Origin of the sequence: Aurantiacibacter flavus, assembly GCF_039710615.1 — a bacterium.
GTDB lineage: Bacteria > Pseudomonadota > Alphaproteobacteria > Sphingomonadales > Sphingomonadaceae > Alteraurantiacibacter > Alteraurantiacibacter flavus.
On the sequence record NZ_JBDLBR010000005.1, the window covers coordinates 1 to 57,671 of the forward strand.

Annotated in this window: 45 protein-coding genes and 5 pseudogenes (1 of these 50 running past the window's edge); 35 read left to right on the forward strand and 15 right to left on the reverse strand. The window is 59.9% G+C overall.

Annotation, left to right across the window (positions count from 1 at the left end; translation table 11 throughout):
• Positions 1–148: 148 nt before the first annotated feature.
• Positions 149–1,960: a putative bifunctional diguanylate cyclase/phosphodiesterase gene (locus ABDJ38_RS13705; RefSeq protein ID WP_346785695.1), complete on the reverse strand. Its 1,812-nt coding sequence runs from the start codon at positions 1,958–1,960 to the stop codon at positions 149–151.
• A gap of 792 nt (positions 1,961–2,752) precedes the next feature.
• Between ABDJ38_RS13705 and ABDJ38_RS13710 the strand changes: the two genes are divergently transcribed.
• The 6 genes from ABDJ38_RS13710 (at position 2,753) to ABDJ38_RS13735 (ending at position 9,440) form a co-directional block, all read left to right on the forward strand.
• Positions 2,753–3,319: a tyrosine-type recombinase/integrase gene (locus ABDJ38_RS13710; RefSeq protein WP_346785696.1), complete on the forward strand. Its 567-nt coding sequence runs from the start codon at positions 2,753–2,755 to the stop codon at positions 3,317–3,319.
• Positions 3,313–3,861 (forward strand): tyrosine-type recombinase/integrase, encoded by a 549-nt coding sequence (locus ABDJ38_RS13715; RefSeq protein WP_346785697.1) that lies wholly within the window; start codon positions 3,313–3,315, stop codon positions 3,859–3,861. The genes ABDJ38_RS13710 and ABDJ38_RS13715 overlap by 7 nt, the downstream gene beginning before the upstream one ends.
• A 366-nt stretch (positions 3,862–4,227) precedes the next feature.
• Positions 4,228–5,157, forward strand: a complete 930-nt coding sequence (locus tag ABDJ38_RS13720; protein ID WP_346785698.1) for a helix-turn-helix domain-containing protein — start codon at positions 4,228–4,230, stop codon at positions 5,155–5,157.
• A 109-nt stretch (positions 5,158–5,266) separates the two neighbouring features.
• The gene (locus tag ABDJ38_RS13725) at positions 5,267–7,915 is read left to right on the forward strand and encodes a TonB-dependent receptor (RefSeq protein WP_346785699.1); all 2,649 of its coding nucleotides are present in this window, start codon (positions 5,267–5,269) and stop codon (positions 7,913–7,915) included.
• Positions 7,916–8,070: 155 nt separating this feature from the next.
• Positions 8,071–8,292 carry an aldehyde dehydrogenase family protein gene (locus tag ABDJ38_RS13730; protein ID WP_346785700.1) on the forward strand — a complete coding sequence of 74 codons (222 nt, stop codon included), beginning with the start codon at positions 8,071–8,073 and terminating at the stop codon, positions 8,290–8,292.
• A gap of 29 nt (positions 8,293–8,321) precedes the next feature.
• Positions 8,322–9,440 (forward strand): NAD(P)-dependent alcohol dehydrogenase, encoded by a 1,119-nt coding sequence (locus tag ABDJ38_RS13735; RefSeq protein ID WP_137680834.1) that lies wholly within the window; start codon positions 8,322–8,324, stop codon positions 9,438–9,440.
• Here ABDJ38_RS13735 and ABDJ38_RS13740 read toward each other — a convergent pair.
• The 4 genes and pseudogenes from ABDJ38_RS13740 to ABDJ38_RS13755 all read right to left on the reverse strand — a co-directional run bounded on the left by ABDJ38_RS13740 (position 9,441) and on the right by ABDJ38_RS13755 (position 13,490).
• Positions 9,441–9,801, reverse strand: a pseudogene (locus tag ABDJ38_RS13740) (DUF779 domain-containing protein).
• Complete coding sequence (gene adhP / locus ABDJ38_RS13745; protein WP_346785701.1) at positions 9,798–10,832, reverse strand: alcohol dehydrogenase AdhP; 1,035 nt, start codon at positions 10,830–10,832, stop codon at positions 9,798–9,800. The pseudogene ABDJ38_RS13740 and the gene adhP overlap by 4 nt, the downstream one beginning before the upstream one ends.
• 51 nt (positions 10,833–10,883) lie before the next feature.
• Entirely contained in the window at positions 10,884–12,404 is a 1,521-nt protein-coding gene (adh, locus tag ABDJ38_RS13750) for an aldehyde dehydrogenase (protein ID WP_346785702.1), read from the reverse strand.
• A 138-nt stretch (positions 12,405–12,542) separates the two neighbouring features.
• A complete protein-coding gene (locus ABDJ38_RS13755; protein ID WP_346785703.1) occupies positions 12,543–13,490 on the reverse strand; it encodes a GAF domain-containing protein in 948 nt (315 codons plus the stop codon).
• Between the two features lie 122 nt (positions 13,491–13,612).
• On the opposite strand from ABDJ38_RS13755, the gene ABDJ38_RS13760 reads away from it, so the two are divergent.
• A protein-coding gene (locus ABDJ38_RS13760; RefSeq protein WP_346785704.1) for an IS5 family transposase occupies positions 13,613–14,358 on the forward strand; the annotation gives its coding sequence in 2 pieces (ribosomal slippage) (positions 13,613–13,934 and positions 13,934–14,358; 747 coding nt in all).
• 188 nt (positions 14,359–14,546) lie between these two features.
• Entirely contained in the window at positions 14,547–16,175 is a 1,629-nt protein-coding gene (locus ABDJ38_RS13765) for an FAD-dependent monooxygenase (protein WP_346785705.1), read from the forward strand.
• Positions 16,176–16,223: 48 nt separating this feature from the next.
• On the opposite strand, the gene ABDJ38_RS13770 is transcribed toward ABDJ38_RS13765, so the two are convergent.
• Entirely contained in the window at positions 16,224–17,330 is a 1,107-nt protein-coding gene (locus ABDJ38_RS13770; protein WP_346785706.1) for an alcohol dehydrogenase catalytic domain-containing protein, read from the reverse strand.
• Positions 17,331–17,334: 4 nt separating this feature from the next.
• Positions 17,335–18,465, reverse strand: a complete 1,131-nt coding sequence (locus ABDJ38_RS13775) for a Rieske 2Fe-2S domain-containing protein (RefSeq protein WP_346785707.1) — start codon at positions 18,463–18,465, stop codon at positions 17,335–17,337.
• Positions 18,466–18,623: 158 nt separating this feature from the next.
• On the opposite strand from ABDJ38_RS13775, the gene ABDJ38_RS13780 reads away from it, so the two are divergent.
• From ABDJ38_RS13780 to ABDJ38_RS13795, 4 genes are all read left to right on the forward strand, one after another.
• Positions 18,624–20,009, forward strand: coding sequence for an aminomethyl transferase family protein (locus ABDJ38_RS13780; protein WP_346785708.1), 1,386 nt, complete (start codon positions 18,624–18,626; stop codon positions 20,007–20,009).
• Positions 20,010–20,021: 12 nt separating this feature from the next.
• Positions 20,022–20,822 (forward strand): TetR/AcrR family transcriptional regulator, encoded by an 801-nt coding sequence (locus tag ABDJ38_RS13785; protein WP_346785709.1) that lies wholly within the window; start codon positions 20,022–20,024, stop codon positions 20,820–20,822.
• Between the two features lie 266 nt (positions 20,823–21,088).
• A complete protein-coding gene (locus tag ABDJ38_RS13790) occupies positions 21,089–23,662 on the forward strand; it encodes a TonB-dependent receptor (protein ID WP_346785710.1) in 2,574 nt (857 codons plus the stop codon).
• A 93-nt stretch (positions 23,663–23,755) separates the two neighbouring features.
• Positions 23,756–25,123, forward strand: coding sequence for an aminomethyl transferase family protein (locus ABDJ38_RS13795; RefSeq protein ID WP_346785711.1), 1,368 nt, complete (start codon positions 23,756–23,758; stop codon positions 25,121–25,123).
• Positions 25,124–25,458: 335 nt separating this feature from the next.
• On the opposite strand, the gene ABDJ38_RS13800 is transcribed toward ABDJ38_RS13795, so the two are convergent.
• Positions 25,459–26,586, reverse strand: coding sequence for a 5-methyltetrahydropteroyltriglutamate--homocysteine S-methyltransferase (locus tag ABDJ38_RS13800; RefSeq protein WP_346785712.1), 1,128 nt, complete (start codon positions 26,584–26,586; stop codon positions 25,459–25,461).
• Between the two features lie 30 nt (positions 26,587–26,616).
• Positions 26,617–27,720 carry an alcohol dehydrogenase catalytic domain-containing protein gene (locus ABDJ38_RS13805; RefSeq protein WP_346785713.1) on the reverse strand — a complete coding sequence of 368 codons (1,104 nt, stop codon included), beginning with the start codon at positions 27,718–27,720 and terminating at the stop codon, positions 26,617–26,619.
• A gap of 149 nt (positions 27,721–27,869) precedes the next feature.
• Between ABDJ38_RS13805 and ABDJ38_RS13810 the strand changes: the two genes are divergently transcribed.
• A complete protein-coding gene (locus ABDJ38_RS13810; RefSeq protein WP_137680846.1) occupies positions 27,870–28,403 on the forward strand; it encodes a cupin domain-containing protein in 534 nt (177 codons plus the stop codon).
• Positions 28,404–28,491: 88 nt separating this feature from the next.
• Here ABDJ38_RS13810 and ABDJ38_RS13815 read toward each other — a convergent pair whose 3' ends face one another.
• The 3 genes from ABDJ38_RS13815 to ABDJ38_RS13825 all read right to left on the reverse strand — a co-directional run bounded on the left by ABDJ38_RS13815 (position 28,492) and on the right by ABDJ38_RS13825 (position 30,090).
• Complete coding sequence (locus ABDJ38_RS13815; RefSeq protein WP_346785714.1) at positions 28,492–28,953, reverse strand: MaoC/PaaZ C-terminal domain-containing protein; 462 nt, start codon at positions 28,951–28,953, stop codon at positions 28,492–28,494.
• Positions 28,954–29,080: 127 nt separating this feature from the next.
• Positions 29,081–29,620: a cytochrome b gene (locus ABDJ38_RS13820; protein WP_346785715.1), complete on the reverse strand. Its 540-nt coding sequence runs from the start codon at positions 29,618–29,620 to the stop codon at positions 29,081–29,083.
• Between the two features lie 86 nt (positions 29,621–29,706).
• Positions 29,707–30,090: a glutathione S-transferase N-terminal domain-containing protein gene (locus ABDJ38_RS13825; RefSeq protein WP_346785716.1), complete on the reverse strand. Its 384-nt coding sequence runs from the start codon at positions 30,088–30,090 to the stop codon at positions 29,707–29,709.
• A 114-nt stretch (positions 30,091–30,204) separates the two neighbouring features.
• On the opposite strand from ABDJ38_RS13825, the gene ABDJ38_RS13830 reads away from it, so the two are divergent.
• The 3 genes from ABDJ38_RS13830 to ABDJ38_RS13840 are packed head-to-tail and all read left to right on the forward strand — an operon-like array spanning position 30,205 to position 32,068.
• Positions 30,205–31,116 carry an ABC transporter substrate-binding protein gene (locus ABDJ38_RS13830; protein ID WP_346785717.1) on the forward strand — a complete coding sequence of 304 codons (912 nt, stop codon included), beginning with the start codon at positions 30,205–30,207 and terminating at the stop codon, positions 31,114–31,116.
• On the forward strand, positions 31,116–31,466 hold the full coding sequence (locus ABDJ38_RS13835; RefSeq protein WP_137680849.1) for a DoxX family protein: 351 nt from the start codon (positions 31,116–31,118) through the stop codon (positions 31,464–31,466). Before ABDJ38_RS13830 ends, ABDJ38_RS13835 begins: the two co-directional genes overlap by 1 nt.
• A gap of 20 nt (positions 31,467–31,486) precedes the next feature.
• Positions 31,487–32,068 carry a TetR/AcrR family transcriptional regulator gene (locus tag ABDJ38_RS13840; RefSeq protein ID WP_346785945.1) on the forward strand — a complete coding sequence of 194 codons (582 nt, stop codon included), beginning with the start codon at positions 31,487–31,489 and terminating at the stop codon, positions 32,066–32,068.
• A 211-nt stretch (positions 32,069–32,279) separates the two neighbouring features.
• Here the strand turns inward: ABDJ38_RS13840 and ABDJ38_RS13845 are convergent, their stop codons facing one another.
• Together ABDJ38_RS13845 and ABDJ38_RS13850 are read right to left on the reverse strand one after the other, a co-directional pair.
• Positions 32,280–33,308 (reverse strand): amidohydrolase family protein, encoded by a 1,029-nt coding sequence (locus tag ABDJ38_RS13845; protein WP_346785718.1) that lies wholly within the window; start codon positions 33,306–33,308, stop codon positions 32,280–32,282.
• A gap of 173 nt (positions 33,309–33,481) precedes the next feature.
• Positions 33,482–34,405, reverse strand: coding sequence for a LysR substrate-binding domain-containing protein (locus ABDJ38_RS13850; protein ID WP_346785719.1), 924 nt, complete (start codon positions 34,403–34,405; stop codon positions 33,482–33,484).
• A gap of 151 nt (positions 34,406–34,556) precedes the next feature.
• Between ABDJ38_RS13850 and ABDJ38_RS13855 the strand changes: the two genes are divergently transcribed.
• The 9 genes from ABDJ38_RS13855 to ABDJ38_RS13895 all read left to right on the forward strand — a co-directional run bounded on the left by ABDJ38_RS13855 (position 34,557) and on the right by ABDJ38_RS13895 (position 44,450).
• Positions 34,557–35,942, forward strand: coding sequence for an aminomethyl transferase family protein (locus tag ABDJ38_RS13855; protein ID WP_346785720.1), 1,386 nt, complete (start codon positions 34,557–34,559; stop codon positions 35,940–35,942).
• Positions 35,943–36,041: 99 nt separating this feature from the next.
• A complete protein-coding gene (locus ABDJ38_RS13860) occupies positions 36,042–37,706 on the forward strand; it encodes a formate--tetrahydrofolate ligase (protein WP_346785721.1) in 1,665 nt (554 codons plus the stop codon).
• 19 nt (positions 37,707–37,725) lie between these two features.
• Positions 37,726–38,601 (forward strand): methylenetetrahydrofolate reductase, encoded by an 876-nt coding sequence (locus ABDJ38_RS13865; RefSeq protein WP_346785722.1) that lies wholly within the window; start codon positions 37,726–37,728, stop codon positions 38,599–38,601.
• Positions 38,602–38,683: 82 nt separating this feature from the next.
• Positions 38,684–39,616 carry a bifunctional methylenetetrahydrofolate dehydrogenase/methenyltetrahydrofolate cyclohydrolase FolD gene (gene folD, locus ABDJ38_RS13870; protein ID WP_346785723.1) on the forward strand — a complete coding sequence of 311 codons (933 nt, stop codon included), beginning with the start codon at positions 38,684–38,686 and terminating at the stop codon, positions 39,614–39,616.
• The gene (locus tag ABDJ38_RS13875; protein ID WP_346785724.1) at positions 39,613–40,041 is read left to right on the forward strand and encodes an NAD(P)H-dependent oxidoreductase subunit E; all 429 of its coding nucleotides are present in this window, start codon (positions 39,613–39,615) and stop codon (positions 40,039–40,041) included. The genes folD and ABDJ38_RS13875 overlap by 4 nt, the downstream gene beginning before the upstream one ends.
• Complete coding sequence (locus ABDJ38_RS13880) at positions 40,038–41,597, forward strand: NADH-ubiquinone oxidoreductase-F iron-sulfur binding region domain-containing protein (RefSeq protein WP_346785726.1); 1,560 nt, start codon at positions 40,038–40,040, stop codon at positions 41,595–41,597. Before ABDJ38_RS13875 ends, ABDJ38_RS13880 begins: the two co-directional genes overlap by 4 nt.
• Complete coding sequence (locus ABDJ38_RS13885; RefSeq protein ID WP_346785727.1) at positions 41,594–42,709, forward strand: NAD(P) transhydrogenase subunit alpha; 1,116 nt, start codon at positions 41,594–41,596, stop codon at positions 42,707–42,709. Before ABDJ38_RS13880 ends, ABDJ38_RS13885 begins: the two co-directional genes overlap by 4 nt.
• 5 nt (positions 42,710–42,714) lie before the next feature.
• Positions 42,715–42,996, forward strand: coding sequence for an NAD(P) transhydrogenase subunit alpha part 2 (locus tag ABDJ38_RS13890; RefSeq protein WP_137681780.1), 282 nt, complete (start codon positions 42,715–42,717; stop codon positions 42,994–42,996).
• Positions 42,997–42,998: 2 nt separating this feature from the next.
• Positions 42,999–44,450 carry an NAD(P)(+) transhydrogenase (Re/Si-specific) subunit beta gene (locus ABDJ38_RS13895; RefSeq protein ID WP_429771121.1) on the forward strand — a complete coding sequence of 484 codons (1,452 nt, stop codon included), beginning with the start codon at positions 42,999–43,001 and terminating at the stop codon, positions 44,448–44,450.
• Here ABDJ38_RS13895 and ABDJ38_RS16985 read toward each other — a convergent pair.
• Positions 44,447–45,251 (reverse strand): annotated as a pseudogene (locus ABDJ38_RS16985) (IS5 family transposase). The gene ABDJ38_RS13895 and the pseudogene ABDJ38_RS16985 overlap by 4 nt on opposite strands.
• A gap of 72 nt (positions 45,252–45,323) precedes the next feature.
• Here ABDJ38_RS16985 and ABDJ38_RS16990 point away from each other — a divergent pair.
• The 10 genes and pseudogenes from ABDJ38_RS16990 to ABDJ38_RS13945 all read left to right on the forward strand — a co-directional run.
• Positions 45,324–45,404, forward strand: a pseudogene (locus ABDJ38_RS16990) (IS6 family transposase); the annotation flags it as partial.
• A gap of 415 nt (positions 45,405–45,819) precedes the next feature.
• On the forward strand, positions 45,820–46,743 hold the full coding sequence (locus ABDJ38_RS13910) for an ABC transporter substrate-binding protein (protein WP_346785729.1): 924 nt from the start codon (positions 45,820–45,822) through the stop codon (positions 46,741–46,743).
• 1,077 nt (positions 46,744–47,820) lie between these two features.
• Positions 47,821–48,381: pseudogene (locus ABDJ38_RS13915) on the forward strand (transposase); the annotation flags it as partial.
• Positions 48,382–49,018: 637 nt separating this feature from the next.
• A complete protein-coding gene (locus tag ABDJ38_RS13920; RefSeq protein WP_346785730.1) occupies positions 49,019–51,418 on the forward strand; it encodes a glycosyl hydrolase family 18 protein in 2,400 nt (799 codons plus the stop codon).
• 140 nt (positions 51,419–51,558) lie between these two features.
• Entirely contained in the window at positions 51,559–53,982 is a 2,424-nt protein-coding gene (locus ABDJ38_RS13925; protein WP_346785731.1) for a hypothetical protein, read from the forward strand.
• Positions 53,979–56,060 (forward strand): type II secretion system protein GspD, encoded by a 2,082-nt coding sequence (locus ABDJ38_RS13930; protein WP_346785732.1) that lies wholly within the window; start codon positions 53,979–53,981, stop codon positions 56,058–56,060. The genes ABDJ38_RS13925 and ABDJ38_RS13930 overlap by 4 nt, the downstream gene beginning before the upstream one ends.
• 69 nt (positions 56,061–56,129) lie before the next feature.
• Positions 56,130–56,300: pseudogene (locus tag ABDJ38_RS17035) on the forward strand (IS5/IS1182 family transposase); the annotation flags it as partial.
• A gap of 116 nt (positions 56,301–56,416) precedes the next feature.
• The gene (locus tag ABDJ38_RS13935) at positions 56,417–56,836 is read left to right on the forward strand and encodes a hypothetical protein (protein ID WP_346785733.1); all 420 of its coding nucleotides are present in this window, start codon (positions 56,417–56,419) and stop codon (positions 56,834–56,836) included.
• Positions 56,837–57,013: 177 nt separating this feature from the next.
• Positions 57,014–57,454: a CocE/NonD family hydrolase C-terminal non-catalytic domain-containing protein gene (locus ABDJ38_RS13940; RefSeq protein WP_346785734.1), complete on the forward strand. Its 441-nt coding sequence runs from the start codon at positions 57,014–57,016 to the stop codon at positions 57,452–57,454.
• Positions 57,451–57,671: the 5' portion of a hypothetical protein gene (locus ABDJ38_RS13945; protein ID WP_346785735.1), read on the forward strand. It continues 256 nt past the right edge of the window; 221 of the gene's 477 nt are visible here — the first part of the coding sequence; it begins with the start codon at positions 57,451–57,453; its stop codon lies off the right edge, out of view. The genes ABDJ38_RS13940 and ABDJ38_RS13945 overlap by 4 nt, the downstream gene beginning before the upstream one ends.

Genomic DNA, 57,671 nt, shown 5'->3' on the forward strand with positions numbered 1-57,671 from the left:
TTCGGCCACCTCAAGATCAACCGCGCGATCGCTACACGCTACGACCAGCTCGCCAACAGCTTCCTCGGAATGGTTCATCTCGCGACCGCCAGATATTGGCTCAAATTTGTCCACGCCGCCTAGTCTTGCCGCTAGGCGCTTCATCACCTCAGCTCTCAGTATGAGGCGATTTTTTCTGAGCCTTAAATAGCTTCGCGAGATCTGCAGCGGAGCAGGCTTTCGAAAACAAGAAGCCCTGCATTTCGGTGCAACCCAGTTCCTTGACAATATCGAGTTGCTCTTTGGTCTCGACACCTTCGGCAGTTGTGGTCATGCGAAAGCTGCCTGCAAGGCCGGTGACGGCGCGCACGATTGCCGTGGACTCAGTCTGGTCGGACAGCCCCTTTATGAAGGAGCCATCGATTTTGATCTTGTCGAAGGGGAACTTCTGTAAGTAGCCGAGCGATGAATACCCTGTGCCGAAATCATCCATGGCTATCCGTATGCCCAGTGCCTTGAGCTGACCTAACTTCTCTAAGGTTAACTCCGTCTGGTCCAGCAAGATCGCCTCGGTGATCTCAATTTCCAATCGCTCTGCGGGAAGCCCTGAGGCGGCTAGCGAATGTGTAACAATCTGAACGAGGTTTTGGCTTCGGAACTGGACGGGAGAGATATTTACCGCAAGCGTCACTTCACTCGACCATTTCGCTGCTTCCATGCAGGCAGTGCGGATCACCCATTCTCCAATCCGGGTGATGAGGCCTGTTTCTTCCGCTATCGGAATGAAGACATCAGGGTTGATTGTACCGCGCTTTGGATGGGTCCAGCGTAACAACGCTTCGCAAGCGCAGATATTGCCTCGTTCGATGTTTACCAGCGGTTGGAACTGGAGTTCGAATTCACCATTCACCAGCGCTTTGCGCAAGTCCAGTTCAAGGGCATGTCTGGCCGCCATGCGCGCGTCCATTTGCTCTTCGAAGAAGCGATAGGTTCCTCGACCGCTGCCCTTGGCTCCATAGAGCGCCAGGTCGGCATTCTTGATCAACTGATCCGGCCCCGTGCCATCTGTCGGTGAGATCGCAATGCCAATGCTCGTATCAATAATGATCTGGTGATCCAAGATTTTGCACGGCGCGGTAACCGCCTCGCGAATACGGGTCGCCAGTTGGGCAGCGCCAGCTGGCGTTGCTCCATTGGGCTGGATAACGACGAATTCATCCCCGCCCAGCCGGGCAATCGCGTCGGAATCCCGCACACATTTGCGGAGCCGATCCGACACAACTTTGAGAAGTTCATCCCCTATTTGATGGCCTAGGGTATCATTGATGTTCTTGAAGTTATCGAGATCGATAAACAGGACGGCGACTTGCGCGTCTCGCCCATTCCAATTCAAAGCGTGATCGAGTCGAGATTGAAACTGGGTGCGATTGGGAAGCCCCGTGAGCGCGTCATGATGCGCCATGTGTTCGATCTGCGCCTTGGCCTGCTCCTGTTCGGAAACATCCTCAAAGGTTGCCACCCCACCGCCGGAAGCCAATGGCGTATTGACCATATGAATGGTCCTGCCGTCGGTCGTCTTGATTTCCTGAGAGACGGTCTTTCCCCGCATATTCACGGCAATCAGGTTCTGCCGGTATTCCTCGACATCGCCCTTTAGATATCCTGCCTCTCTACGATGTTCGAGTAATTCCAAAAGTGTACAGCCAGGCTTCACGACGTCCCGTGATAGATCGAACATTTCAATGTAGCGATCATTGCAGAACATCACATCGTGGTTGGTGTCGAACAGAATTATGCCTTGCGTGATATGGTTAACGGCTTCTTTTACACGCTCGTATTCACTAGCTGTCTTTAACTCTGATTCGGTGAAATCAGGCGCGCGAGAGGGACCATTAGAAGCCACGGACATCAAATGACCTTCGTTGAGTTCTAACTGTTTTATGCGGCTAACAGATTTCATCTGCGTTTTATCCTCAATCATCCCAAACCCAAGGCCTAAGCTGTTGAGGCTCGGCCCGTCCTTTTGGTTTAAATATGCATGGAAGGTTTAGGATTTTGCTAACGGTATTTGGTCGGCACGCAGAACGAAAGACCGTTTGTCTAGCTTCGCAGCGTGTCGCGATTTAGGCGGTAGGTTATGTCCTGCCTCCAAATTGGAGTTGGGCGGTTTCGCAATATCCGCATGGGCGAGGGGCGGTTACCGAAAGGCAGCTATTCGCGTTCCGAGTGCTGAAAGCCGACAGTCTCCAACCGGCCGAGCCTCTGCCGCTCTCTGACAGCCGATCGACGCTGTGCTGGGCGTCGGCTCTTGGCGGTATGCTCACCTGCGAGCAGAAGAGACAGAGTTGCCCCTGATTGGCTGTCCTAACCACGGCCGATGAGAAAGCCACCTGGCTGAACTCGCAGGCGCTTGGCCAAGGCAGAGGCCGCCAATTATAAGGGAGGTCGTTGAGCAGCCAAACTTGGTGCGCAGCGTTTTGAGTCCTCGTCGAGCTCCAAGCCAGGACGCGTGACGGTATTTATGACGGTATCGAATCGCCGAATCAGGGCGACAAGCGGTTGTGGTAAAACGACTTGTCGAAACATCACGGTCCCTCTTCTGGCTCCATTTGTTCTTCTCGCGTTCTGCCAAATAATCTATAAAACCCGCAGAAATCCTAGGGATTTGGCTCCTGGATCGTTCCGGATCGTCCCGCCTGTTCTCGAGGGTTCCAGACACTTTTGTGGGCCTTTTGAGGCCATTTCGCAAAGGCCCAGATGAAAAGGCCCCCACATGCCGCTGACAGATGCTCGCCTCCGCGCTCTCAAGCCCAAGGATAAGCCGTACAAGGTAACCGATGAGCGCGGCCTATATGTTGAGGTCACGCCGACCGGCAGCAAGCTCTGGCGATTCCGATACCGGATCGGCGGTGCGCAAAAGAAGCTCTGCATCGGCAGCTATCCCGACATCAGCCTCAAGCAAGCGCGAGACGCGGCCTACGAGGCACGACGAACCGTTGCTTCTGAGGGCGACCCTGCATTTGAGAAGCGGAAGCGGAAAATCCGCGCCGAGTTCCTTTCTGCACAGACGTTCGAGGCAGTCGCACGTGAGTATATTGAACAGATGATGGTCCAGAACGGCCGAGCCGATGGCACGATCGTCAAGGCCAACTATTTCCTCGACAAGCTTGCCCCTGCCATCGGGAACAGACTCATCAACGAGATTGAGCCATTCGAAGTCCCGGCTCCGCTCAAACGGCTGGAAGCCGCTGGCAAGCACGAGACTGCGAAGAAGTGCCGGTCGTTCGCAGGCCGCGTATCGCAACGACCCGTTGCAAAGCCAATCCAACCAGCATGCTGAAGGGCGCTCTCGTAACGCTGCGAGCCACACACTACGCGGCAATCTTGGAGGCCAGCGAACTGGGCGGGCTGCTACGAGCTATCGACGACTACACCGGCTACATTGTCACGAAGTTCGCCTTGCAGATCGTTCCGCGTGCATTTACGCGGACCGGTGAACTCAGGCACGCTGAGAGGCACGATTTCGACCTTATCGATGGTGTCATGAAAATTCCTACCGGGAAGATGAAAGCGCGCCGTCCGTACGCAGTCCCACTCTCGAAGCAGGTTGTCGGGCATCTCACCGACCTTGCTGAGTTGCTCGGCTATGAGGGATACGTGTTCCCGTCTGCCAGAAGCTCCAAGCGTCCTATGAGCGAGAATACGCTCAATGCCGCTTTCCGTCGCATGGGCTTTTCGAAGGAAGAAGTCACTGCTCATGGTTTGCGTGCGACGGCATCAACGCTTCTGAATGAGTCTGAGGGTCGCCATGGACATAGCGCCAGCCGCGCCTCTCGCTCCGCTTCTCTTAGGCGGCCCGTTGAGCCTTCTCTTTCGGGGTAAGCTCGTGCTTTTCCCGTGTACAACTTTCCGTGATCTCGATTTAGACCGTCTGCGTTCCGTCCGAGAAGCGACTGGGCTCATCATCATGTTTGAGCTTGAAGCCCTGTACCTCCGCTGCGGCTTCCAGCTTGGGCAGGAAATCAGCGACGCGACCAATCGATTGTTTGGTAATGCTGCACGAGATCAGCCTCCTTGCGAAGCCTGAATCACACCCTATCAATCCAATCAATGGGTCCTGAGCCTAGGGCTCGGCGCTCCGGGCGGACCTATCTCGACTCGTGCATGCGAAAACCCTATTAGAAGCAACCGAAGTGTCAGTGCCGCAAGCGACGGCAGGCCAGGGGAAAGAGGAAAGGCGGTGAGCAATTGCTAAGCATCATCTCGACCCGCGACCATGAACCGCGCGAGCGGCTGGATTTCTGGAACGAGCTGATCGGGTCTACCTACGACGGCATGAGCATCGATGGTGTGGACGGCCCCTTCAATGCCAGCCTTGGCGTCTGGCAGAGCGATGCCTTCCGGATCGTGCGCCCACGCTCGCGTCCGGCCATGATCGTCCGCCACGAATGCGGCCGCACCAGCTCCACCAAGCGCACCTTCCTGATGCACATGACGACTCAAGGCCAGATCGAGATGGAACAGCGCGGACGGAAATCGATGCTGGGGCCGGGCGATCTGGTGATCTGCGCGGCGGAAGAGTATTATCGCTTCAACGCCGCCACGAACCATGAAATGATGGTGGTGGAGTTCGACGGCGCGACCGCACTTGATCGGCTGCCCACCTTCGAAGATCACGTGGCCCGTCCGATCCGCGCAGGCCTGCCCGGCACGCGCATCATCCGTCGCTACATGGATTCGCTGTGGCAGGAGGGGCGCGAAGACCTGCCGCCGGGGCAAAGCACCGTCCATGCCAATATCCTGCTGGACATGACCATCGCCTGCCTTTCTGAACCGGCCGGCACCCTGCGTCCGGCAGCCGATCGCACCTTGGCCCAGCTGGAAGATGCCATCGGTGCCCGGCTCGATGATTACACCCTTCGCCCGTCCTCGCTGGCGGCGGACCTTGGCATTCCGCTGCGTACGCTGCAGGATGTGGCGGCCCGCGCCGGGACGACGCTCAACACCATGATCCTGCGCCAGCGGTTGCAGCGCGGCACGCAACTGCTGCGAAAGCATTCCGGTGCCAGCATCGCCGATGTCGCTGACGCCTGCGGTTTTTCGGATCCGTCCTACTTCGCCCGCCGCTTTGCCCAGCATTTCGGGATCAGCCCGAGCGAATACCGATCCTGCAACTGATGGGCTTTTGAGCAGCGCCTGCTGCGTATTCGTCCGCATATCCGCGCGTCCGTCCTAACCCGGCTGCCGCAGGACTGGCAGTGCCGCCTCCATAACTTGGGAGGTTAGGATGCAGACTCGATTTTTCACTACCACTGCGCTTGTCATGGCCACGGCATTGGCACCGCAAATCGCCTTGGCACAGGACGATGCCGCGGCGACCGAAGCCCAGCCCGAAGGCGGGATCCAGACCATTATCGTGACCGCGCAGAAGCGGTCCGAAAACGTCCAGGACGTGCCGATCGCGATCTCGGCCTTCGGAGGTGAAGCCTTGCGCGAACGGTCGGTAACCGATGTGGCCTCGCTCGGCGCACTGGCGCCTAACGTCAACCTTGATGGCGGCACGCCATTTTCGGGCTCCTCCGCGGTGTTGTCCGCCACTATTCGTGGCATTGGCTCCGACGATTTCGCCTTCAACATCGATCCGGGCGTCGGCATCTACCTCGACGGAGTGTATCTGGCGCGGACGGTCGGCGCCAATCAGGATCTACCCGATGTCGAGCGGATAGAAGTCCTGCGCGGACCGCAGGGCACCCTATTCGGCCGCAACACCATCGGCGGGGCAGTTTCCATCGTCACCCACAATCCAGGCGACACCTTCCGCTTGATGGGTGATCTGACGACAGGCAGCTTTGGCCTGCTGCGCGCCCGTGCCACGGCCGATCTGCCCCTGGCAGAAGGCCTGGCCGCATCGGTCACCGGTGCCGTTACCAGTCGGCGGGGCTTCCAGCGCCGTATCGATTATCCCGGTACGCCAGCAGAAATGCGCGCCATCGCCAATTCCGACAGCTATCTGAACTTCAACCACGCCGACTATTCCACCAACTCGCGGCAGAGCGGCGACAGCTCTGTCAGCATGCGTGGCAAGCTGCGCTGGGAAGGGGAGCGCGTCACCGTCACGCTGGCGGGTGACTACACCAGCCAGGATTCCTCCGGGCAGAACAACTCGCTGATCGCGGTGTCCTTCCCGTCAGGCCCTTTTGCACCCACCAATCCGCTGCCGGGCACGGGTATTAACCCGGTCGCAGCAGAAAACGGCGTGCTATTCGCCGGCCTTTATAACTTCTGCATCGGCTCCACTCCGGCAGAGATCGCGGCGCGCGGTGCCACGGCCATTTGCGGGGCGCGCGGTACCAGCGTCTTCCCGGGCGGCCTGCTCGCCCCGCTCGCTGGCGTCAATGTGGACGGCGATCCCTTTAACGATCGCCTGCCGTGGGATGGACGCTTCATCACCGGTGACCCGGACACGAGCTACGCCACAGGCCCGACGCTCAACCAACTGGAAGCCTGGGGTATCTCCGGCGATATCACTTTCGATCTGACGGCGGACATCACGATCCGTTCGATCACCGCTTATCGCAACACCAACTGGACAGCGGGGTCCGACCTCGACGGTTCGCCGCTGAGCATGCTGGAGCTGACCTTTTCGCAAAACCAGGAACAGTTCAGCCAGGAATTGCAACTGCTGGGCAGCGACCTGCTCGATGGACGCCTCAACTTCGTGCTGGGTGCCTATTACTTCGAAGAAAGCGGTGACCTGCACGATTACGTCAACTTCGATGAGGGCCTGTTGCAGGTCGATGGACCCAACAATTTCGACACCGAGAACTTCGCCTTCTTCGGACAAGTGGACTTCCGCCCCGTCGAATGGCTCGGCCTTACGGTGGGCGGCCGTTACACCGAGGAAACGAAACTGTTCGAAGGCGGGCAGCAGGATCTGAACGGCGGCAACTACAAGCTGTTCGGATGCGCCGATCCCGATGGCACGATCTATCCGTTCGGAGACTTCCCGCTGGCACCGCCGGTGGCTGCAGGCGGCCCGCCCTGCTTCGCTGCCCTGTCTTATCCGAACCCCGACAACCCGGTGCAGGTCTATGTGCCGGGCGTGAACCGCAAGACTTTCTCCAATTTCTCACCCCGGTTCGGCGTGCAGCTGTATCCGTCGGACGACCTCATGGTCTACGGCAGCTATTCACGCGGTTACAAGACGGGCGGTTGGACCACCCGCCTCACCAATCCGCAGGGCAACATTGCCCCGGATTTCGACGAGGAAACCGCCGAAACCTGGGAACTGGGCGTCAAGGCGACGCTGCTTGACCGCCGCCTGCAGCTGAACCTGGCTGGTTTCACCACCGATTATCAGGACGTGCAGCTGAACCAGCAGGTGGGCACCTCGCCCACCATCGATAACGCCGGGTCAGCCCGGATCAAAGGCTTCGAGTTCGAAGCTGTGGCCGCCCCGGTGGACGGACTGACTCTGAATGCCTCGGTCGGCTACCTCGACGCCGCCTTCTCCTCGCTATCCGCCAGCGTTTCGCGTCCCGACGTGGCAGGCGCGATCCCCGGCCTGCGCCTGGGCGCAGTGGTGGGCGGCCAGCTGCCCAAGACCGCGGAATGGTCGATCACCTTCGGCCCCCGTTACGAAACCGACCTGCCGAATGGCGGTGCTCTGGTGCTGCTGGCCGACTGGACCCACCGCACGCCGGTGTGGAACGAAGTGGCGCGATACCTGTCGCTGCGGCGACCGACTACCGACGTAATTAACGCCAGCATGACTTACCGCGAGCCCGACCGGTTGTGGGATGTGACCGTGGGTGTCACCAATCTGACCGACCAGCGCTTCCTGGTATCGGCTGGTGCCAACGATGCCGCCGGGGTCTATTTCGGCAGTTACAACCGTCCACGGGAATGGTTTGTGCGCGCCGGCTTCGACTTCTGATCCGCCAGGGGCGTTGCTTCCGCTCTCCTTAATGGACGCGACGCCCCGACCGCCGTTCCCTGACGCGTATGAAGGCGCTTCCATACCGGTTGCGAGCGCCTGAAAACGGCGTCCGGCGGGCTTCTCACAAGAAATCCTGGATCAGGAGTTGACGAATGGATCATAAATTCAATTTGCTCGTCAATGGCGAGCTGGTGGCGGGTGCGTCCACTTTCGAAGTCAACACGAGCACAGTCTGGGTGAACCAGCACCTTGCCATCGAGCCTGCCATTCCGTTCCACGGCGCCTGGCAATCGGGCCTTGGTACGGAGCTCGGAGAAGTGGAGCTGGAGGAATACACCCAGGCTCACATCCTCAACGCGGTTGTATTCGGCTGAACCAGAGGCAGACAGGAGAAACTGCAACCATGCCCTACACGATCAAGGCCGCCGTTTCGCGGACGCCGGGAGCCGGGCCCGAACTTGAAACGGTCGTCCTCGCAGAACCCCAAGCCGATGAAGTGCTGGTGGAAATCCATGGCGTTGGCGTGTGTCACACCGACATGGTGATGCGTGACGGATTTCTGCCGGTGCCCTTCCCTGTTGTGCTCGGCCATGAAGGGTCGGGCATCGTCCAGGCTGTGGGGGAGGGGGTGACAGACCTTGCCGTGGGGGACCACGTTGTCCTGTCATTCATGTCCTGCGCATCCTGCACGTCCTGCGGTGCGGACCAGCCCGCCTATTGCCATTCATGGGTTCCGCTCAACTTCTTCGGCTGCCGCGCAGACGGCAGCACCTCGCTCTCGGATGCAGACGGCGCAAGCCTGCACAGTCACGTGTTTGGCCAGTCCAGCTTCGCCACCCACGCGGTGGTCAATCGGCGCAACACGGTAAAGGTCGACTCCGACTTGCCGATTGAAATGCTCGGCCCGCTGGGCTGCGGCATCCAGACTGGTGCCGGCGCGGTGCTCAACTCCTGCCAGGTCCGTCCGGGATCAAGCCTTGCCGTGATCGGCACGGGTGCGGTGGGTCTTTCCGCGATCATGGCTGCGCGGATCGCGGGGGCTTCGACAATCGTGGCCATCGACCTTATCGAGAGCCGCCTTGCGCTCGCGAAGGAACTGGGCGCCACCCACGCAGTCAACGCGGCCAACGGCACTTTCTCCGATCATGCCGCCAGCGCCGCTTGCTCGACTGGGTTCGACTATATCATCGACACCACTGGCAATGCTGGCGTGGTGAATGACGCCATCCTCTCGCTTGCCCCGCGCGGCGAGATCGCCCTGGTCGGGGCTTACCCTCCGGAAACCAGCGTGGTGGCCGACACGACCCATATCATGAGCGCAGGCCGCGTCATACGCGGCGTGGTGGAAGGGAGTGCGGACCCTCAAGCCTTCATCCCGCAGCTGCTGGCGTATTACAGGGCTGGCGATTTCCCGTTCGATCGCATGGTCGAATTTTTTGCGCTGGACAACATCGGGGAGGCAATCACGGCTGGAGAAACGGGCAAGGTTGTTAAGCCTGTCGTTCGAATGTCACTCTCTTGATTAACCGATGCCTGCATGGCGCGAAGCCTGTTGCCTTTTGCAGCATGGCAATTTCCCTCTCGTCATAGGCGCGGCTTCGGACGATGAAGGTCGACCCTTTCCATTATCGAGGCTGAACATGCCCCCTCGCCCCTCAACGACGTCTAGGATAAGCTGCGCGTGCTTCCACGCCGCGAACTGCGCCGCGCGGATAGTCCATCGGGCTGGAGCTATCACAGCGCCCCGACCTGTGGATCAGCACGGGGCCGTGACGCTCGCTGATCTGGTCCAGCAGCGCCGCCGCGTCGGTGGCGATCACGCGGTCGACCACTCGGGCCTCCGACATGCTCAACGCGTGCCTCGGCGCGGCGCTGCCCCTCATTGCGTCAGGTCGAGTACGATACGCCCTTCGATCTGCCCCTTGTGCATCCGGTCGAACACCGAATTGATGTCTTCCAGCTTGGCGGTGGAGATCGTCGCCTTGACCTTGCCGTCAGCCGCGAAATCGAGCGATTCCTGAAGGTCCAGCCGCGTGCCAACGATGGAGCCGCGCACGGTGATGCCGTTCAGCACCATGCCGAAGATGTTGAGCGGGAAATCGCCCGGCGGTAGGCCGTTGAGCGCCACGGTGCCGCCGCGCCCGATCATGCCGACCGCCTGTTCGAACGCTTTCTCGCTCACTGCCGTCACCAGCGCACCGCGTGCGCCGCCGCCGGTCAACCGCTTCACCACCGCCGCCGGATCAGCCTCGGTCCGGGCGTTCACCGTCTCCACCGCCCCGAGCTTGCGCGCGAAATCGAGCTTGGCATCGTCCACATCCACCGCGACCACGTTCAAGCCCATCGCGGTCGCATATTGCACCGCCATGTGGCCCAGCCCGCCGATGCCCGAGATAACCACCGCATCGCCTGGCTTGGTGTCGGTCATCTTAAGGCCCTTGTAGACCGTCACGCCCGCGCACAGCACCGGCGCGATCTCGTTGAAGCCGATATTGTCGGGCAGGTGGCCGACATAGTTGGGGTCGGCCAGCACATAGTCGGCAAAGCCGCCATTGACCGAATAGCCGGTGTTGAGCTGGCTTTCGCACAGAGTTTCCCAGCCGCCGAGGCAGTGGGTGCAATGGCCGCAGGCGGTGTAAAGCCAAGGCACGCCGACCCGGTCGCCTTCCTTCACATGGGTAACGCCCTTGCCCACGGCAGAGACGAAGCCCACCCCTTCATGGCCCGGAATGAACGGGGGCTCGGGCTTGACCGGCCAATCACCCTCGGCGGCATGCAGATCGGTGTGGCACACGCCCGAGGCCTGAATCGCCACCTGGATCATGCCCGGCTGCACTTCGGGCACCGGCACTTCCTCGATTTGCAGCGGTTCGCCAAAAGCGCGGACAACCGCGGCTTCCATGGTCTTGCTCATGACATTTCTCCTGAATTTTCGGTTCGCGAGTCCCTTGTGGCTGCCATCGCCTCAGAAGAAGCCCAGCTTCTTCGGGCTGTAGCTAACCAGCATGTTCTTGGTCTGCTGGTAGTGGTCGAGCATCATGCGGTGGTTTTCGCGCCCAATGCCCGACTGCTTGTAGCCGCCAAAGGCAGCATGGGCGGGATAGGCGTGGTAGCAGTTGGTCCACACGCGCCCGGCCTTGATCGCTCGGCCGAAGCGGTAGCAGGTGTTGGCATCGCGGCTCCACACGCCTGCGCCGAGGCCGTAGAGCGTGTCGTTGGCGAGGCTCAGCGCCTCGTCCTGATCCTTGAAGGTCGTGACCGAGAGGACCGGGCCGAAGATTTCCTCCTGGAAGATGCGCATCCGGTTGTTGCCACGGAACACGGTCGGCTTGACGTAATAGCCGCCCGCGATCTCGCCCTCGAACCGTGCGGCCTCGCCGCCGGTCAGCAGTTCAGCGCCTTCCTGCTTGCCGATGTCAATGTAGGAGAGGATCTTCTCCTGCTGCTCGGACGAAGCCTGCGCCCCGATCATCGTCTCCATATCCAGCGGGTTGCCGGCCTTGATCGCTTCGACGCGCTGGATCGCGCGCTCCATGAAACGGTCGTAGATGCTCTCGTGAACCAGCGCGCGGCTGGGGCAGGTGCAGACCTCCCCCTGATTGAGCGCGAACATCACGAAGCCCTCGATTGCCTTGTCGAGATAGTCGTCATCCTCGCGGCACACGTCCTCGAAGAAGATGTTCGGGCTCTTGCCGCCCAGCTCCAGCGTGACCGGGATCAGGTTTTCGGTCGCATATTGCATGATCAGGCGGCCCGTGCTCGTCTCGCCGGTAAAGGCGATCTTGGCGATCCGGCTGCTGCTGGCGAGCGGCTTGCCCGCTTCCACGCCAAAGCCGTTGACCACGTTGACCACGCCAGCGGGCAGTAGGTCGCCGATCAGCTCCATCAGCACCATGATCGAGGCCGGGGTCTGCTCGGCGGGCTTCAGCACCACGCAGTTGCCCGCCGCCAGCGCGGGGGCGAGCTTCCACACCGCCATCAGGATCGGGAAGTTCCACGGAATGATCTGGCCGACCACGCCGAGCGGTTCGTGGAAATGATAGGCGACCGTATCGTGGTCGATTTCCGAAATGCCGCCTTCCTGCGCACGGATGCAGCCCGCGAAATAGCGGAAATGGTCGATCGCGAGCGGGATGTCGGCGGCCATCGTCTCGCGCAGCGGTTTGCCGTTGTCCCAAGTCTCGGCGATGGCGATCTTTTCGAGGTTCTCCTCCATCCGGTCGGCGATGCGATTGAGGATCAGCGCCCGCTCGCCCGCGCTGGTGCGGCCCCAAGCGTCCTTAGCGGCATGTGCGGCGTCGAGCGCGGCTTCGATGTCCGCCGCTTGGCTGCGCGCAACCTTGCCGACCGACTTGCCGGTGATCGACGAGATGTTGTCGAAATAGCGCCCGTCCTTGGGTGCGACCCATTGGCCGCCGATGAAGTTGTCGTACTTGTCGGCGAAGGGGGCGCTCATCGCGGCCGCGGGGCTGGTCTGCATGTCCATGATCTCATCCTCTCTTTCTCGCCGGGCGTCCCGGTCGTGACGATAATGATTTCGTGAAACGCGTGCGTTGCAAAGGGCGTGACAGCGGGACGTTGGCAAGAATGTCTCACTTTCGAGACAGATCGCGAGACACTTCGCTCAGCTGCGCGAAAGGCCCGCCTTTTCCATGCGGCGATAGAGCGTCGCGCGCCCTATCGCCAGCGCCTTGGCGGCCTGTGTCGCGTTTCCGTCGGCCTGGGCCAGCGCACGCCTGAGCACCGCCCGTTCCGAGTCGAGAAAAGAATCGGCTGACCAGTGGCCGAGTATGTCCGACGCGCTGCGGCGGCCGGTGAGGCATTCGTCGGTTAGGCTGAAACGATGCCGCGCGGCATGCGTGGCGCCGATCACCAGATCGTCGCGATCGACGGCCAGCATCGCTGCGTCGCCGCCGGGTAAGTTGGCATCGATGATACGGTGGCCTTCGAAAAAACGACGGAACACCCCGCTCTCGATACGCTTTGCGGCATCCTGCACGATTTTCTGCACCAGCGCAGCCATCGGCGCAGTGTGATCGTCACGGCAATTCGAGATGTCGAGCGCGCCGACCAGCCGCCCCATCGCATCACGCACCGGCGCATCCATGCAACTGATGCCGATGTTGCGAGTCGCGAAATGTTCGCTGCGGTGGATGGTAACTGGGCGGCTTTCAGCCAAGCAAGTACCGATCCCGTTCGTTCCTTCGAGGTCTTCGCTCCATTTGCCTCCCGGTGTCAGCCCGACGCGCTCGAACATTTCCCGGTCGCCCGCCTCGCTGCGCGCTTCGAGGATCACGCCATCATTGTCCGACAGCATCACCGCGCAACCGGTAGCGGCGACGGTGTGGAACAGTTGGTCGAGCAGCGGGCGCGCCACGTTGAGCATCAGACCTTGGCGCTGGCGACGCTGCGTGAGCTCACTTCCCGAAACCAGTTCGGGATTGCGATTGTCGGCCGCGTCAAGACCATATTTGAGCCCGGACCGACACCAGCTGGCCGCCACCATCGATTGCGCGGCGCTTGTCGCAGAGCACAGGACCTGGCCGACCTTGTACGGATGCGAAGCTTTCATAAGGGTGTGTCTACACCAATTCATCGCGATAGGCGAACTAGGCTCAGGACCATTGATTGGCTGAGGGCGATGTGATTGTGCTCTGCAGGCCTTCGGCTCCAGGCTCCGCGAGGAGACTGAGCATGAGCGACCTGTATTGGCTGACAGACGAGCAGATGGCGCGTCTTTCGCCCTATTTCCCCAAGAGCCACGGCAAGCCCCGGGTCGATGACCGGCGCGTGCTGAGCGGAATCATCTTCGTCAATCGCAACGGGCTGCGCTGGCGTGATGCTCCCAGGGAATACGGTCCGCATAAGACGCTCTACAACCGCTGGCAACGGTGGGGCGAGATGGGCGTGTTTGGCCGGATGATGGAGGGTCTGTCTGCCCAGAGAGCCGAACCCCAGACCGTCATGATCGATGCGACCTATCTCAAGGCCCACCGCACGGCTTCCAGCCTTGGGGTAAAAAAGGGGGCCTCGGCCGCCTGATCGGGCGGACCAGGGGAGGCATGAACACCAAGCTTCGCGCCGTCACCGACGCCAACGGCCGCCCTTTGAGCTTCTTCATCACGGCAGGCCAGATCAGCGATTACACCGGCGCGGCAGCCCTGCTCGATGATCTACCCAAGGCGCAGTGGATGCTGTCTGACCGGGGCTATGACGCCGAATGGTTCAGGGATGCGCTCGAGCAAAAGGGCATTACGCCTTGCATTCCGGGCCTCAAATCCCGTTCTTTTCCCGTCAAATACTACAAACGCCGAAACCGCATCGAAATCATGTTCGGACGCCTCAAAGACTGGCGCCGTGTGGCAACTCGCTACGACCGCTGCCCAACCGTCTTCTTCTCCGCCCTCGCTCTCGAAGCCACCGTGCTCTTCTGGCTGTGATCAACGAGTCCTGAGCCCAGGGCTCTCGACTCTACTGCTGGTTTGCCGTGCTTGCCCTGTCGCGACAGTGCGTACTGGCCGTTTGCAGCTGGAATCATCCCGGTCGTAAGTTCAATATTGGACAAAATGTCATTTCCGTTTATCCCAGTCATGTTGTGCCTAACAGGGCGCTCAATCGGAGGGGATAAATGAGGCAAGTTTCTGTTCTCGTGGCTGGAGGTGGGCCGGTGGGCCTCACGCTTGCGCGTGATCTTGCAAGGCGCGGTATCGATGTGATGCTGGTCGAGCGTAACGCGACAACCACGCGCCATCCCAAGATGGACAACACGAATGTTCGCAGCATGGAAATGTTCAGTCTGGCCGGGCTGGAGGATCGCTTGCGCGCGGTCGCGGTGCCGGAGGACAGCCCTTTCGATGTCTCGTGGGTCACCAGCATGACCGGATACGAGGTCAAGCGATTCCCGATCCCATCACCGCAAACGGCTCGGGCCTTGTTTCGCGAGCGCAACGACGGCTCGCAGCCTTATTCTCCGGCGATGCGCGTCTCGCAGGCAGAGATCGAGCCGGTCTTGCGAACCGCGCTGGATCAGGAAGAACTGTCCGAGGTTCGCTTCAATCTTGGCATCGTTGATTGCGCCGAGGATGATGAGGGGGTCACCGCAACCTTGCGGCACAGCGAAACGGGCGAAACCGAGCAGGTGCGTTGCAAGTATCTGGCCGGATGCGATGGCGGCGGCAGCACCGTGCGCGAATCCCTTGGCATCAAGCTGGCCGGACAGTTCAACATCATGCCACGCTTCATGACGCACTTTCGCACAGACGATCACGAGGCGCGTGCCTTGTTGCAGCGCTGGGGACGAACGTGGCACTACCAGTCAAACCACGGCACGCTGATCGCGCAAAACGATATCGACACCTGGACGCTGCATTCGCGCTATCCCGCCAACGCGGTGGATGGGGCAGACCCCAAGGAGCTGGTGGCGCGCTTCGTGGGCAAGCCGATCGCGATGGAAGTACAGGTTGCCAATCCTTGGTCGCCTCACCTCGCAACGGCGGAACGGGCTGTATCGAAGCGATGCATCCTGGCCGGCGATGCTGCACATCAGTATATTCCCACTGGCGGGTACGGTATGAATACGGGCATTGCCGATGCCTACGGCGCGGCGTGGGTGATTGCCGCCATGCTGCAGGGCTTTGGCGGGCCCAAGCTGCTTGCCGGATACGAACGCGAACGCGTGCCGGTGTGGAATTACAATTGCAGCGCGGCGCGGCGGCACAACGATCTACGCGTGGAGGCGGCGAATATCTACGTCAGCAAGGAGGCCGCGCTTGAGGACGATGGCCCGGCGGGCGAGCAGGCGCGTGCGGCGATGACGGCGGAGCTGGAACGCATCGGGAATGCGGAAGCTGAAAGTCTGGGCATCGAAATGGGCTATCACTACCAGTTTACCTCGCCGCTGGTGTGCAAGGAGGCCGGCGCGATTGTTCCGTTCGATCCGGAGGCATACACTCCGCACACCGTGCCGGGCGGTCGCCTGCCGAGCGTCTATCTGGAAGACGGGCGGGCAGTCTACGCGCTGCTGGGACGGTGGTTCACGCTGCTGGCCTTCGGTAACGCGGATACCTCGGCAATGGAGCAAGTGGCAGCACGGCGGGGAATTCCCCTCGAGGTCTTGCGTATCAAAGATGATAACGCGCGCGCCGTCTATGCTGCCGATATGCTGTTGGTCCGTCCGGACCAGCATGTTGCCTGGCGAGGCTCGGCAATCGACGCTCAGTCGTCAGATAAAGTGCTGGCGATGGCGACCGGCTGGTAGCTTGGCTGTGCCGGGCGGTATAAGCACCGCCCGGCAAGGCTTCGCCTCTCATTCAGGGTTGGGAATAATGGTGAAGTTCGAAAAGCCACCGTGGCGGTTTTCGATCCCCGCCAGCACATCGTTAATCCGATCCAGGCTGTAGGACTCCTGCCGGAATATGCCCATGTCCAGCGTACCCGCGCTGATCATTTCGGCCATCTCCTGACCTTCGGGCGTGGTAAACCATGCCGAGCCGATCAATTGCTGGTTGTTGTCCATCAACGTGTGCACATCGACCGGCACCGGCGCCCCGATAGCGCCTGTGTTGACCAGCTTTCCCCCGCGCCGCAGCGCGCGCAACTCGTCGACCATCTGCAGGGGTTCTGCCCCCGGGCCAAGGCAGTTGATGGCCAGGTCCACGCCTAGGCCATCGGTCATGTCCATCGCCCAGGGTGTGATCGGGCCATCGAGCAGGGAATGGGTGAGAATGCGTTGTGGGGCGAGCTGGCGAACTTCCTCTAGCAGCTCCTTGTTGCGAGCAACGGCGAGAATTTTGGTAACCCCCAGTCCGAGCGCGCACAACAGAGTGCCGAGCCCCAAAGTTCCCGAAGCACCGGTGATCAGTGTGGTAACGTTCGGTCCTGCGCCCCCCTTTCTGAGGGCAGAGTAGCCGGTGCCGGTATAGCCCAGGCGCGAAGCTTGCTGGCATGTCACATTGTCTGGCAGGGTCACGATCGCGCTGGCGGGCGCATTCATGTATTCGCACAGGCCGCCCCACGGATATCGGTCGTATATCTCCTGGGCGCGAGGTGTGAACCCGAAGTATCCCTGGAAGACGTAAGAATCGCAGCTGATCGGATCTTGCGCGCGGCAGGCGGAGCAGGTGCCACAAGAGCGGCCCGGATTGACGTAGACACGCTGGCCGATTTCGAGGTTGGCGACATCCTTGCCCACTGCCGCGATCGTTCCCGCCGCATCAAGGCCAAAGGTCGCAGGGAGGTTGGGTAAGGGAAGGTGTGGGAACCAGGTGGTCCAGTTTTTCAGGACATTGCCAAGGTTCGGCACGACATTGCATGCATGGACTTTCACCACCACGTCGAGATCTCCGGGGCGAGGCGTTTCCACTTCCTCGATCACCATGTCGGAACCGACATCATACATTCGCGCGGCACGCATTCTTTCAGGCAACATCGTTACAATTCCCCTCATTGTTGTCGCGGCTGCTATTCAACCGCGATCCTCTGGTTTCATCCTTCACAAGCCGAGCAATCGTTCGTCGGGCGAGTGTGATTGCCTTGTCCGATTTCAACATCAGCGAAACACCGTCGCTGAGTTCCCGCATGCCGAATCGTTCAAGGTTGTGCTGCTGCGTGCGCAGCGCATGCTCGTCCTCCGCAAAGGCGTTGCGCGTGGCGATTTCCCAGGCATCGCGCACGGCTCCGCCTCTCAGATTGCGATAAACGGCTTGCGACCAGAAATAGTGGCAGCTCGTCCGCGTGGCCGGAGTAATGGCGTTGATACCCATGACGATCGTGCCGCTTTCCTCGCGGTCTGCCCGCTCGGGGGTCGCACCGTGCACCAGGATCATCGTGCCGGGTGCGTGCCAGTAGGTTTCCAGGAAACTGTCGTAGAGCGGAATGTCCTGATCGAGCATGTAGGCTGCGCGAAGCGGCGCCGACATCGGGTTCTTGAAGCGGAAGAAGTCGATCAGCTGGTTTTCGCCGACCGTCTTCGTAATCCTCTCGCTGCCAAGAATTGCAGAGTTGTCGAATGTCTTGGCGTGAATGAAAGCCACGTGGGTCAGATCCAGCAGGTTGTCGACCGCAAGCATGTAGTTGGCATCCACCTCGATCAGGTGCGGGCCGGCAACGCCCCACTTGTCGGATTCATCAAGGCAGGAAAAGTCGAGGCCTGACAGGTAACCGGGACCTGTCTCGAATGCGGGCAACGGGGTGTTTTGCGCAAGGGCCGGATCGCCCGGCCACAGCCAAATCAGTCCGTGACTCTCACGCACGGGATAGGCGGCCACTCGTGCATTAGGGGGGATCTCATCCTGCGATGGGATATGCGTACATCGCCCATCGGCGGCAAATGCCAGCCCGTGATAGCCGCACCGCAAGCCGTCCTGCGTCACTTCGCCTTTCGACAGCGGAAAAAGGCGGTGCGGGCAGCGATCAAGCAGGGCTCCCACTGTCCCGTCCTGCGCCCTGTAAAGCGCAAGCGGCAGCTCGCAAATCGTTCGCGAGAGGACGCCCCGGTCTTTGATCTCACGGCTTATGGCAGCGACGTACCACGCGTTCTTCGGAAACATCCCGTCCTCTCCACCTGCCACTGGGCCGCCTTATAATGGCGATCCTTCCAAGGTGACATTTTGATCAAAAATCGCAAACATCATAGTTTAAGATTGACAAGATGTGCAATACGAAAGAACTAGGCCCCATAAACAGGACCCTGGGAGGGAATTTGAAGATGGCCGGAAATGGCGAAAATCGCGCTGCGACACTGCAATCACTGATGAATGCCGCAGGGGGGGCAGTTGAGTTGCTGCGCTCTGCGCCCTTGGGTCGATACGTCTTTCCCAAGATTCCGCCGGAATTCACCAATTTCCGCGACGAGATGCGCGCCTGGAAGCAGGGCGTGGCCATGCTCGAGCAGTCCTATCACATGTGCGAACTACACTTGCGTGGCCCTCAGGTGATTGATCTGCTGTCAGAGCTTTCGGTGAACAAGCTCGCCACTTTCCCGACTATGCGGGCCAAACAGCTGGTCATGTGTGGCCACGATGGCCACTATCTGGCTGATGCGATCATCTTTCATGAAGAAGATGATTTCTACCGCATCGTTGGCGCGCCCTTCGCTTCCGACTGGGTGCAATACAATGCGGGCCTCGGCAAATATGATGTCGAAGCGGTGATCGACCTGCCGCTGTCCGTCCGCGATGGCGATCGCGATATCTATCGCCTGCAGGTGCAAGGCAAGCATGCGCTCGCGCTGATGGAGAAGCTGACCAACAACAACGTGCCGGAAATCAAGTTCTTCCACATCGGCGAGATGACCATCGCCGGGCGAAAGGTTCGCGCGCTGCGCCACGGGATGGCGGGCGAGCCCGGCTTCGAACTCTATGGTCCCTGGCAAGATCAGAACATCATTCGCGGCGCAATCATGGAGGCGGGCGCAGAATTCGGTATCCGCAAGGCGGGCGCCGATGCCTATTCAGTAACCGGGATCGAGTCCGGCTGGATGCCGATGCCATTGCCGGCCATCTACCACTCCGAGGAAATGCGCCCTTACCGCGAATGGCTGACGACCAACCACCTTGAAACAATCGGCTCACTGGGCGGGAGTTTCGTCTCCGCCGATATCAGGGACTACTATGTCGATCCGATCGAGGTGGGCTATGGCAATGTAGTGGATTGGAGCCGCGAGTTCATCGGCCGCGAAGGGCTGGAAGCCAAGCGCAATAATAAGAGGCGCGTTAAGCGCAGCCTGCTGTGGAACGAGGACGACGTGATGGACATCATTCGCTCCTCCATGTTTGCGCCCGAAGGCGAGGGCGGCAAGTATATGAATATTCCTTCGCCCATGCACGCCACATTCGAGGCGGATTGTGTGATGTCCGGTGGCAAGTTGGTGGGCCTTTCCAACTGGTCCGGTTATTCGCCCAATGCTGGCGGCTTCTTGTCCTTGGCGCTCGTCGACATCGACAGCGCCGAGCCAGGTTCCGAGGTTACCCTGCTCTGGGGTGAGCCCGATTCATTGCGGCCATCGATAGAAAATCACAAACTGCGCGAGATCCGTGCAACGGTCGCGCCCGCGCCTTATTTCGAGAAGGTGATCAAGTCGGGCCAGCAATAGCCGGAAATTTGCATGTTTACCGCTTCTGGGATTATCGAGGCCAGAAGCAGTGGACGAGGTCGAGTGGGTCGGAAAATCAGTCTTGAAAAGCGAGCGGAAATCGGTCGCCAGAAGCGTGCCCGCACACGCGAGAAGATACTCGAGGCTGCCTTCCTGTTGCTTGGCAGGAAGGACGGCCGCTCGACCCGGATCGAAGAGATATGCAAAGAGGCAAAGGTCGCACGCGGCACCTTTTACAACTACTTCTCCAGCGTCGAAGAATTGCTGAGCGCGCTGACGTTTGACATCAGCCACGATTTCAATCTCGCTGTGCGCGCAGTAATTCGTACGGTGCCAGCTGGCGCGCTGCGCAGTTCCTTCGCGTTGCGGTACTACATGCATCGAACACGAGAAGATCCGGCATGGGGCTGGGCCATGGTGAACCTGAGCGCCGGCGGCCCAATCTTCGGAGAGGAGACGGCGCGCTACGGAATCGAGGCGGTGATCGAAGGGATGGTCACTGAGCAGTTTCATGCAGGCTCGGCGCAGTTGGCGTATGATCTTATGCATGGCGCCACCCTGGCAGGGATGATCACCCTGCTTAGGTCAGAACAATCTGATGATTATCCGGAGCAGATGGTCGCGCTGATCATGCGCGGGCTTGGTGTCAGCGAATCTCTCGTTGAAAGGTGCATCCGCACGGAATTGCCCGAGCCGGAGAGTTTTATGCGGCAATTCGGCAAATCGCCTGCAGAGGGTGTCGGAGATATGGCTGGGCTCACTTTGCTGGGCGAAGGGCTGCTCACGCGCTTCGGAGAAGACAGCGCCGGCTGAAGGCAGGCCCGTCTCCCGCATTTCAATTCATTCTCGGCCGTTTTTCGCATCCCGTTGAGCGCGGGAGCGACGAAGTCCGCATGCCTGCGTCGATCTGGCAAAAGTGCCATCTCACGCCTCCAAAGTCTTTTCGAATTGACGAACAATCCAATCTAAAGTATTTCAGATACTGCTTGGTATCACGCTTCTCAATGAGATGTGAGCTGCGGAGTGGAGGATTCGAGAGCGCGCAAAAAAAAGACGCGCCTGAAAGGGAGAGTTAACTGGTGAAAAAGGCATTATTGCTTGTCGGCGCTTGTGGCGCGGCACTTTCGATTTCGACGCAGGCCAATGCACAGGACGCTTCAGGGCCAGAGGCTGACAACGCGCGTGACAAAAGCGTCATCGTGGTCTCTGCCCAGCGGCGTGAGCAGGATGCGCAGGAAGTTCCAATCGCGCTGACCGTGTTTGGCGGCGATGCGCTGGAAGAACGTGCCATCGCGGACGTTTCCCAGCTCGGCAACGTCACCCCGAACGTTACGCTGGACGCAGGCACGCCTTTCGCTGGCTCGGGCGCCGCGCTGGGGGCCTCGATCCGCGGGATCGGCCAGAATGATTTTGCTGTAAATGTTGACCCCGGCGTCGGTGTCTATGTCGATGGCATCTTCCTGGCGCGTTCCGTTGGCGCGAACGTGACGCTGCCTGATGTGGAGCGTGTCGAAATCCTGAAAGGTCCGCAAGGCACGCTGTTCGGGCGCAACACCATTGGCGGCGCCATCAATGTGGTGACCCGCACGCCGGGCCATGAATTTGCGATGTCCGGATCAGTGACCGTGGGCAGCTATGAACGCCTCGACATTGCCGCCACGATCGACATTCCACTAGCCGAAACCCTGCGGACAAATGTCACTGTGGCATCGAACAACCGCCGCGGCTTCCAGAAGCGTGTGCCCTTTGTCACCAATGAGCGTTTCGTCGAGGAATCCCCGCGCATCTTCCGCGAATCAGGTTATGACACCAATGAATACGCCGGCGGTATCAATGACTGGACCATTCGCGGCAAGGCGATCTGGGAGCCTACTGACAGGTTCACTGCCACGATCAGCGGCGATTACTACAAATCCGATACTTCCGGCTTGCCCAACGTAATCCTGGATGTACTGGAAGATTTCGGCGGCAATTTTGCCGGCCCCGGTGCTCCGGCCATTCCGGGAACGGCTCTGACGCCTGGCGCAGGCCTCAACTTCGCAGGCGTTTACAACTTTTGCATCGGAGCAACACAGGCCGAAATCCTCGCGCGCAATGCACAGAGCTTCTGCAACAACCCTCGTGGAAACGAATTGCTTCCCAACGAGCAGATTTCGCCGCTCGGCAGCGTCAATGTCGATGGCGACCCGAATAATGACATGCTCGTGTGGAATGATCGCTTCATCAGTAGCGACTGGGACGAATCGTTCGCAACCGGGATCAACTTTTCTAAGACCGAAACCTGGGGCTTGTCAGCCAATCTGGCCTATGATCTTTCTGACCAGATAACCTTGCGCTCAATCACCGGCTATCGCGAGTTGTCGTGGCGTTCGGGTTTCGATGCTGACAATTCTCCGGGAAGCTTCTTTACGGTTTCCAACATGGCCGACCAGTCACAGTTCAGCCAGGAGCTGCAACTGCTGGGCAACTTCGACATTGGCACGTCACAACTCGACCTGGTCCTCGGTGCCTATTATTTTGAAGAAGAAGCCAATGCGCTTGACCACGTCGCTATCGGTGCTGGTATCTGGACTGCAGAAGGGCCGATCGATCTGGAGACCGAAAGTGTCGCTTTCTTCGGTCAGGCTGACTGGCGCGTGACCGAATGGCTCGGTTTCACCGTAGGCGCGCGATATACTGAAGAAGACAAGCAGATCGACATCGCGCAGACGGACTTGTCTTCGTTCAACTACGACCTACTGAATTGCCCGGTTAATGGCACCGGATTTATCCCCGGCGTGGGCACCGTGCCGTGTTCCGTCTTTGCGCGCTTCCCGCACCCGGATGAACCCCTCCGCCTGTACACGCGTGATACGCCTCCGCGCAACTTCTCCAACTTCTCGATGAAGCTGGGTGTGCAGTTGCACCCGACCGATGATGTCATGGTTTATGGCAGCTACACCGAAGGTTACAAGTCGGGCGGCTGGAGTACCCGCGCCAGCGTTCCGATTGCTGCTCCCATCGTCTTCCAGGAAGAGACCGCCGCAACTTTCGAGGCGGGCGTGAAGTCGACCTTGTTCGACGGGCGCCTCCAAGCCAATCTCGCGGCATTCAGCACGTCATATGACGATGTGCAACTGCTGATCCAGGTCGGGCCCAATCCGCAAATTGGCAACTTCGGTACGGCCACGATTCGCGGCATTGAAGCTGATTTCCTGATCGACTTGGGAGACTATGTGAGCATCACGGCATCTGCGGGCCTGATGGACAGCGAGTTGGACGAGCTGACCAACACCAGTGCGCCGAATTACCTCCAGCTTGGTCTGGTCGATGGTGCCGAACTGCTGAAAGTGCCGGACGTCACCTTCAACATCTCTCCGCGAATAGATGTTCCGGTGGGCGATCACGCGATCGTGTTGCTTGCTGATTATACCTACACCTCGAAGATGTGGAATGACTCGCAGCGCTCGTTCCTGCTGCGTCGGCCCGAAACCAATGTGATCAATGCAAGCGTCACCTTCGAACATGACGATGGCTGGTCAATCGCTGGCGGTGTGACGAACCTTACCGAAGAGCGGTTCATCGTGAATGGCCTGACCAGCAGCGCAGGGCAGGTCTACGGTTCGCCCAACCGCCCGCGCGAATTCTACGCCAGGCTGGGCTTCGAGTTCTAACACCTTTTAACCGCAGCCTCTCCCTAGGCTGTTCGGGAAGGCGGGCGCCTGCCGCCTGCCTTCCCGGCTCGCGCACGTCATAAGGAAATAGGCATGATAACCCTCCAGCACATGATCGATGAAGCAGGCAGTGCAGCCCGTCTGCTGCAGAATGCGCAGACAGGTGCCTTCGAATTCCCGGTCCAGTCCATGTGGTCCAACCTCATTGACGAGAGCGAGGCCTGGCGCAAGTCGGCCATCCTCTTCGACCAGTCATTCCATATGACCGAGCTGCGCATCACAGGGCCGGATACGCGGCGGTTGTTGTCCGATTTTTCAGTCAATAATTTCAGCAAGTTTGGCGCAAACAAGGCCAAGCAGATCGTCTGCTGCAACAAGGACGGCTATCTCATCAGCGATGCGATCATCTTCGGTTATGCCGAAGATGACGTACTGGTGGTCGGTCGTCCAGTGGTGCCCAATTGGCTGCAATTCAACGCCGAAACGGGTGACTACGATGTCGAGGTCCACATCGACCACCTTCGGGCTTACGATCCCAACAACTTGCGCCCGCATTACCGGTTCGAGGTACAAGGGCCCAACGCCATGGATATCCTCAACGAGGTGAACGAGGGCGGCGAGTTGTCGACCCGATTCTTCTCGATGGGGGACATGGTCATTGCGGGCTGCAAGGTCAAAACCCTGTGCCACGCGATGGGCGGTGTCGCCGGGCTGGAAATGTGGGGTCCGTTTGAAGACAAGGCCAAAGTCGAGGCGAGACTTCTCGAGGTTGGCGAGAAGCACGGCATGCTGCGCGGCGGTAGCCGATCCTACAGCGCGACGGCAGGCGAATCCGGCTGGTTCGCCGCACCGCTTCCGGCGATCTATGAAGGCGAGGACATGCGGCCTTATCGCGAGTGGCTCACGGCGGCGCACTTTGAAGGTTTTTCCTCCGTGGGCGGCAGTTTCATGCCCGAGGAAGTCAGCGACTATTATCTGACGCCGTTCGACCTCGAATATGACCGCGTGATCCATTGGGACCATGACTTCCTCGGTCGTGACGCGTTGTTGGCAATGAAGGACAAGAAGCATCGCAAGAAGGTGATCCTCGTATGGAACGGCGATGACGTGACCGAGGTCTATCGTGGCCTGTTCCAGCCCGGCCAGATGCCGATGTGGATGGACATGCCCTCTGCCGACTATGCCATCCATCCCTATGATCGCATCGAGAAGGACGGCAAGTTGGTGGGGATTTCGGGCTACCCTCTCTACAGCGCCAACGAGCGCGCCTATCTGTCGGTCTCGATGGTGGATCCCGAATTTGCCGAGCCGGGCACCCAACTGGAACTGGTCTGGGGCGAACCGAATGGTGGAACGGCCAAACCCTCGGTGCACGAACATCGGCAGGTGACAATTCGCTGCGAAGCCCAGTCGTGGCCGATCCACGAGGCCGCGCGGCGCACCTACCGGTCGCAATCCTGAAACTTCGCAGGGGCCTGCGTGTCCTAGTTGTGTGGGGCCCCCAACAAAGCTGGTACGGCTCCATCGGAATGGGGGTGACCGGTTCGTCTTCGAACAAGGTGAACGTAAGGCAAAGGATTTCGGCCCGCGCCAACTTCAGCCTATCGGTCCCTGAAATTCGAACCCGATTTCACCAGCCATTCCTTGGTGCAGGATAATAGGTGCGGGTCTTAGATCAGCGGTAAGAGCCGCCGGGCCGGGGCCGGTGACCTGCAGTTTGTAGGTGCGCCGAAAGGAGATCTTGGCATTGTAGTTGCGGCGCTCAGGGTATTAGGCGGTCGAGTCCCCCCTTCGCATTACGCCTCGCCCCACACAGTCTCGGCCGTTTCAACGATCAAACGCAGCTTTGCAAATTGGTCGTCCTCGGTCAGCAGATTGCCTTGTGATGTCGATGCAAAGCCGCACTGGGGGGACAAACAAAGCTGATCGAGGTCTATGAAACGCGCTGCTTCGTCTATCCGGCGCGCTAGCGCCTGCGGTTCTTCGAGTTCTGCCTTCTTGCTGGTTAGCAGACCCAGCACGATGTGCTTGTCCTTCGGCACGTAGCGCAGAGGCTCGAACGAACCGGAACGGGCATCGTCGAATTCGAGGAAGAGTCCATCGACCTGCAACTCGGAAAACGTCGCTTCGGCTATTGGATCGTAGCCGCCAGATGCGGTCCAGGCTGACCGATGATTGCCGCGGCACGTGTGCACGCAAACGGTGAGCTTTTCCGATCGCTCCGCAATGCAGCGGTTCAGGAGATCGACGTAGCGCAGCGCGAGCTTTTCCGGCGCCGATGACACACGGCGCATCTTTTCGACGTAGGAAGAGTCCGCGAGCATCGCCAACATCGTGTCGTCGATTTGCAGATAGGTACAACCGATCTCTTCCAGCTTCCGGATTTGCGCGCGGTAAACAGTGATCAAATCATCGAAGAACTGATCCTCATCGTCATAGAACTCCGTGTCTCCCAAGCCGTGCAGGATACTCGGTGCCGGGATGGAGAGCTTCGGCGTAACAGTCGTGACCCCCTGCAGAAACGTGAAAGCATCGCCGAAAATGGTCTGGCTGAGCGAAAGATTCCCGGTGATGCGGGGGAAGGTGATCTCGTTCCGTACGGGTCCGGTCTCGTTCTCGAATGAGCGCACCTGTGTTCCGGCATTTTCAACTCCGTCAATTTCACAGAGGAAGTCCATATGCCAGCTTGTCCGCCGCATTTCCCCGTCTGTGACGACTTTGAGGCCGATCTCCTCTTGGCGTTTGACCGAACGAGCGATTTCCGAGTCTTCAAGGGCGCGAAGCTGTTTCAGCGTGATCGCTCCGCTCGCCGCCTGCTCGCGGGCCTTGAGCAATTCTTTCGAGCGCAGCAGGCTTCCAACATGCTCCGCGCGGAACGGCGGGCGATGGCGTGGCCTTGTCTCTGACGTGGACGAAGTGTTCATGGTTTTTACCTTTTGCTCCCGCGCTTTCGGCTAGGGTTGAAGCACGTAGCTGGTGAAGCCGCCGCTGCCTGACGCTGCGCCGCCAATTGCCTCGTTTACCGCGTCCAGGGGGAACGCCTTGGTTTCCAGAACCGACAGGTCGATCACACCCGTTTCCACCATGGCGGCCATTTCCATGCCCTCGGCCGTGGTCAGCCAGGCCGATCCGATCAACGTCATCGAATTGTCCATCCACCACTTGGTGTTGAACAGCATGTCGCTTCCGGTACCGCCGATATTGACGATGGTTCCGCCGCGCCGGACTCCCATCATGGCATCCTTCATCAGAGCTGTGTCAGCCTTGGCGCCCAGGCAATCCAGCATGAAATTGGCGCCTGTGCCGGTCAGCGAGCGCACCCATTCAGCCGTGCTGCCATCTTCGGTGGAAAAGGTTTCGATCCGCGACGGAGCAAGCGCCTTGATCCGTTCGAGCAACGGCCGACCGCGCGCCACGGCAAAGATTCTTGCAACGCCCATTGCGAGCGCAAACATCGTTGCGCCAACGCCAAGGGTGCCACTTGCCCCGTTAATAATCAGGGTCTTGCCGGAAAGGCCGCCGAACTTCTTGAGTGCAGAATAGGAAGTACCGAGGTAGCCCAGCCTGGCAGCCTGCGTGAAGGTCATGTTGTCAGGAATCTTGACGATGGCGCTCTGCGGTGCGCGCATGAACTCAGCAAAACCGCCATCGGGATATCGCTTGTAGATCTCGGCGCTTTGCGGACCAAATCCGAAATAGCCGTTGAAGGTGAAATGGTCGCACTTCATCGGTGCACCGGAGGCGCATTCGTGGCAGGCTCCACAAGAGCGAAGTGGGTTGACGTAGACCCGGTCTCCGGGTTTGATCGCAACAACCTGATCGCCCACTTCGGTGACAATACCAGCAGGATCGAGACCGAAGGTTGCCGGCTTTGGCGGCAGCGGCTGGTGCGGATACCAGCTTTCCCAATTGTTCAATACATTGGCGAGATTGGGCACCAGTCCGCACGCCTTGACCTGGATCACCACGTCGCTGCCGCTGGCAACCGGCTTTTCAACCTCATCAATCACCATCGGTGTGTTGATCGCGTGCAAACGTGCGGAACGCATCTTCGTCATATCGGAATTCTCCCAATCCTTCTCGGAATACTGTATAGTATCTGAAAGCGTGATTCTTCAAGCCAAACTAGGCACTTTGCGCGCAAATGTTTGTTTCGTTGGAAAATCTCTGATACTGAATAGTTTCTGAAATTTGGGGAGAGATCGGGATGAAAGTCAGGCGTATCGTTACCGGCAAGGATGCGAGCGGCAGGTCGCTGGTGATCAGCGACGGGCCATCGCCGCGCGAAATGATTCTTGAGCACACGCCGGGGTTTGTCTCGGCGCCACTTTGGCGCCTTGAGGGCACGCCGGACCTTACCTTGGGAGCAGAGCACGATGCCATGGCGGCCGGCGGGTCGATGGTGACTGGCGCAGGTGGATCGTCTTTCTGGGTGATTACCTTTCCGCCTGACAGTTCGATGGCGGACTGGGATCCGGTGGTCGCCGGGCCTGAAATGGGCGAGGCGTCCCCCGGCATCGCAGAGCGGATGGAGCCGGACAACCCGGGCATGCATCAGACGCCAACGGTGGATTACGTCACAGTGGTGAGCGGGACGGTTTCGCTTGAACTTGATGACGGGCAAATCGTGGATTTGAGCGCAGGCGATACGGTGGTTCAGCAAGGTGCACGGCATGCCTGGCGCAATCGCACTGACCAGCCAGCCACCATTTCGGTGGTGCTGTTGGGGGCGGTCACTTGAGTGGCGCGCCAAGTGTCGGACTGAAAATCGGCCTTGAAGCGCCGGAGATGGCGGCCGGGTGCTAAAACATGCACCGGCCGTTTCGCGGCTAGGCCCTTGGCCGTGTCCTGATCATCACGGTATCGATCAGCGACAAAATCACCGTTCCATCAGCGCGCATCAGTTCGCCAAGGTGCTTTGCAATGCCTCTGTCCGGGCGCGAGGTGGATAGTCGCTTCTCAAGCCAAGTCAGACGCAGGCGCACGACGTCGCCTGGCTTGCCGGGTTCCTTGAAGCGCACCTCGTCGAAGCCGAAGCTGGCAATCACCGCCATATCCACACCAAGTTCGTAAAGCAGGCGGTTCTTCGTTGCGAGCAGGAACGAGCCCGACGCGGTGATATCGCCCAGTCCTGCCTTGCGGGCAGTCTCCTCGTCGAGATGGATCGGAAGCGGATCCCATCGCCGGGCGAAGTCGCGCATCGCCTCGCGGTCCAGCACAGTTTCCGACGATAGCAACTGCGCATCAGGCTCGATATCATCGAAGTAGAACTTATCGTTTGGTTCGCTCAAGACCATTCTCAATCTGGATACTCTACCCGCCGTATCGGTCTGTCGACCACTGCGCCCGATTGACCGTAACACCATATCCTGTTTCTGTCGGTCGGCTAAGCGCAGAACGGCGATGCCGGGTCCGGCGTCAGTCGCGCGCGCGCAACCGGGTCATGCGGGCAAGCGTATCGTCCTTGAGAACGAAGTGATGGAACAGGGCCATAGTCGCATGGCCGACGATCAGCGCGGCAAACACCCAGGCCAGAGGCGAATGGACGCTGCCTATTGAGGCCGCCCAGTCGATTTCGCCGCCAGCAGGATAAAGCTCGATCCCGAAGGCTTCGATCGGATAGCCAGCGCCTACCATCCTGAGAATGCCGGTGAGCGGCAGGACGACAAGAGCGGCGAAGATGAGGCGATGACCAGCTTTCACATATAGGGCGTTGGAAGCATCATAGGGCGGACGCTCCTTGCGGAAGGCAAAGGCGTGGAGAATCCAGAAAACGGCAAGCACCAGCATCAAGGTGCCGATCGATATGTGCCAGGAAACAAGCGTCTGGCCGACCCAATGCTCACCATCATCAATCCGGTCGCCGAACTTGAGCATCTGCCAACCTACGAGCAGCGCCGCCAGCCAGTGTAGAGACTTGGCAACGGGCCCGAACCCTTCGATCGATTGACCGGCCATCCGATATCTCCTTCATTCAAACAGTACGGAACGTCGGAGGAATCTCTCGCGACAAGCGGCAATTTGCAATTGGCTTGCGCTTCACCTTACGTTTGCACGTTCTCTTCTACGATGCCGTTCAAGCGCTTGATTTCGGCAAATTGCTCTCGCATGCGCCGCATCGGACCATTGATAACGTATTGGTAGAACGGCAGACTTTCAGGGTCGATGCCGCTCTTCTGCCGGTATCTCTCGATAATCGCATCGGATTCGATCATGTATTCGCCGGGGGCGAATTGCAGCGTTGGGAAGCTGACCTTTTCGGTTTTGCCTTCCAGCTCCTTCCGAATGACCTCGTCTTCTGGATCGTCCGGCCAGAATGCCCGAATTTCCATGTCTGCGAACTCGCCGATAGAGGCGAGATAGGTGGCCACCTTGAGGCAGAAGGGACACGAGCTTTTCAGATAGAGGATCGGCGCAAATTCAGCCATTTCCAGCTCCCGAGAGAGTTAAAACCTGCAGCACAGCAAGCCTTGGATTGCAATTTAAGATACCCATTGGTATTTCATCTGGCATACGAACGCAACAATTGCGGAGAGGATCGAATGAGCAAAACAACTTTCAGATTGGTCGGCGCAGCGCAGGGTTTCAACTGGCTGCCTGTATTCGTAGCTTTGGAGAAGGGCTATTTCGACCAGGCCGGGCTTGCCGTCGAACTGCAGAAGCTGGGGGGTGTCAGCAAGGCGACCCAGGCTTTGCTCGACGAGGAAGCGGAACTGGCAATCACGCCCCCGGAAGGCGCGATCGCGGACTTTGTGAATGGCGGCGACCTGCGGATTGTGGCTTCCAATTCCAACCGCCTGCCGATGTCGCTTGTCGCTCGGCCCGGGATCGAATCGATGGAGCAGATGAAGGGCAGCAAGATTGGCACCTCATCGCTTACCGAAGGCACCGCGATCTACACCCAGATCATGCTGGCCGAACATGGGTTGCACTATCCCGGAGATTATGACTTCGAACTCGCGGGCATCCACATCACCCGTTGGGAAGCCTTGCAGAAGGGCGAGATCGACGCCGCCCCCCAGCCTGCACCGTGGAATTTCATGGCCCAGAATGCAGGATACAATCTGATCGGCGAAATTCCCGACTACATTCCCGAAGTGGTGTTTGCCGGCATCATCGGCAACAAGAGCTGGCTGGATGCAAACCCGCAGGTGATCGAGCCTTTCCTTTCTGCGCTCGACAAGGGTTATGCCTATGCCAATGATCCTGCGAACGAAGCGGAATGTGCAAAGATTTTCCAGTCGATCACTACGAAGGATGATGCCCAGCTTGCCCATCGCGGCTACGTCTACATGCGCGATCTGGGCATGTGGCCAGCGCATATGGAAGTGACGGCAACGGCGCTGGCGACATCGATCGACCTGATGATTCGTGCCGGGTTGCTGGAAGAAGACAAGCGCGAGATGGCAAAGGGGGTGTTTGAACCCTCCTATCTGAAACGGGCGCTCGCCTGATGGCGGCGCTCGACTGGCAGGATCTCCTGCGCATCATGTGCGGGGCCTGGCTGCTTCCGCACGCAATCCTCAAGATAAAGAACGCCTCGCTGGCGCAGCAGACTTTCGCAGGTATCGGCCTCAAACCGGGGCCAGTTTTCCTGTGGCTTACAATCGCACTCGAATTCCTTGCTGCGGCCGGTCTGATTTTTGATATCTTTCCGCGGATCGCAGCCGGGCTGGCCGTGTTCGTGCTTGCGGGCGCCAGCTATGCCGTGCTGAAAATGCACGGCTTCGCCTGGCGTTGGAACAAGAGTGGGCCTGAATATATGGTGTTCTGGTCGTTGGCCACTGTCATTGCCGTAATTTGAGGACGTCCGTTTTGCCCACGATGAGCCGCGAGGAAAGCCAGGCACGCACCCGCCAGTTGCTGCTGGAGAAGGGCCCGGAAGTGTTCGCCAAGGAAGGCTACGAGAGCGCTTCTATCGACAAGATCGCGCATACCGCTGGTTTCACCAAGGGCGCTTTCTATTCGAACTTCGATAGCAAAGAGGAATATTTCCTCGAAATGCTGGAGTTGCATGCCGGGCAGGACGTGCCTGAAATTGCTGCCATGCTTGAAGGCGTGACCGACCCCGACGAGATTATCGAAAAGATAGCGGAATGGTCGATTAGCCGGGCAAGCAACCCGGTGTGGGGTGTGCTTGCTCTTGAAGTTCTGCGCAGGGCGAAGCGCGACGCAACCTATGGAAGCCATCATTCCGAGCTGTTTCGCGAACAATGGCGCGGCGTAGGCAGGCTCTTGCTGCCAATCGTTCCTGGCTGGAATGATCCAGATCCTGAGGTGCTGGGCGCGATTGTGCTTGAGCTTACCTACGGCGCGTCCTCGGGGATCGGCAGCGGCACTGGGCCCAGCGTGGGAGACCTTGTGCGCACCACGCTCAAGGCGTTCCGGCGCGCCTATTCGCGTTAGGCGTCCTGTTCGCCGGTGCTGCGCGCGCTTGCAGGATTGTCTGCCGCGAAGTTCGATGGTTCTTCGAATTCGACAATCTGGCGATAGGCCTTTGGAGGCGTGAGCGGCATCGAGGCTTCGCTCTTGCATAAAGCTGACAGCAGCAGACCGTTTCGATGAACGGACCGGAGCGCAAACAGCGCTAGCCCGGTCTCCGATCAGCTCGGTAAACCTAGCCAATTCCCAGTTCGCTGAGGCGCTTGTCCAGCAGGGGATAAATCCGTCTTGCGTTTCCTTCGAATACCTTTGCGCGATCTTCCGCCGAAAGATCCAGAGCATCCAGATATTGTTTGGTGTCGTCCCAAGAGATCCCGGTTTCCGGATCTGCGCCGCGAACCGCACCTAGCATTTCCGAGGCAAACAGGATGTTATCGATCGGGATCACGTCGAGCAGCAGTTCTATACCGGGCAGGTGGTAAACGCAGGTATCGAAGCAGACATTGGGCAGGATGTGCTCGCCCGGATCAGGCTTGCCCATGCGCATCGCCAGCCCGCGATAACGGCCCCAGTGATAGGGCACAGCCCCGCCGCCGTGCGGAATGACGAAGCGCAGAGCAGGGAAATCGGCAAACAGGTCTCCCTGCAGGAACTGCATGAAGGCCGTGGTGTCGGCATTGAGATAATGGGCGCCGGTGGCATGAAAATTCGGATTGCACGATCCCGATACGTGGATCATCGCGGGAACATCCAGTTCGCACATCTTCTCGAAAAAGGGATACCAGGATCGGTCAGTCAGAGGCGGGCCTTGCCAGTTGCCCCCGGATGGATCGGGATTAAGGTTGCAGCCGACGAAACCCAGCTCGGTTATGCAACGCTCAAGTTCGGCGATCGAGGAATTCAGGTCGGCGCCGGGCGACTGCGGAAGCTGGCAGACGCCCACGAAGTTGCGAGGGAAGAGGTCCACCACCCGCTTGATCAGATCGTTGGAATGACGCGTCCACTCGATGCTCGTCTGCGCGTCGCCAAGGTGGTGCCCCATACCTGATGCACGGGGCGAAAACACGGTTACGTCGGCGCCGCGTTCGCGGATAACCCGCAATTGGTTTTGCTCGATGCTCTCGATGATTTCGTCATCGGTTATGTTTGGGTAGGCTGGCGATGCGAGCGAGTTCTCAACCGCATCCAGCTGCTGTGCGCGGAACGCCATGTGACCCTCCGGCTCGGTTGTGTAGTGGCCGTGAATATCGATGATCAAGCTCATGATGCTTTGCCTTTTTGCCTTCCTACGCACCAACCAGCCCAGGTCGCCGCATATCCAAATTCGCATACCGATCAGTATTTATACTCTGGTTCAGGTCAGGTCAAACAGGCGTGCTTGTGCGTTAAGCCACCTTTGCGGTTACGTTCGCGAAGCATTGCAAGGCTGGAATGAAGTTAGAGCGGCGCTTGAAGCCCCGCGGCTTTCGTGTGCGCCTTCAGGAAATCGCGCAGAGCAATATATTTGGCGTTTTCCGGTGCACCATGCGGTCTGATGAGGCCGACCGTTGTCTGAGACAGGTCATCCTCCAGTTCCAGCATGGCAACATCGTGCCCGTCATAGGTGCGCAGCGTGGCCGGTCGCTGGATGAGCAACGAATAGCCAAGGCCACGGCCGACCATGCACCGAGCAAGCTCATAGTTTTTGGTCGTGTAGCGGATCGAGGGTTGATGGCCTTGTGAAGCAAAGATGTATTCCGTGTTTTGGCGGCTCGGACGCATGTCGATCTGAATCAGCGGCTCTTCGAGCAAGTCGGACAGGGAAACCTTTTTTCGCTTTGCCAGCCTGTGAGATTTCGCAATGATCACATAGGGCCTGTAGTCGCGAATGGGCTCAAGCTCGACTTGTCCCGAAACGTCGACGCTATACAGGATCGCAACATCGACTTGCCCCTTGAACAAAAGGTCGAGTAATTCCGGGGCGGATCCTTCCGCAAATGACAGTTCAAGCTCGGCGTGCTCGCGGCCAAAATGCTCCATGGCGGCGGGCAGAAAAAACGGCGCGAGCGTGGGAAAGCACCCGACTACGAACCTTCCCCTGAGGCCCGTTGAACTCTGTGCTGCTTGATCCGCGAAGCTTTCCGCGCCCGCCAGCAATTGTTGAGCGTGGCGCAGAAGCGATGACCCAGCTGAGGTAAGTTCAACTCCCTTTCCCTTGCGGCGGATTACCAGCTGGATTTCCATGTTGCGTTCCAGCTCATCCAGCGCAAGCGCCAGCCCGGTCGCGCTAACATTGCAGCGCTCAGCCGCCGCCGAGAGCGATCCCTCCGAAGCAATTGCAGCGAAATATTCTAACTGACGCAAGGTGAACGGCAAGGGCATAACACTGTTTTCCTAAGGTGTTTGCCCAATATAACATGTTTTACAATACATAGGCCAGCGCCTTACAAGCTCTCCATGGTCGCCCGCGAAATTGACGGCGGCACCATCAACGAGACGCCCGGAATGTCCGGGCTGTTGGAGGAGAGTTCAGATGTCAAAAAGCCTTGAACAACGAATTTCCGAAGCGGGAAATCCGCACACCATGCTTTGGGAGTCACAGGACCCACCCATCGTTTCCACCCCAGTAACTCCGGAATTCACCAACTGGCGTGACGAGCAGAAGGCATGGCGCACCAACGCGGTGCTGTTCGATCAGTCGCACCACATGGCCGATCTCAACATCAAGGGCCCCGATGCGCTGAAGCTGATCCAGGAGACCGCGATCAACTCGGTCGCCAAGTTCCCCATCGATTCTGCCAAGCAGTATATTGCCACCAATGCCGAAGGGCAGCTGATCGGGGACAATATCCTGTTCCGATATGAAGAGGACGAGTTCCAGGCCGTCGGCATCCCGCCGACCATCAGCTGGCTGCAATTCCACGCCGAAACCGGCGGCTATGATGTCGAGCTGGTGCGTGACAATCCATCCTATTGCCGTGTTGGCGGTGGCGATCCGCTGGTTTACCGCTTCGAAGTGCAAGGCCCCGATGCCATGGCCGTGATCGGTGAAATGCTGGGCCATGAACCGCCTACTGTCGGCTTCTTCAAGGGCACGCGCTTTAACATTGCGGGCAAGATGGTTCGTGCACTGCGCCATGGCATGGCGGGCGAGCCGGGTTTCGAATTCGTGGTGCCTTGGGAAGATCGCCAGCCGGTGATCGACGCGGTGCTCGAAGCGGGCGCCAAGCACGGCATGATCCGCGTGGGCGGCCGTGCTTATCTCACAAACTCGCTTGAATCCGGCTGGCTGCCGCGTCCGCTGCCGGCCTTCTATTCGGGTGAGAGCACCAAGGCGTTCCGCGAATGGCTTCCGGCTGACGACGTCGATTCCGCCGTCTCGCTGGGCGGTAGCTTCTATTCCGAGAATATCGAGGATTACTACTTCTCGCCCTACGATGTCGGCTACGGCAAGGTGATGCGTTTCGATCACGACTTCATCGGTCGCGATGCGCTTGAAGCACAAAAGGCTGCGGGCCTCGACGAGAAGAACAAGAAGGTGACCCTGCAGTGGAATGCCGAGGACACGGCCAAGTGCTGGGCCTCGATGTTCGGTGAAGGGCCGAAGGCCAAGTTCTTCAACCTGCCGATCGCCCACTATGCGACCTATCACTATGATCGCGTGGAAGATGCGTCGGGGAATTGCGTCGGCCGCTCCTTGCACACAGGCTATTCGGCCAACTTTGAATCGATGCTGTCGATCTCGGTTGTCGATGCGGCGCATGCCGAGCCTGGCACAGAACTGACCGTGGTCTGGGGTGAGCCTACCCCGTCTGCGAAGGTTCAGGTGGAAGATCACGTGCAGTTCAAGATCCGTGCGACGGTGCATCCCGCTCCGATCGACCAGCACGCACGCGAAAAGTATCGCAAGAACGCCTAGTCGATCTTGGATCTGGACATGGGGGGATGCCAGCATCTTCCCATGTCCGCTTCGCTGACCGCAAAAAGCGGCAGCCTGCATTACGAGAGAGGACCTTGCATGCCCACCGATATCGAAATCGCCCGCCAGGCGACGCTCATTCCGATCACTGAGGTAGCGAAGAACGCCGGCGTGCCCGACGAGGCGCTGATCCCCTATGGCAAGTACAAGGCCAAGGTCGATACCGCCACCCTGCCCACCACTTCCAACGGCAAGCTGATCCTCGTCACCGCCATCAACCCCACCCCGGCGGGCGAAGGCAAGACCACCACCTCGGTCGGCCTTTCTGACGCCCTTCACCGGATCGGCAAGAAGACCATGCTGTGCCTGCGCGAGCCCTCGCTCGGCCCCTGCTTCGGCGTGAAGGGCGGCGGCGCTGGCGGCGGCAAGTCGCAGGTCATGCCGATGGACGAGATCAACCTCCACTTCACCGGCGATTTCCACGCCATCACCTCGGCGCACAACCTGCTCTCGGCCATGATCGACAACTCGATCTACTGGGGCAACCCGAACGACATCGACCTGCGCCGCGTCACCTGGCGCCGCGTGCTCGACATGAACGACCGCGCGCTGCGCCAGATCGTCGGCCCGCTCGGCGGCGTGTCGAACGGCTTCCCGCGTGAAACCGGCTTCGACATCACCGTGGCTTCGGAAATCATGGCCATCTTGTGCCTGGCTTCTGACCTTGAAGACCTGCAGAAGCGCCTTGGCGACATCATCATCGGCTATCGCCGCGATCGCACCCCGGTGTTCTGCCGCGACATCAAGGCGGACCCCGCCATGACCGTGCTGCTGAAGGACGCCATCCTGCCGAACCTCGTGCAGACGCTGGAAAACCGTCCGGCCTTCCTTCACGGCGGCCCCTTCGCCAACATCGCGCACGGCTGTAACTCGGTGATCGCCACCAAGACCGCGCTGCGCATGGCCGACTATGTCGTGACCGAAGCGGGCTTCGGTGCCGACCTTGGTGCCGAGAAGTTCATGGACATCAAGTGCCGCATGGCGGGCCTCAAGCCCGATGCCATCGTGCTGGTGGCCACCGTGCGCTCGCTGAAGATGAACGGCGGCGTGCCCAAGGGCCAGCTGACCGAAGGCGAGAACGTGGATGCGGTCCGCGCCGGTGCCGTGAACCTCAAGCGTCACATCGAGAACGTGAAGAAGTTCGGCATCACCCCGACGATCGCCATCAACCACTTCTATCTCGACACCGACGCCGAAATCGCGGTGATCAAGGAAATGGCCGAGAGCTATGGCGCCGATGCCGTGATCTGCAAGCACTGGGCCGAAGGCGGCGCGGGCGCCGAGGACCTGGCGAAGATCGTGGCCGAGAAGGCCGATGCCGGTGCGCCTGATTTCGATCAGCTCTATCCCAGCGAAATGCCGCTGGCCGAGAAGATCGAGACCGTCGCCACCGAGATCTATCGGGCGGCGAACGTCGCGATCCCCTCTGCCGTGCGCAAGCAGCTCAAGCAGTGGGAAGAGATGGGCTACGGCAACTACCCGGTCTGCATGGCCAAGACGCAATACTCGTTCTCGACCGACCCGACCGCGCTTGGTGCGCCCGAGGGCCACGAGATCGCCATTCGCGAAGTGCGTCTGTCGGCCGGTGCCGGCTTCGTGGTCGCCATCGCGGGCGACATCATGACCATGCCGGGCCTGCCCAAGGTTCCCTCGGCCGAGAACATCTATCTCGACGAAAACGGCCAGATCGAAGGCCTGTTCTAGGACTAGCGGGAGCACAGCGATGTATACTTACGAAGCCATTCACCCCAACTGGGAAAAGCCCGCCTCGAACATGGTCGATGGCTATTCGCTGGAGATGACCGCGAAGGAAATCGAAGGCCTGAAGGAGGCGGCCCCGCTGATCCGACCGAACACGCAGGTCGCCGTCACCTTCCTGCCGGGCGAAGAGCTGTCGCAGCGCGTCGAGGCTGCCGTGCTGGTGCGCGAACTTGGTTTCGAGCCGATCGTCCACCTGTCGGCCCGGCGCATCGAGAGCGAGGAGCAGCTCGACTGGTATCTTGGCGAGATCACCCAGAAGGCTGGCGTGAAGCGCGTCTTCATCATCGCCGGCGATCCGCCCGAAGCCGAAGGCCCTTACGAGAACTCGCTGCAGATCATCGAAACCGGCCTTCTGGAAAAGCACGGCATCGAGATCGTCGGCTTCGGCGGACACCCGGAAGGCCATCCCAATGTCTCGGGAGAGGACCTGTGGGTGTGGATGCAGAAGAAGATCGACGCCGTGCGCGCCCATGGGATGACGCCGCTGGTCGTCACCCAGTTTGCCTTTGACGACGATGCAATTGTCGAATGGCTGGCCGAAATGCGCGACCGTGGCATCGACGTGCCGGTGCGCCTCGGTGTGCCCGGACCTGCTGGCATCAAGCGTCTGCTCGGCTTTGCCAAGCGTTGCGGCGTGGGTGCTTCGGCCAGCGTGATGAAGAAGTATGGCGTGTCGCTGACGAACCTGATCGGCAGCGCGGGTCCAGACAAGCTGGTGAGCAATCTCGAAGAGAAGCTCACCGAGAGCCATGGCCGCGTGCGCCTGCATTTCTACCCCTTTGGCGCGCTCACCGCGTCCGCCGAGTGGATCAACGATTACGACGCCCGCAATTCCTGATTTTCGAACGGAAGTGGAATCGCCGGACTTTGCGCGGGCGGGCCAAGGCTCCCCCGGCTGAACTGACGGGAGTTTTGCCACGATGGCAGACATTATCGATGGCCGTGCAATCGCGCGCCAGTTGGATGAGAAAACCAAGGCCGAAGTCGACGCCCTCGTGGCGGCGGGGCACCCCGTTCCGGGCCTGACCGTGATCCTCGTGGGCGAGGATCCGGCGAGCGAAGTCTACGTTCGCCGCAAGATCAAGGCCTGCGAAAAGGTCGGCATCAAGTCCACCGAGCATCGCCTTGCGGAAGACACTTCACAGGAAGACCTGCTGGCGCTGATCGACACGCTCAATGCCGATCCAGAAGTGCACGGCATCCTGTGTCAGGTTCCACTGCCCGATCATATCGACACGCGCCTTGTGCTGCGCTCGATCACGCCGGAGAAGGACGTGGACGGGTTCCACCCGGTCAATGTCGGTCGCCTGTCGACCGGCACGGGCGGCATTGTGCCCTGCACGCCGCTGGGCGTGATGCTGCTGCTGCGTTCGGTCATCCCCGATCTGACCGGCAAGGATGTGGTCGTGATCGGCAAGTCCAATATCGTCGGCAAGCCGGTGGCCAATCTGCTGCTCGATGCCGAGGCGACTGTTACCGTCACCCACATCTACACCCATGGTCTGCCCGATATCTGCCGTCAGGCCGATGTTATCGTTGCAGCGGCAGGTGCGCCGGAGCTGGTCAAAGGCTATTGGGTCAAGGATGATGCCGTGATCATCGATGTGGGCATCACCCGCATCGAGGGCGAAGATGGCAAGACCAAGCTCGTGGGCGACGTTGCCTTCGATGAATGCCAGCACGCCAAGGCGATCACGCCGGTGCCCGGCGGCGTTGGCCCGATGACCATCGCCTGTCTGCTTGCCAACACGGTTCAGGCGGCGCGCGCGCTCACGGTGGGAAACGGCGACGACAGCAGTGACTATGCCGATGCGCCAGACCGCACCATGATTTTTCAAGATGCTCTCGCATGAGCGACAAGAGCGACGTTCTGGGCGCGATCATCGCCCGCCAGCACCACCGCGAGGGCCCGCTGCTGCCGATCCTCAACGACGTGCAGGCCGAACTCGGCTGCATCGATGCAGAAAGCGAGGCGCTGATCGCCAAGGGCCTGAACATAAGCCGCGCCGACGTGCACGGCGTGGTCAGCTTCTATCACGATTACAAACCCAAAGCCGATGCGCGCCCCGTGTTGCAGATCTGCCGTGCCGAGGCATGCAAGGCGCGCGGCGTGGAGCAGCTCATCAAGGCCGCCAGCAACGCTGCCGGAGAGCGCGTGAAGATCGAGACAGTCTATTGCCTCGGCCTGTGCAGCGGCGGCCCTGCTGCGCGCACGGGCGATGATCTTCATATCCGCCTCGATGAGCAGGCGATCATCAAGCTAGTAGAAAACGCATGACTGTTGTTCGTATTTCCGATGACGCCCTCGCCCGCGCCGGCGGGGCTGACAAGCTTGCGGCGGCCTTCGAGAAGAAGGGCTGCGAAGTGCTGCGCACCTCGAGCTGGGGCATGCACTGGCTCGAACCGCTCGTCGAGATCGACGGAAAAGGGTTCGGCCCGGCCACGCTCGACGATGTCGATGCCATTCTCGATGGCAGCTCGGACAAGGCCATCGGCACCATTGAAGAGCATCCCTTCATCGCCACGCAAACGCGCATCACCTTCAAGCGCGCGGGCAAGACCCGTCCGCTCAGCCTCGAAGACTATGAAGCAACCGGTGGCTGGGCAGGCCTGAAGCGCGCGCGCCAGATCGGCAGCGAAGCCATTGTCGAGGAAGTGAAGCACTCGGGCCTGCGCGGAAGAGGCGGCGCGGGCTTTCCCACCGGGATCAAGTGGGACACGGTGATGAAAGCGCCGGGGCCGAAGAAATACATCGTGTGCAATGCCGACGAGGGCGATAGCGGCACCTTTGCCGATCGCATGGCGATGGAAGGCGATCCCTTCGCGCTGATCGAAGGCATGGCGATTGCGGGTGAAGCCGTGGGCGCGGACCAAGGCTATATCTATCTGCGCAGCGAATATCCCGACGCCATCCGCAAGCTCAACGCCGCGCTGGACCTGTGCGCAGACATCATCGCGCCGTTCAAATGCGAAGTGCGTGTTGGCGCTGGCGCCTATGTCTGCGGCGAAGAGACCTCGCTGCTAAATTCGCTCGAAGGCAAGCGCGGCGAAGTGCGCGCCAAGCCGCCGCTGCCAGCGCTCGAAGGCTTTCTTGGTCGTCCGACCGTGGTCAACAACGTGCTCAGCCTGCAGGCCGTGCCGCATATCCTGATGGAAGGCGGCGCCGAGCAGTACAAGAACGCCGGCTTCGGCCGTTCGCGCGGCACCATGCCGATCCAGCTGGCGGGCAATATCAAGCACGGCGGGCTTTACGAAGTAGGCTTCGGCATCACGCTGGGCGAGCTGGTGAAGGATATCGGCGGCGACACGGCTTCGGGCCGTCCGGTCAAGGCGGTGCAGGTGGGCGGCCCGCTGGGCGCCTACATCCATCCCGACCAGTTCGATATCGAGTTCGACTACGAGACCTATACCGCTGCCGAAGCGCTGATCGGCCATGGCGGTGTGACCGTGTTCGACGATACGGCGGACATGCTGGAAATGGCGCGTTTTGCGATGGAATTCTGCTCGGTCGAAAGCTGCGGCAAGTGCACCCCCTGCCGCATCGGCGCGGTGCGCGGGGTGGAAATCCTGGACCGCATTAAGGCCGGTGGCCGCGAGCGTGACGTGATCGAGCTGGCCCCGCAGATGCATAACACGACCAAGGACATGGGCCGCGATGCCGACGACGAGATCGGCCTGCTCACCGACCTGTGCGAGACGATGAAGTTCGGCTCGCTGTGCGCTTTGGGCGGGTTCACGCCCTATCCGGTAATGAGCGCGCTGCGACAGTGGCCGGAAGATTTTGCCAGCAACCCCGAAATGGTTCAGCAAACACTAGAAAAGGGACTCGGATGACCAGAATTGCGGTCCTGAAAGAGCGCGCGGGAGGTGAAACCCGCGTCGCTGCCACGCCTGAAACAGTAAAGAAGCTCGTTGCGCTGGGTGCTTCGCTTGCAGTGGAGGAAGGCGCGGGCGCGGCCGCCGCGATCTCCGATGCCGATTACGCCAATGCAGGGGCCGAAGTCGGTCCGGCGGCGACTGTGGTAACCAATGCTGACATCGTCATGGGCGTGCAAGCCCCAGACATTGCCGCGCTTTCGGGTGCCAAGCCGGGCGCGTGGGTGGCCGCCACGTTCGATCCGTTCGGCCAGCGTGAGCGCGTGGAGGCCTATGCCGAGGCCGGTTTCGAGGCCTTGGCGCTGGAATTCATGCCGCGCATCACTCGCGCACAGTCGATGGACGTACTTTCCAGCCAGTCGAACCTTGCCGGTTACAAGGCGGTACTGACTGCGGCGGACACCTATGGCCGGGCATTTCCGATGATGATGACGGCGGCGGGCACGATCTCGGCCGCCAGGGTGTTCGTGATGGGCGTGGGCGTTGCGGGCCTGCAGGCGATCGCCACGGCCAAGCGGCTGGGCGCGCAGGTCTCCGCCACCGACGTGCGGCCCGAGACCGCCGAACAGATCCGCAGCCTGGGCGGCAAGCCTGTCTTCGCAGAGGGGCTGGAAGCCGCGGGTGAGGGGGGGTACGCGGCCGAACTCACCGACAAACAGAAGGCCGCGCAGGCCGAGATGGTGAGCGCGCATATCGCCAAGCAGGATATCGTCATCACCACGGCGCTGATCCCGGGCCGTGCGGCCCCGCGCCTTGTCAGCGACGCGCAGATCGCCACGATGAAGCCGGGCAGCGTTATCTTCGACCTGGCCGTGGCGCAGGGCGGAAACGTGGAAGGCTCGGTGCCGGATGAGCTTGTTGAGAAGCACGGCGTGTCGATCATGGGTTACGCCAACACGCCCGCGCACTTGCCAACCGATTCCAGCGCCCTGTTCAGCCGCAACCTGTTCAATTTCCTCAATGTCTTCTGGGACAAGGAAGCGGGCAAGCCGGTGCTCGACGAAGAGATCGGCGATGCTATCCGGCTCACCAAGGGCGGCAAAGTCGTCAACGCACGGCTGAAGGGGTAAGCGCCATGGACTTCATATCAATCCTCTCGATCTTCGTGCTGGCGTGTTTTGTCGGCTATTACGTGGTGTGGTCGGTCACGCCTGCGCTGCACACGCCGCTGATGGCGGTGACGAACGCGATCTCCTCGGTCATCATTGTGGGCGGCCTGATCGCGGCTGCGGAAGCGGGCAGCGACATCGCCAAGTGGCTGGGTCTGGCAGCGGTGGTGCTGGCCAGCGTCAACATCTTCGGCGGCTTTGCCGTGACCGAGCGGATGCTGGCGATGTACAAGAAGAAGGATAAGTGAGCATGCTGTCCTTCCTCGCTCCTGTCGCCGATGCTGCCGCACACGGTGGCGATACCCCGGCCTGGGCCATGCTGGCCTATCTTGCATCGGGCGTGTTCTTCATCCTGGCGCTGCGCGGGCTCTCCAGCCCGGCAACCAGCCGTGCGGGCAATCGCAACGGCATGATCGGTATGGCAATCGCCGTCGTCACCACGCTGGTGACGCACGACATCGCCAACATCGTGGAGATCGGCATCGCCATCGCCATCGGCGCCATCATCGGCATCGTCATCGCCCGCCGTATTGCCATGACCGCCATGCCTGAACTGGTAGCTGCCTTCCACTCGCTCGTCGGCCTTGCCGCGGTGGTGGTAGGCTGGGCGGCCTATCTCAATCCGGGCGCATTCGGACTGCTCACGGACGCCGGAATCGGCGCGGTGTCCAAGGTCGAGATGGGCCTCGGCATCGCGATCGGTGCGATCACCTTCTCGGGCTCGGTCATCGCCTTTGCCAAGCTTTCGGGCCGGATGAAGGGCTCGCCGATCCTGCTGCCGGGCCGCCATGTCATCAATCTGGGCACGCTGATCGCCATCCTGGTTCTGACCGGGATGTTCGCCACTGCGGCCGCGAGCGGCACCATGCCGCTGATCGTGGCGCTGACCGTGCTTGCGTTCATCATCGGCTTCCTGCTGATCATTCCGATTGGCGGGGCGGACATGCCCGTCGTGGTGTCGATGCTGAACAGCTACTCGGGCTGGGCGGCAGCGGCGATGGGCTTCACGCTTGGCAATACCGCAATGATCATCACCGGCGCGCTGGTGGGCTCCTCGGGCGCGATCCTTTCTTATATCATGTGCAAGGCGATGAACCGCGGCTTCCTCTCGGTGATTGCCGGCGGCTTCGGTGCCGATGCTTCTGCGGGCGGCGGTGGCCCGGTCGAACAGCGCCCCTACAAGCAGGGCAGCGCGGAAGATGCGGCATATATGCTCGAACAGGCAGAAAGCGTGATCATCATTCCGGGCTACGGCATGGCGGTGGCGCAGGCCCAGCATGCCCTGCGTGAGATGACTGATCTGCTCGAAGAAAAGGGTGTGGAGGTCAAATTCGCCATTCACCCGGTGGCAGGCCGCATGCCCGGCCATATGAATGTGCTTCTGGCCGAAGCTAGCGTAGACTATGACAAGGTGTTCGAGCTTGAGGACATCAACTCGGAATTCGCCCAGTGCGACGTTGCCTTCATCATCGGCGCAAATGACGTGGTGAACCCGGCGGCCAAGACCGACAAGAGCTCGCCCATTTACGGCATGCCGGTGTTTGACGTGGACAAGGCCAAGCAGGTCTTTTTCATCAAGCGTTCGATGGGTGGAGTGGGCTATGCCGGGGTCGATAACGATGTCTTCTACATGGATCAGACGGTGATGTTGCTGTCTGATGCCAAGAAAATGGTCGAAGAAATCAACAAGGCGCTGGATTAGGCCGCGTTGACAAAAGACTTGAGCGATAGGCGGGCAGCGGCGAGGTTGAGGAAGCTCTCGAAGGAGAGGACGGTCTTGTCGTAGCGGGTTGCGATACGGCGCTGTTGCTTGAGCTTGCAGAACATGCGCTCGACACGGTTCCGGTCACGGTATCGACGATAGTCGGGATGTTCTGGCACTTTACGGTTCGAGCGGGGCGGGATGATAGGCAGGATGCCACGGATCAGTAGGCTCTCCCGGAAGCGATCCCCGTCGTAGCCCCCTTCGACAAGCTCAGGACAGGCTTGTCCGCTAGCAGCGCCTTGGGCGCGACGACCGGGATCGCCATCAGTGGTTCGGCAGCGGTATAATCGGAAGCCTCTCCGCCGGTCAGGATGAAGCCGAGAGGCAATCCCTGATTGTCGCAGCGGGCGTGGATTTTGCTCGTAAAGCCGCTGCGTGATCGACCAAGAGCGTTCTGAGAAGCCCCCCTTTTCCGCCCGACGCCGAGACATGGCCGCGAACAGAAGTGCTGTCGATCATGTGCCGCCAGTCGTCGGTGAGACCCAGATCGACCAGCGTTTGCAGGAGCGCATCCCAGACGCCTTGTTCGGCCCAGCGCCGAAACCGGACATAGACCGAGTTCCACTTGCCGTATCGCTCATGCATGTCTCGCCAGGGGCAGCCGACCCGTAGCACTTGGAGCATGCCATTCAGAAAGCGCCGGTTATCGCCAGCCGGACGTGCCCAACGACCCCGCTCAGACGGCGGCAGCGGCCCGATCAGCTCCCACTCCGCATCCGACAAGTCTCCACGACCCATGACTGCTCCTCAAAAAGCAGTCTTGAATCACAACGAGGCGGGGTTGGGAATCCTTTTTGTCAACACGGCCTAGTGATGCTGTACGTCCGATATCCGCTGTCTCTTCGGAATGTGGAGAACCTCCTGTTCGAGCGCGGCTATGACTTCTGCCACGGGTGTTGTCAGAGCAAAATGCACCTGCTGGCAAGGAGTTAAGGGTAAGGCGGGGTGATGCCGCGTCCGAAGAAGCCAGCTAGCCCATTCCGATATTTCGACTCGTCGCCCGAGGTGAGCCCAACCCGTCTTCCAAGGTGCAGGCGGAAGACCACGTGCAGTTCAAGATCCGGGCAACGGTCCATCCCGCCCCGATCGACCAGCACGCACGCGAAAAGTATCGCAAGAAGGCCTGATTTCCAGCGCAGCAAGGGAAGCCGGGAGGGGGCGCCCAGACTTCTCCCGGTTTTCTTTTTGTCTGCAGAAATAACCGGTTTTGATGCGCATCAATGGTTTGGGATACCGATAAGTATATGAATTTCATCGCCCCGGGCCAAGTTCAGATGGTCTTGGGAGAAGCTGATGGAGAAGAGCAATGATCAAGGATGCCGATACCGAGCTGAGGGAAATCCGCCTTGCTGGCGGTGCGCAGGGGTTCAACTGGTTGCCCGTGTTCGTGGCAGAAAAGCTGGGCCTGTTTGAAAAGCACGGCCTGACAATCGATCTCCGCCGAATGGGCAGCCTCGAACTGGCAACTGATGCGGTGCGCGCGGGGGATGCTGACCTGACGATTGGTCCGCCCGAAGGAGCGATTGCCGATTACCTTGCCGGCGGCCCGCTGCGGCTGGTCGCGGCGCAGGCCGTTCGCTTGCCCATGGCCTTGGTCACAAGGCCCGAAATCATGACAATCGAAGACCTCAAGGGCAAGACCATTGGCACTTCGTCTCTGCGCGAAGGCACGGCGATCTACACGCAGATCGTGCTTGCCCAGCATGGCCTGCACTATCCCGGCGATTACGAGTTTGCGATGTCCGGCATCCACACCGAACGCTGGGAGGCGCTGCGCAAGGGCGAGATTGACTGTGCGCCGCAACCCGCGCCCTGGAGCTTCCTGGCTGAGGACAATGGCTACAACCTCATCGCCCGCGTGCATGACGCGATCCCGGAGATCGTCTTCACCGCAGTGTTCGGTTGCGAAGGCTGGCTGGCGGCCAATCGCGACACCGTGCTGCGTTTCCTGCGGGCGCTGGCTGAAGCCTATGACTTCGCTAATGATCCGGCGAACGAGGATTTCTGCGTGCCTGTGTTTCAGTCGATCACCACCAAGGACGATCCGGACCTTGCGGGTCGCGGCTTTGCTTACATGCGCGATCTCGGCATGTGGCCAGAGGGCCTGGAAATCACGCCAACAGCGCTGGCTACTACGGTTGACCTGATGGTGCAGACGGGTCTTGCCGATGCGACGCATCGCGATCAGGCACTGCAAGCTTTCGACAAGAGTTATCTCGCAGACCTGTGATGGAGTGAAACAGGCGGGGACACCTCGCTCAGTCTTGCGGTCGGGCCATGATCATCGCGGTGTCGATCAGGGACAGCAGCGAACCGCTCGGCCGCACTGGCCGAGTGGCAGAACCTCATGGCCTGAAACTGGCCGGGGAAGGGTCAGCTCCGTCAAGCGGAGGCAAGTTGCGATTAGACTGACAGCACCTCGACGGCTGCTTGTTGATGCTCTAGTGAGCGCCGATAGAGTGTAGAGCGGGTGGTCGATTCTAGACGCCCAGTCGTTGACGTCTAGCAGGCCTCCGGTGACCGCAATTTTCGCAGCAGCGATCGTGACGGCGAGACTCGCAGAAAGCCCGGTCATGTCATAAGCCGACATTCGCGACGCTGCATGGGATGGGCGTAATCCGGGGCGCCAGCTGCCTCCGGCTAATTCCCGCTTGAATGTCCGGTTCAGCAACCGAACTTACCAAGAGCCGCCATCCAACCCGGCCCAGTTGCGGCCGCAATTCTTGTCCAGCGGATCGTTCGCTGAGCGTCAGTTTTTGGCGATGACCTCCCGCCGTGCGGGAACGACGGGATCGTCCCAGACCCAGCCTTTGAGACCTATCGGCAAGCATGTCCGCTTTCAAGCGCGATCGTCGGGCGATCCGCTATGACTGATATAGAGTGCAAAGCAGACTGAATTCGCCAATTTGTCAGAGTATCGAAAACCAATTCCGAGTCCGAAAAAGACATCAAACCAGTACATTAAAAGGAATTCGCGGGCCTTTTGCGGACTCTTTACCGAGGCCGAATTCAGTAAGTGGCTGGATTAAATTGAGAAAATACATGGAATTGGATGGCTCTTCTGGCTCTGATCAAGGAGTCCTCAGCCTAGGCAAGACCTCCCCCCGAAGGCGAGCGAGGAGGAGAAGGGCGGGCTGCTCGCCGTCAGCACCACTGGCACAGATTCGAGGTTGTGATTTATGGAGTGTTCGGGCTTCGTCGCAGTGACGAAGGAACGAAGATGGAGCCCGAACACTCCTTGAAAAAGTCGCCGACGAAGGCAGCAGTCAAGGCGGGCAGGTCGGCAAAGTAGATCTGGTCCGGCAAGCCTAGCAAGGCGCGCCAGAAGGACCGCGATGCGCGCTGGAGCGTCAAGTAAACCAAGGCCAAGGTGAAGGAGGGCGCCGATCCCAAGGCGTTCAAGCCGGTCGATCTCGCCATCCCCATGTTCGGCTACAAGAACCATATCGGCATCGACCGGGCGCACGGGTTGATCCGGACCTGGGATGCCAGCACGGCGAATGCGCACGATGGCGCAAGGCTGCCGGTGCTGATCAGTCCGGACAACACGGCCTCGGGCGTCTGGGCCGATACCGCCTACCGATCGAAGAAGAACGAAGCCTTTCTCGCCAAGGGCATGTTCACCAGCCACCTCCGCCAGCGAAAGCCGCACCGGCGTGCGATGCCCGAGCGCATCGCCAGAGCCAATCCAAAGCGGTCAGCGATCCGCTCTGCCGTCGAGCACGTCTTCGCAGGACAGAAGCACCGCCTGGGCCTCGTGGTGCGCACCATCGGCATGGCTCGCGCGCGCATCAAGATCGGAATGGCGAACCTGGCCTATAACTTCCAGCGCCTGGCCTGGCTCGAAGGGCGTGCTGCGCCCGCATGACGCGAAAAACGGCCTGTTGTGGTTGCTCGGCCACGGACATCAGAAGATCAGAGCATCCAAAAAAGGATTCTTGCCCTTCGGCGCCATCGCGTCTCCGTCACGCCGAAATTGCCGGGTTCTTCCAGGTGTCCAACTGCTACGGGATAAGTGTGTCCGGAGGCCATCATCATGCGTGGAAATGGCCGGAACTCAACCAAATGACGCTGGCAATCCGCGCGTCCGATGGTCAATCCGCCCATCACAACAGTGAAGCCATGGTTGTTGCGGTTGTTCATCTAATAATATGGTTAATATTTTTAAATAAATATATTATGTACTGAGCCCGACTATGCTTAAGTTTATGATATATATAATATCCACCCTCTTGACGTGATGCTCGTTATAAAATCCCGAGTATATATTTAAGTATTAGGCGGAAAGGGTTGGTTGAATATTTGACCTACATCAACCTTAAATAGCGCAGGGGTATGCAAATCAGTGAATTTGCAATGCTGGTTCAGTGGCGGATTTGTGATTTTCCATATTGCTTCTGTGAAAGTTCATTTGAATGGGGTGCAATGTTATGACTAATAAAACCGGGAAGGGCTTCAGGGTCGCAGTTGGACTGCTGTCATTCATGATGGCCAGTTCCTCTCTCATGTCCGCAGCTTCGGCGCAGACGGTGGTTGAGGAAGGTGTGGGGACGATGGCTCCTGAATCGCCTGTTGCTGATGGCGTGGCCAACAACAAGGCGCGTACGACATATTACAAGAACCGTCACTATGACGTTCCGGAAGGCCGCGAAGTCGGCGCGTATTATGCAAGTTGGGGTGTCTACGGCGGCCGCGACTATTCTCCGCATCAGGTCCCTGTTGAGCGTCTGACGCATGTCTATGTCGCCTTCGGTGGCATCTGCGGTGACAACCCGGCCGCCTATAATAACGGCGGCGGCTTGAAATCGAGTTGCCAGGATCTGGGCAAGGCCAACAGCAACGGCGCCTACTATCTCTCCAACTCGCTACTCAATCGCGGCGGCTCGACGTCTCTGTCGAACGGCGAGGTGTCGTTCGTCGACGATAACTGGGCCTATTGGGATCGCAAATATACCAATTCCGATGGCAGCGCCTATGAGGGCGAAATCCAGGGAATGATTGACTGGAAGAACCGGAATCCTGACCTGAAGGTCGTCTGGTCTCTTGGTGGCTGGAGCTACTCGCGTCCGTTCTTCGAAATGACGAAGTCGGCCGAGAGCCGCAAGAAGTTCATCGATTCGGTGGTCGCCTGGCTTTCCGATCCGGTTATGGGCTTCGTTGACGGTGTCGACATCGACTGGGAGTTCCCCGGCGGCCTGGGTGCCGATGCCGGCGTGGGCGATGCCTCGGTTGACGGGGCGAACTATGTCGCGCTGGTCAAGGAGATGCGCACTGCGCTTGATGCTCTGGGTGCGCAGAACGGGCACGACTACGAACTCACCACGGCGATCGGCGTTGGCCCTGACAAGCTGGCGAACTTCGGCCTGAGCGCCAACATCGCTGACATGATGCCTTACGTTGATCGTCTCGGCCTCATGAGCTACGACTTTGCCGGAGCGTGGGATAGCAAGGTTGGCTTCAATGCCGCGATCAATGACGGCGATTCCCCGCTGGGCGTGGAGTACGTGCTGAAGCTTTTGCGCGATACCCATGGCATCACGGACTTCTCCAAGGTAGCAATGGGGCTGGCCTTTTATGGCCGCTCGCATGGCGATGTGGTTGCGTCCGATCCGGCTTCTCTGGTCGGAGCGCCCTCGAACGGCGCTGGCCCAGGCGGCACGATCGAAGATGGCAGCTTTTCGTACTTTGACCTCTATCCGAACTATATCGGGCCAGATGGTAAAGGGATCAACGGTTGGTCGGCCTATTACTACCCTGAATATGGCGCGGGCCTGCTATGGAACCAATCCTCGGGACAGGTCATCAGCTTTACCCCTCCGAAGGGGATCGAAGACAGTGTCGAGCTGGCCAAGAAGTATAACATGCGCGGCGTGTTCGCATGGACGGTCGATGACGACAACGGCATGCTGCTCGAAGCCGTTCACCAGGCATACGGCCATAACGTCACTGCGGTGCAGCCCAAGGACAAGCCTTACATCTACGCTCCGGCATGTGACATGGCCTCAGGCATCACGATCAAGCCGGGCATGGTCTTTTCCAAGGACGGCGCGGTTTACGAAGCCAAGGGTTGGGTCTCGAACTGCCCCGGCGTGGGTGAAGCCTGGGAGCAGGCGAACTGGACCAAGCTGGGCAGCGCCTCGGACTACACGGTGCTGACCGGCTCCGCCGGAAGTGCGGCTGCCGCGGATACCAGTAACGCCGTTAGCAATGCTGTCGTTTCGCAGCCGACCACGCCGACTCAAACCGCTCCGGAAACCGCCACGCAGCCGGTCGAAACGTCGACCCCGGCAACGGCTCCGACCACACCACCGGCAACTTCGACTGGTGACACCGGCCTTGCGACGACCCCGGCCACGCAGCCTCCGTCGGCTGCTGGTGCCTCGACCAATGGGGTTGAAGTCTGGAGCAGCAGCGCTGTCTATGCCACGACCGGCACCAATGTGTCGCACAACGGGGCAACCTGGAGGAACAAGTGGTGGACGCAGGGTGAAGAGCCCGGTTCTGCCCAGGTTTGGGAGAAAGTGTCCGGCAGTGCGAATGTCGTGCAGGATGCCGGTGCCGCCCAGAGCGCGACGCCGCAAGCCACCGGCGGTGCCGCGACGGGTTCGGTCGCGGCCTGGTCGGCAGCCACTGCCTATTCCGCAGCGAACACTGTTGTGACGCACAATGGCAAGCAGTGGACCAACAAGTGGTGGACGCAGGGTGAAGAGCCCGGGAACTCGCCCGTCTGGGAAGAAGTTGCTTCGTCCTCGGCTGCGGCGACTGGACCGCAGGCGTGGCAGTCTGGCCGCGCCTACGCCAGCGCTGGCACCGTAGTAACGCACAATGGCAAGCAGTGGACCAACAAGTGGTGGACGCAGGGCGAAGAGCCCGGTGTGGCCGCTGCCTGGGAAGCCGTGCAGTAATGTGAGGGGTGTGGGCAGGCAGGGGATGCCTGCCCGCACTCTCTTTGGGGCTGATGCCTGGTTGCCGCTGAGTTTGAAGGGCTGAACCCACGTTCAGGCCATGTCACGCCCGGTTGCGGACTGCGGGTACAGGGGGCGATATGATCCGACCAGTTCAAATCAATATGCTGGCGATTGTTGTTGCAGCTGGCCTGACGGGGCCTGCCGTGGCGCAGTCCGTCATTCCTGGCTGGAGCAAGCAGTTCTATTATCGCTACGGTTCTGTCGTGATTTACGAAGGACGTCGCTATCGTGCGATCAAGCCTTCGCAGGACAAGGCACCTGCCGACAATCCGTTATACTGGGACGATATCGGCGATTATCCGACCGACACCTACACCCCCGGCTTGGGCTACACGACACCGTCAGACCGTGCCGAAGGCGGGATCTCCGCAGCGTCTGACGTTCCTGTGAGCACCGTCCTGAGTGGTGCCGGAACGACAATTTCCGCCACACCCTCCACACCTGCCGAGCCTGTGGCACGCGATGCTTGGGATAGGACCCGTGCCTATGCCACCAGCGGGCAGGTTGTGTCGTATCAAGGGAGGCGCTGGCGCAATACTGCCTGGACTCAAGGCGAAGCTCCCGGCGAGACACCGGTCTGGGTGGCGCTCGATATAGACGCTTCCGATGCGATGCCCGAATGGAGCAGCACGACCGTTTATGGCGAGCCTGGCCTGAGGGTGAAGCATAACGGTCTCACCTGGGAAAACTCGGGTTGGACACAGGGCGAAGAGCCTGGACGGGCGGCTGTCTGGACCGTCAAAGGCCGCGACAGTGCGGGCGTCGAAGATTGGGACAACCTCAAGGTTTACAGCGATATCGGTGTCATTATTCGACATTTGGGGCGCACGTGGCGCAACACCGCCTGGACACAAGGCGAAGAGCCTGGACGGGCGGCTGTCTGGGTCCAGCCCGAAGCGGATCGGGCTGGCGCGGTCGCTCAGTGGGTTTCGACGAGCATATACGACCTGCCCGGAACGATCGTGTCGCACAACGGCCGTATGTGGCAGAGCACGGCCTGGACGCAAGGTGAAGAACCTGGATATGCTGCTGTCTGGAAAGAATATGGCGCCAGCGATCCCAATGTAGTGGCGGCCTGGGACAGCGAGACCATTTACAGCATTATCGGGACCTACGTTTCCTACGCCGGAAAGGTGTGGGCCAACAGCGCGTGGACGCAAGGCGAGGAGCCGGGCACTTCGGCTGTGTGGAAGCAGATCACCGAGGAGGTGCCAGGGTCCGGGACTGACGGCGGAGAGCCTGGCGGGGAAGGCCCGGAAGAGCCTGGTTCGGGCGGTTCGGAAGAGCCCGGCTCGGGCGGTTCGGAAGAGCCCGGTTCGGGTGGTTCGGAAGAGCCCGGCTCGGGCGGTTCGGAAGAGCCCGGTTCGGGTGGTTCGGAAGAGCCCGGTTCGGGTGGCTCGGAAGAGCCCGGTTCGGGCAGCGGAAACGGCGACGGTGGTGTTTCCGGAATTCCGGATTGGGATGCCACGAAGATCTACGATCAGGCCGGAACCAAGGTTCGCCATTCAGGACAGGTCTGGGCCAACCGATGGTGGACCACTGGTGACAAGCCCGGAACCACAGAAGCGTGGCAGTGGGTTGAGTCCGAAGACGGACAGTCCTCCTGGCTCGCCGCCTGGCAGGCTGGCTATGCGTATGACAACGTTGGAACAGAAGTAAAATATCAAGGCAGGATTTGGGCCAATAAGTATTGGACGCGAGGTGAAGTGCCCGGCGAGTCGGCTGCGTGGCGCCTGGTCCGTTCGCTGGTGGATGAACCGCTGAACTGGCATCCGCAAATGGTGTACGACGCGGCCGGAACCATCGTCCTTTATGAAGGCGTCCTGTGGAAGAACAAATGGTGGGCAGACGGGAAGGACATTCCGGGCGGATCTACAGGTGCCTGGGAGGCTGTTTCGGGTGGTGGGGAGCAGGGCTCGACATGGGTAATGTCGCGAGGCTACCCGACGGGGAGCGAAGTTGATTACGAAAGTCGGCGTTGGCGCGCAGAAAGTGTCACACAGGGCGAAGAACCTGGCACCGGCGCGGCTTGGGCTCTAATTTCTGCGACGACAACCGATCCGCTGACCTGGAACGCGCTGACCCATTACGTGATGTTGAATGCGCAGGTTCGCCATCAAAGCCGCATCTGGAGCAACCTGGAAGATAGCCGTGGCGATGTCCCCGGCGCATCGGCAGCCTGGAAGCTCGTCAGCTCGGAAACGGAAGAACCGCTAATATGGCATCAATCCGTAATTTACGACCGGGCGGGCATAACCGTGCAACACAATGGTTTATTGTGGGAAAGCAAGTGGTGGACCCAGAACAATGAACCAGGCACCTCGGATGCGTGGCGCGCGATCGTCTCGCCCGATGCCGGCCCTCAGAACTGGAATTCTGCGATGGTCTACGATCAGCCCGGCACGATCGTAATCTACGACGGGATGCAGTGGCGGAACAAGTGGTGGAGCCAGGGTGACATACCCGGCGCACCCGATGGGCCGTGGGAGCTGGTGGAATGATCCTCTCAAAACGGGAAAGAACTATGCGACCATTAGCGCTGATCATGGCGTTCAGCAGCCTTGGCACCTTGTCTGCCTGTATGACACCACTCGACATGTTAAACGAACGAGACGCGAAGCTTAAAGAAGCCACCGAAGTCTCGATGGACACCAGTAATGAAGCTCTTGCCGAATTGGTCGAGAAGGCCAAGGATAAAGCCGAGAGGTCGGGAGATTTCGACGACTACGTCGATTATCACTACCTTAAGTCGGCTTCGGCACGATTGCTCTATCTGAAGGTCAACTCGCTTCTCGCCGAGGGGAAGCAGGAGGAGGCGGTTCCGTTCGTGCGCGAGGGGCTTCGCATTGCGCCGCAGCATATCGGGCTTTTGAAAGTCGCCGCGCAGATCGACACTGCCCAACAGACCCAATACGTGCTCGATGGTCTTGCTCCGACCTCCCGGTCGGCACGCGTCATCAACCGGATGTTCGATCGTCGCATGCTTTATGCGCGCGGCTTTCGCTTCCCTGCTTCGTCCGCCCTGGACGATTTTACCGACGATAATCTCACACCATATCGTGATTACTACGATGTTCTGAATAAGCCGCTCAATGAATTGATGGCGGGGGCATCGGAGAATGCTGTATCTGATGCGTTCGCGACAGGAGGTAGGCCGTCAACGGATGGGGCTCTGCGGAGCGTGAGTGTGACTTCTGTCCTCGATCAGTTGAGGATGGACTTGCGTATCCCGGTGGCTGTTCATGAGTCCGCTTTCGGCGTTATTCGTCAGCATCCCCCGATAACGCTTGATGGCGACATGAGCGCACTCGATCTTCTGAAGGTCATCTCTGAGAGGGCGCCGTTAAACACTGTTATGGGGCCCTTCGGGCTGTTCATCTTTGCTGGACCTGACATCCCCGCCAGTTTGGACAATGGGCAACGTGTGTTCACACTGAGAGCGGAATACAGGCCGACGGCGACTATCATCACTGGCCTGCGTGCGGTGGGCTTTTCGCAGAACCTTGCAGGCGTCGACGAGGACAGCTCCACAATCTGGTTTCGAGGATCGATTGGCGAGTATTTGCGCGCGATTGAATATATTTCAACGGTCGATACACCACCTTCCGAAGTTCAGCTCAATGTCGAAGTTGTCGAAATAGAGGAAAGCCTTATCCAGGAGATTGGTGCACGTATTCCTCAAAGAATTGATTTCAATCTCGCTGACCCGACGTATCGGCAATACATATTCAGCCCTGTTAACGGGTCCACGCCTGATGTTCTGGGCAATAGCGGAATCATTGTGAATAATAACACAAGTGGTTCAGTAAGCATGGCAAACCTGCTTAACCAGTCTGTCGAAGATGTTGTTCGTGCAGTTGTCACAGATGGCTCCTTCTCCGCAGCTGCGCGCGAGAAGAAGTACAAGTTGAATATTCTTGAGCGGCCCACCTTGAGACTGCGATCGGGGATCAAGGGCCGTATCGATGTGGGCGGTCGGCTGCCTGTGATCACGGCCACAGCCACTTCGTCGGGGTTTGTGTCCGAACAGGTCACTTACGTAAATGCCGGGATCATGATCGAGGCAACCAGTCGGCTCGCGCAGGATGAAAAGCTCCACCTCGACCTCAAGCTTACGACTTCCAATCTGGTCAAGATGGTTACCAGTCCGAGCGGCTCAAGCGCCCCCCAGTTGTCGAACCGCGAGGTGCAGACCTCGCTGGTTCTGAGAGACGGCGAAACAGCTCTAATCGGCGGCATCTCGTCGTTCAAGGGAACAAATGAGAATGACGGTCTGCCAGGGCTGGCCCGTTCGCGCATCACCTCCGTTCTGGGCGGCTCAACGGGTTTCGACCAATCGCGCAGTGAGCTGATGATGTTTATCACCCCTGAGATTGTTGCAGGCGAAAGTTATTCTTCGCGCAATTGGATCGGCATCGATGGTGGTGGCGGGAATACTCCCTACGTGCCTGCGTCGGGCGCGGGTGCTCCGACAGGGCGGGCCGCTCCCGCTTCGCGGGCGGAGCCAGCGGGCGCAAACCCGGGAAGCGCCTCAGAGGGTGGAAATATCGAGGGGGCGCGCGCCGGACGGCGAGGCTAGCTGGACACCCGCAGTAACCCCTCGCATTTGCGGTGTTGATGTGATTCAGGGGCGGAGAGGAGCATTTTGATGCAGCCATCGAGCCTGTTTTCGCTTGCGGAGCATTTGGAGCGGCTGAGCCGGGATGGCGATCCGCTGGAGGTGCTGGCGGACGCGGTAGACTTCGTTCGTTTCCGCCCCTTGCTGGTCAAGGGTCTGGGATACAGCGCTGGCGCGAAGGGTGGCAGACCGCCGTTCGATCCGGTGGCGATGTTCAAGGTGCTGGTGGTTCAGGCGCAGCACAACCTCGCCGATGCGCGCATGAATCCTTCGGCAAGCTCAGGAGAGCATTCAGGATCAGGAACCCGCTTTCGTGGATGCGCTTCTTCGGGTTCGATCTCGGCGGCGGCATCATCGCGCAGTTCAACACCCGCCCCGACGAGGAGCTGTCGGTCGATCTGGCCAGCGTCCCGGTCGATGCTGATCCCGATGGCGCACGGCTGCGCGAGGCCGTTGCAATGCACGTCGAAAATACGCCGATGGCGGGTCTCTGGTATGGGATGCCTTATCGCGACAGTGTGAGCGAGTTGACCGGCAATGCCTTCTGGGACGAGGTGGCGATCTGGAAATATGCCCAGACCATCCGCGAGGCGGGGATCGCCACCTACATGTGGAGCAACTGGAAGGACGAGCCGACCAGCGACATCATCGTTGCCGCCCAGAACCTCGGTAGCCGCTTGCTGGTCGGCCCCGGCAGCCATTGCGTGCCGCCGCGCGGTTTCGACTTTACCGGCTAGATAACCCGCTATTTCGACTATCATCTGAAGGGCATCGACAATGGCTTCGGCCAAGCGCCGCGTGGTACCTACTATCGGCATGAAGGCGACGGCGAGAGCAGCTATGTCACCAGCGACCAGCTGCCTGGCGCAGCAAGCGAGACGCTAAGCTACTATCTCGGCGCGGATGGGGGCAATGTGCTCGGCGCGCATCCGGTAGCCAACATTGCTGAAAGCGCCGACCGACCCGATGCCGACGTGTTCGTCTATCTGGAGGACTTGGCGGCTGACGGAGCGGTCGCAGGCCTCTCGTTCGGGCGGCTCAAGCTCTCGCATCGCAAGGTTTCGCAAGCACCATGGGATACGCTTGGCATGCCCTGGCATTCGGGGCCGGAAGGTGATGTCGCACCGCTGCCCGAGGGGGAGGCGACGATGCTTTCCATCGCCATGATGCCGCTGTCGCATCGTGTGATGCCGGGCCACCGTCTGCGCTTCCTGGTCACCGGCGCCGACCCGCGCCAGCGTAACCTGGCGGATCTCGTGAAGGATCCCGCTCCGCGCATTTCGGTGCATTATGGCTGGGCCGCCGGATTGCGCATCGATCTGCCGCTGGCAGGAACGACGGGGCAGGGCGAATGACCCGGCGTGCCGGCTTTCGCTTCGCCCTCGCCGCGGCCTGCTTCGCGATGACGGGCGCTTGTGTTCCGCAGGGGGAGGTCGTGCAGCCATCGGCTGTTGCGGTGCCGGGGCAAATCGGTGCCGTGGAGGGAAGCGCAAACTGGCCAGCGATTGCCCGGCAGGTTGCGGGCGCGCCGGACTATACCGTCTATCGGCCGCTGGAACTGCCCGACGCGCC

Excerpts from the sequence above, each read along its gene's own strand:
- ABDJ38_RS13910 (WP_346785729.1), top strand. The coding sequence starts at position 45,820 with ATGATCAAGGATGCCGATACCGAGCTGAGGGAAATCCGCCTTGCTGGC.
- ABDJ38_RS13845 (WP_346785718.1), bottom strand. The coding sequence starts at position 33,308 with ATGAGCTTGATCATCGATATTCACGGCCACTACACAACCGAGCCGGAG.
- ABDJ38_RS13810 (WP_137680846.1), top strand. The coding sequence starts at position 27,870 with ATGAAAGTCAGGCGTATCGTTACCGGCAAGGATGCGAGCGGCAGGTCG.
- ABDJ38_RS13850 (WP_346785719.1), bottom strand. The coding sequence starts at position 34,405 with ATGCCCTTGCCGTTCACCTTGCGTCAGTTAGAATATTTCGCTGCAATT.
- ABDJ38_RS13765 (WP_346785705.1), top strand. The coding sequence starts at position 14,547 with ATGAGGCAAGTTTCTGTTCTCGTGGCTGGAGGTGGGCCGGTGGGCCTC.
- ABDJ38_RS13880 (WP_346785726.1), top strand. The coding sequence starts at position 40,038 with ATGACTGTTGTTCGTATTTCCGATGACGCCCTCGCCCGCGCCGGCGGG.
- folD (WP_346785723.1), top strand. The coding sequence starts at position 38,684 with ATGGCAGACATTATCGATGGCCGTGCAATCGCGCGCCAGTTGGATGAG.
- ABDJ38_RS13730 (WP_346785700.1), top strand. The coding sequence starts at position 8,071 with ATGGATCATAAATTCAATTTGCTCGTCAATGGCGAGCTGGTGGCGGGT.
- ABDJ38_RS13830 (WP_346785717.1), top strand. The coding sequence starts at position 30,205 with ATGAGCAAAACAACTTTCAGATTGGTCGGCGCAGCGCAGGGTTTCAAC.
- ABDJ38_RS13775 (WP_346785707.1), bottom strand. The coding sequence starts at position 18,465 with ATGTTTCCGAAGAACGCGTGGTACGTCGCTGCCATAAGCCGTGAGATC.
- ABDJ38_RS13895 (WP_429771121.1), top strand. The coding sequence starts at position 42,999 with ATGCTGTCCTTCCTCGCTCCTGTCGCCGATGCTGCCGCACACGGTGGC.
- ABDJ38_RS13885 (WP_346785727.1), top strand. The coding sequence starts at position 41,594 with ATGACCAGAATTGCGGTCCTGAAAGAGCGCGCGGGAGGTGAAACCCGC.
- ABDJ38_RS13825 (WP_346785716.1), bottom strand. The coding sequence starts at position 30,090 with ATGGCTGAATTTGCGCCGATCCTCTATCTGAAAAGCTCGTGTCCCTTC.
- ABDJ38_RS13805 (WP_346785713.1), bottom strand. The coding sequence starts at position 27,720 with ATGACGAAGATGCGTTCCGCACGTTTGCACGCGATCAACACACCGATG.
- adh (WP_346785702.1), bottom strand. The coding sequence starts at position 12,404 with ATGGACATGCAGACCAGCCCCGCGGCCGCGATGAGCGCCCCCTTCGCC.
- ABDJ38_RS13875 (WP_346785724.1), top strand. The coding sequence starts at position 39,613 with ATGAGCGACAAGAGCGACGTTCTGGGCGCGATCATCGCCCGCCAGCAC.
- ABDJ38_RS13935 (WP_346785733.1), top strand. The coding sequence starts at position 56,417 with ATGCGCTTCTTCGGGTTCGATCTCGGCGGCGGCATCATCGCGCAGTTC.
- ABDJ38_RS13800 (WP_346785712.1), bottom strand. The coding sequence starts at position 26,586 with ATGAACACTTCGTCCACGTCAGAGACAAGGCCACGCCATCGCCCGCCG.
- ABDJ38_RS13770 (WP_346785706.1), bottom strand. The coding sequence starts at position 17,330 with ATGCGTGCCGCGCGAATGTATGATGTCGGTTCCGACATGGTGATCGAG.
- ABDJ38_RS13785 (WP_346785709.1), top strand. The coding sequence starts at position 20,022 with ATGTTTACCGCTTCTGGGATTATCGAGGCCAGAAGCAGTGGACGAGGT.
- ABDJ38_RS13840 (WP_346785945.1), top strand. The coding sequence starts at position 31,487 with ATGAGCCGCGAGGAAAGCCAGGCACGCACCCGCCAGTTGCTGCTGGAG.
- ABDJ38_RS13820 (WP_346785715.1), bottom strand. The coding sequence starts at position 29,620 with ATGGCCGGTCAATCGATCGAAGGGTTCGGGCCCGTTGCCAAGTCTCTA.
- ABDJ38_RS13780 (WP_346785708.1), top strand. The coding sequence starts at position 18,624 with ATGGCCGGAAATGGCGAAAATCGCGCTGCGACACTGCAATCACTGATG.
- ABDJ38_RS13860 (WP_346785721.1), top strand. The coding sequence starts at position 36,042 with ATGCCCACCGATATCGAAATCGCCCGCCAGGCGACGCTCATTCCGATC.
- adhP (WP_346785701.1), bottom strand. The coding sequence starts at position 10,832 with ATGAGCAAGACCATGGAAGCCGCGGTTGTCCGCGCTTTTGGCGAACCG.
- ABDJ38_RS13725 (WP_346785699.1), top strand. The coding sequence starts at position 5,267 with ATGCAGACTCGATTTTTCACTACCACTGCGCTTGTCATGGCCACGGCA.
- ABDJ38_RS13715 (WP_346785697.1), top strand. The coding sequence starts at position 3,313 with ATGCTGAAGGGCGCTCTCGTAACGCTGCGAGCCACACACTACGCGGCA.
- ABDJ38_RS13855 (WP_346785720.1), top strand. The coding sequence starts at position 34,557 with ATGTCAAAAAGCCTTGAACAACGAATTTCCGAAGCGGGAAATCCGCAC.
- ABDJ38_RS13890 (WP_137681780.1), top strand. The coding sequence starts at position 42,715 with ATGGACTTCATATCAATCCTCTCGATCTTCGTGCTGGCGTGTTTTGTC.
- ABDJ38_RS13930 (WP_346785732.1), top strand. The coding sequence starts at position 53,979 with ATGATCCTCTCAAAACGGGAAAGAACTATGCGACCATTAGCGCTGATC.
- ABDJ38_RS13865 (WP_346785722.1), top strand. The coding sequence starts at position 37,726 with ATGTATACTTACGAAGCCATTCACCCCAACTGGGAAAAGCCCGCCTCG.
- ABDJ38_RS13920 (WP_346785730.1), top strand. The coding sequence starts at position 49,019 with ATGTCCGCAGCTTCGGCGCAGACGGTGGTTGAGGAAGGTGTGGGGACG.
- ABDJ38_RS13710 (WP_346785696.1), top strand. The coding sequence starts at position 2,753 with ATGCCGCTGACAGATGCTCGCCTCCGCGCTCTCAAGCCCAAGGATAAG.
- ABDJ38_RS13795 (WP_346785711.1), top strand. The coding sequence starts at position 23,756 with ATGATAACCCTCCAGCACATGATCGATGAAGCAGGCAGTGCAGCCCGT.
- ABDJ38_RS13925 (WP_346785731.1), top strand. The coding sequence starts at position 51,559 with ATGATCCGACCAGTTCAAATCAATATGCTGGCGATTGTTGTTGCAGCT.
- ABDJ38_RS13835 (WP_137680849.1), top strand. The coding sequence starts at position 31,116 with ATGGCGGCGCTCGACTGGCAGGATCTCCTGCGCATCATGTGCGGGGCC.
- ABDJ38_RS13705 (WP_346785695.1), bottom strand. The coding sequence starts at position 1,960 with ATGATTGAGGATAAAACGCAGATGAAATCTGTTAGCCGCATAAAACAG.
- ABDJ38_RS13735 (WP_137680834.1), top strand. The coding sequence starts at position 8,322 with ATGCCCTACACGATCAAGGCCGCCGTTTCGCGGACGCCGGGAGCCGGG.
- ABDJ38_RS13755 (WP_346785703.1), bottom strand. The coding sequence starts at position 13,490 with ATGAAAGCTTCGCATCCGTACAAGGTCGGCCAGGTCCTGTGCTCTGCG.